Annotated in this window: 58 protein-coding genes (2 of these 58 cut by a window edge); 42 read left to right on the top strand and 16 right to left on the bottom strand. The window is 65.6% G+C overall.

Features of this window, described 5'->3' with window-relative positions:
* A protein-coding gene (locus BTO20_RS28840) for a hypothetical protein (protein ID WP_087079334.1) crosses the window boundary here: on the top strand, positions 1-1018 show its 3' portion. The gene continues 152 nt to the left of window position 1, outside the view; 1018 of the gene's 1170 nt are visible here — the last part of the coding sequence; the start codon falls outside the window, past its left edge; its stop codon occupies positions 1016-1018.
* A gap of 66 nt (positions 1019-1084) precedes the next feature.
* Here the strand turns inward: BTO20_RS28840 and BTO20_RS28835 are convergent, their stop codons facing one another.
* Positions 1085-3187 carry a PE-PPE domain-containing protein gene (locus BTO20_RS28835; protein ID WP_087079333.1) on the bottom strand — a complete coding sequence of 701 codons (2103 nt, stop codon included), beginning with the start codon at positions 3185-3187 and terminating at the stop codon, positions 1085-1087.
* Between the two features lie 258 nt (positions 3188-3445).
* On the opposite strand from BTO20_RS28835, the gene BTO20_RS28830 reads away from it, so the two are divergent.
* Positions 3446-3988: a hypothetical protein gene (locus BTO20_RS28830; RefSeq protein WP_087079332.1), complete on the top strand. Its 543-nt coding sequence runs from the start codon at positions 3446-3448 to the stop codon at positions 3986-3988.
* Between the two features lie 60 nt (positions 3989-4048).
* Here BTO20_RS28830 and BTO20_RS28825 read toward each other — a convergent pair whose 3' ends face one another.
* From BTO20_RS28825 to BTO20_RS28810, 4 genes are all read right to left on the bottom strand, one after another.
* The gene (locus BTO20_RS28825; RefSeq protein WP_087079331.1) at positions 4049-5008 is read right to left on the bottom strand and encodes a 2-hydroxyacid dehydrogenase; all 960 of its coding nucleotides are present in this window, start codon (positions 5006-5008) and stop codon (positions 4049-4051) included.
* A complete protein-coding gene (locus tag BTO20_RS28820; protein WP_087079330.1) occupies positions 5005-6204 on the bottom strand; it encodes a pyridoxal phosphate-dependent aminotransferase in 1200 nt (399 codons plus the stop codon). The genes BTO20_RS28825 and BTO20_RS28820 overlap by 4 nt, the downstream gene beginning before the upstream one ends.
* A gap of 454 nt (positions 6205-6658) precedes the next feature.
* Positions 6659-7072 carry a DUF3060 domain-containing protein gene (locus tag BTO20_RS28815; RefSeq protein ID WP_087079329.1) on the bottom strand — a complete coding sequence of 138 codons (414 nt, stop codon included), beginning with the start codon at positions 7070-7072 and terminating at the stop codon, positions 6659-6661.
* Between the two features lie 18 nt (positions 7073-7090).
* Positions 7091-7468 (bottom strand): DUF3060 domain-containing protein, encoded by a 378-nt coding sequence (locus BTO20_RS28810; protein ID WP_408632130.1) that lies wholly within the window; start codon positions 7466-7468, stop codon positions 7091-7093.
* Between the two features lie 151 nt (positions 7469-7619).
* Here BTO20_RS28810 and BTO20_RS28805 point away from each other — a divergent pair, with 151 nt between their 5' ends.
* From BTO20_RS28805 to BTO20_RS28770, 8 genes are all read left to right on the top strand, one after another.
* Positions 7620-8171 carry a DUF3558 domain-containing protein gene (locus BTO20_RS28805; RefSeq protein WP_087079327.1) on the top strand — a complete coding sequence of 184 codons (552 nt, stop codon included), beginning with the start codon at positions 7620-7622 and terminating at the stop codon, positions 8169-8171.
* 1 nt (position 8172) lies between these two features.
* Positions 8173-8688 carry a DUF3558 domain-containing protein gene (locus BTO20_RS28800; protein WP_087079326.1) on the top strand — a complete coding sequence of 172 codons (516 nt, stop codon included), beginning with the start codon at positions 8173-8175 and terminating at the stop codon, positions 8686-8688.
* A gap of 101 nt (positions 8689-8789) precedes the next feature.
* On the top strand, positions 8790-9404 hold the full coding sequence (locus BTO20_RS28795; RefSeq protein ID WP_087079325.1) for a TetR/AcrR family transcriptional regulator: 615 nt from the start codon (positions 8790-8792) through the stop codon (positions 9402-9404).
* A 281-nt stretch (positions 9405-9685) separates the two neighbouring features.
* The gene (gene rpsL, locus BTO20_RS28790; protein ID WP_003881867.1) at positions 9686-10060 is read left to right on the top strand and encodes a 30S ribosomal protein S12; all 375 of its coding nucleotides are present in this window, start codon (positions 9686-9688) and stop codon (positions 10058-10060) included.
* A complete protein-coding gene (gene rpsG, locus BTO20_RS28785; RefSeq protein ID WP_018601866.1) occupies positions 10060-10530 on the top strand; it encodes a 30S ribosomal protein S7 in 471 nt (156 codons plus the stop codon). Before rpsL ends, rpsG begins: the two co-directional genes overlap by 1 nt.
* A gap of 88 nt (positions 10531-10618) precedes the next feature.
* On the top strand, positions 10619-12721 hold the full coding sequence (fusA, locus tag BTO20_RS28780) for an elongation factor G (protein WP_087079324.1): 2103 nt from the start codon (positions 10619-10621) through the stop codon (positions 12719-12721).
* Between the two features lie 164 nt (positions 12722-12885).
* A complete protein-coding gene (gene tuf / locus BTO20_RS28775) occupies positions 12886-14076 on the top strand; it encodes an elongation factor Tu (protein WP_087079323.1) in 1191 nt (396 codons plus the stop codon).
* A 206-nt stretch (positions 14077-14282) separates the two neighbouring features.
* Positions 14283-15065: a cutinase family protein gene (locus tag BTO20_RS28770; RefSeq protein ID WP_087082833.1), complete on the top strand. Its 783-nt coding sequence runs from the start codon at positions 14283-14285 to the stop codon at positions 15063-15065.
* Between the two features lie 232 nt (positions 15066-15297).
* Here the strand turns inward: BTO20_RS28770 and BTO20_RS28765 are convergent, their stop codons facing one another.
* The gene (locus BTO20_RS28765) at positions 15298-16674 is read right to left on the bottom strand and encodes an MFS transporter (protein WP_087079322.1); all 1377 of its coding nucleotides are present in this window, start codon (positions 16672-16674) and stop codon (positions 15298-15300) included.
* 86 nt (positions 16675-16760) lie between these two features.
* On the opposite strand from BTO20_RS28765, the gene BTO20_RS28760 reads away from it, so the two are divergent.
* Both BTO20_RS28760 and BTO20_RS28755 read left to right on the top strand, forming a co-directional pair.
* A complete protein-coding gene (locus BTO20_RS28760) occupies positions 16761-17579 on the top strand; it encodes an SHOCT domain-containing protein (protein ID WP_087079321.1) in 819 nt (272 codons plus the stop codon).
* Between the two features lie 86 nt (positions 17580-17665).
* Positions 17666-18514 carry a mycofactocin-coupled SDR family oxidoreductase gene (locus tag BTO20_RS28755; protein WP_029369141.1) on the top strand — a complete coding sequence of 283 codons (849 nt, stop codon included), beginning with the start codon at positions 17666-17668 and terminating at the stop codon, positions 18512-18514.
* Positions 18515-18609: 95 nt separating this feature from the next.
* On the opposite strand, the gene rocD is transcribed toward BTO20_RS28755, so the two are convergent.
* Positions 18610-19845 carry an ornithine--oxo-acid transaminase gene (rocD, locus tag BTO20_RS28750; protein ID WP_232491282.1) on the bottom strand — a complete coding sequence of 412 codons (1236 nt, stop codon included), beginning with the start codon at positions 19843-19845 and terminating at the stop codon, positions 18610-18612.
* A gap of 2 nt (positions 19846-19847) precedes the next feature.
* Positions 19848-20693 carry a dimethylargininase gene (ddaH, locus tag BTO20_RS28745; protein ID WP_087079319.1) on the bottom strand — a complete coding sequence of 282 codons (846 nt, stop codon included), beginning with the start codon at positions 20691-20693 and terminating at the stop codon, positions 19848-19850.
* A 116-nt stretch (positions 20694-20809) separates the two neighbouring features.
* On the opposite strand from ddaH, the gene BTO20_RS28740 reads away from it, so the two are divergent.
* Together BTO20_RS28740 and BTO20_RS28735 are read left to right on the top strand one after the other, a co-directional pair.
* Positions 20810-21256, top strand: coding sequence for an Lrp/AsnC family transcriptional regulator (locus BTO20_RS28740; RefSeq protein ID WP_087079318.1), 447 nt, complete (start codon positions 20810-20812; stop codon positions 21254-21256).
* A 59-nt stretch (positions 21257-21315) separates the two neighbouring features.
* Entirely contained in the window at positions 21316-22491 is a 1176-nt protein-coding gene (locus tag BTO20_RS28735) for an NAD(P)/FAD-dependent oxidoreductase (RefSeq protein WP_087079317.1), read from the top strand.
* 6 nt (positions 22492-22497) lie between these two features.
* Here BTO20_RS28735 and BTO20_RS28730 read toward each other — a convergent pair whose 3' ends face one another.
* From BTO20_RS28730 to mftR, 3 genes are all read right to left on the bottom strand, one after another.
* Positions 22498-23829 carry a VOC family protein gene (locus BTO20_RS28730; protein ID WP_087082831.1) on the bottom strand — a complete coding sequence of 444 codons (1332 nt, stop codon included), beginning with the start codon at positions 23827-23829 and terminating at the stop codon, positions 22498-22500.
* Entirely contained in the window at positions 23829-24344 is a 516-nt protein-coding gene (locus BTO20_RS28725) for an RNA polymerase sigma factor (RefSeq protein ID WP_087079316.1), read from the bottom strand. The genes BTO20_RS28730 and BTO20_RS28725 overlap by 1 nt, the downstream gene beginning before the upstream one ends.
* Before the next feature lie 375 nt (positions 24345-24719).
* A complete protein-coding gene (gene mftR / locus BTO20_RS28720) occupies positions 24720-25304 on the bottom strand; it encodes a mycofactocin system transcriptional regulator (protein WP_087079315.1) in 585 nt (194 codons plus the stop codon).
* A 93-nt stretch (positions 25305-25397) separates the two neighbouring features.
* Here mftR and mftA point away from each other — a divergent pair, with 93 nt between their 5' ends.
* The 8 genes from mftA to BTO20_RS28680 all read left to right on the top strand — a co-directional run bounded on the left by mftA (position 25398) and on the right by BTO20_RS28680 (position 32618).
* Entirely contained in the window at positions 25398-25493 is a 96-nt protein-coding gene (mftA, locus tag BTO20_RS28715) for a mycofactocin precursor MftA (RefSeq protein ID WP_063827636.1), read from the top strand.
* Positions 25494-25495: 2 nt separating this feature from the next.
* Positions 25496-25807, top strand: coding sequence for a mycofactocin biosynthesis chaperone MftB (gene mftB / locus BTO20_RS28710; RefSeq protein ID WP_087079314.1), 312 nt, complete (start codon positions 25496-25498; stop codon positions 25805-25807).
* A complete protein-coding gene (mftC, locus tag BTO20_RS28705; RefSeq protein WP_087079313.1) occupies positions 25804-26985 on the top strand; it encodes a mycofactocin radical SAM maturase in 1182 nt (393 codons plus the stop codon). Before mftB ends, mftC begins: the two co-directional genes overlap by 4 nt.
* Before the next feature lie 2 nt (positions 26986-26987).
* Entirely contained in the window at positions 26988-28181 is a 1194-nt protein-coding gene (gene mftD / locus BTO20_RS28700; protein ID WP_087079312.1) for a pre-mycofactocin synthase MftD, read from the top strand.
* A gap of 147 nt (positions 28182-28328) precedes the next feature.
* The gene (gene mftE, locus BTO20_RS28695; RefSeq protein ID WP_198344095.1) at positions 28329-29072 is read left to right on the top strand and encodes a mycofactocin biosynthesis peptidyl-dipeptidase MftE; all 744 of its coding nucleotides are present in this window, start codon (positions 28329-28331) and stop codon (positions 29070-29072) included.
* A complete protein-coding gene (mftF, locus tag BTO20_RS28690; RefSeq protein WP_087082827.1) occupies positions 29069-30481 on the top strand; it encodes a mycofactocin biosynthesis glycosyltransferase MftF in 1413 nt (470 codons plus the stop codon). Before mftE ends, mftF begins: the two co-directional genes overlap by 4 nt.
* Positions 30482-30509: 28 nt before the next feature.
* Complete coding sequence (gene mftG / locus BTO20_RS28685; RefSeq protein WP_198344094.1) at positions 30510-31928, top strand: mycofactocin dehydrogenase MftG; 1419 nt, start codon at positions 30510-30512, stop codon at positions 31926-31928.
* A gap of 72 nt (positions 31929-32000) precedes the next feature.
* Positions 32001-32618 carry a TetR/AcrR family transcriptional regulator gene (locus BTO20_RS28680; protein ID WP_087082823.1) on the top strand — a complete coding sequence of 206 codons (618 nt, stop codon included), beginning with the start codon at positions 32001-32003 and terminating at the stop codon, positions 32616-32618.
* Here the strand turns inward: BTO20_RS28680 and BTO20_RS28675 are convergent.
* Positions 32603-33856: a cytochrome P450 gene (locus tag BTO20_RS28675; protein ID WP_087079311.1), complete on the bottom strand. Its 1254-nt coding sequence runs from the start codon at positions 33854-33856 to the stop codon at positions 32603-32605. The two genes, BTO20_RS28680 and BTO20_RS28675, sit on opposite strands and share 16 nt — an antisense overlap.
* 77 nt (positions 33857-33933) lie before the next feature.
* On the opposite strand from BTO20_RS28675, the gene BTO20_RS28670 reads away from it, so the two are divergent.
* Together BTO20_RS28670 and BTO20_RS28665 are read left to right on the top strand one after the other, a co-directional pair.
* Positions 33934-35574 (top strand): carboxylesterase/lipase family protein, encoded by a 1641-nt coding sequence (locus BTO20_RS28670; protein WP_087082821.1) that lies wholly within the window; start codon positions 33934-33936, stop codon positions 35572-35574.
* A 2-nt stretch (positions 35575-35576) separates the two neighbouring features.
* Positions 35577-35930 (top strand): nuclear transport factor 2 family protein, encoded by a 354-nt coding sequence (locus tag BTO20_RS28665; RefSeq protein ID WP_087079310.1) that lies wholly within the window; start codon positions 35577-35579, stop codon positions 35928-35930.
* A 4-nt stretch (positions 35931-35934) separates the two neighbouring features.
* Here BTO20_RS28665 and BTO20_RS28660 read toward each other — a convergent pair whose 3' ends face one another.
* A complete protein-coding gene (locus BTO20_RS28660; protein ID WP_087079309.1) occupies positions 35935-36417 on the bottom strand; it encodes a hotdog fold domain-containing protein in 483 nt (160 codons plus the stop codon).
* 410 nt (positions 36418-36827) lie between these two features.
* Between BTO20_RS28660 and rpsJ the strand changes: the two genes are divergently transcribed.
* The 16 genes from rpsJ (at position 36828) to BTO20_RS28580 (ending at position 50843) form a co-directional block, all read left to right on the top strand.
* Positions 36828-37133, top strand: coding sequence for a 30S ribosomal protein S10 (gene rpsJ / locus BTO20_RS28655; protein ID WP_003883485.1), 306 nt, complete (start codon positions 36828-36830; stop codon positions 37131-37133).
* A gap of 14 nt (positions 37134-37147) precedes the next feature.
* Positions 37148-37801, top strand: a complete 654-nt coding sequence (gene rplC / locus BTO20_RS28650; protein ID WP_064946152.1) for a 50S ribosomal protein L3 — start codon at positions 37148-37150, stop codon at positions 37799-37801.
* A complete protein-coding gene (gene rplD / locus BTO20_RS28645) occupies positions 37801-38457 on the top strand; it encodes a 50S ribosomal protein L4 (protein ID WP_087079308.1) in 657 nt (218 codons plus the stop codon). Before rplC ends, rplD begins: the two co-directional genes overlap by 1 nt.
* Positions 38457-38759 carry a 50S ribosomal protein L23 gene (rplW, locus tag BTO20_RS28640; protein ID WP_018601839.1) on the top strand — a complete coding sequence of 101 codons (303 nt, stop codon included), beginning with the start codon at positions 38457-38459 and terminating at the stop codon, positions 38757-38759. Before rplD ends, rplW begins: the two co-directional genes overlap by 1 nt.
* 28 nt (positions 38760-38787) lie before the next feature.
* On the top strand, positions 38788-39624 hold the full coding sequence (gene rplB, locus BTO20_RS28635) for a 50S ribosomal protein L2 (protein ID WP_029369115.1): 837 nt from the start codon (positions 38788-38790) through the stop codon (positions 39622-39624).
* 12 nt (positions 39625-39636) lie between these two features.
* Complete coding sequence (gene rpsS / locus BTO20_RS28630; RefSeq protein ID WP_011558433.1) at positions 39637-39918, top strand: 30S ribosomal protein S19; 282 nt, start codon at positions 39637-39639, stop codon at positions 39916-39918.
* On the top strand, positions 39915-40403 hold the full coding sequence (gene rplV / locus BTO20_RS28625; protein ID WP_087079307.1) for a 50S ribosomal protein L22: 489 nt from the start codon (positions 39915-39917) through the stop codon (positions 40401-40403). The genes rpsS and rplV overlap by 4 nt, the downstream gene beginning before the upstream one ends.
* Positions 40403-41233, top strand: a complete 831-nt coding sequence (rpsC, locus tag BTO20_RS28620) for a 30S ribosomal protein S3 (RefSeq protein WP_064946148.1) — start codon at positions 40403-40405, stop codon at positions 41231-41233. Before rplV ends, rpsC begins: the two co-directional genes overlap by 1 nt.
* Before the next feature lie 2 nt (positions 41234-41235).
* On the top strand, positions 41236-41652 hold the full coding sequence (rplP, locus tag BTO20_RS28615) for a 50S ribosomal protein L16 (protein WP_064946147.1): 417 nt from the start codon (positions 41236-41238) through the stop codon (positions 41650-41652).
* The gene (gene rpmC, locus BTO20_RS28610; protein WP_029369110.1) at positions 41652-41885 is read left to right on the top strand and encodes a 50S ribosomal protein L29; all 234 of its coding nucleotides are present in this window, start codon (positions 41652-41654) and stop codon (positions 41883-41885) included. Before rplP ends, rpmC begins: the two co-directional genes overlap by 1 nt.
* Positions 41885-42181 carry a 30S ribosomal protein S17 gene (gene rpsQ / locus BTO20_RS28605; protein ID WP_029369109.1) on the top strand — a complete coding sequence of 99 codons (297 nt, stop codon included), beginning with the start codon at positions 41885-41887 and terminating at the stop codon, positions 42179-42181. Before rpmC ends, rpsQ begins: the two co-directional genes overlap by 1 nt.
* A 404-nt stretch (positions 42182-42585) precedes the next feature.
* Positions 42586-44136 (top strand): hypothetical protein, encoded by a 1551-nt coding sequence (locus tag BTO20_RS28600; RefSeq protein WP_087079306.1) that lies wholly within the window; start codon positions 42586-42588, stop codon positions 44134-44136.
* An 80-nt stretch (positions 44137-44216) separates the two neighbouring features.
* Positions 44217-46142 carry a cellulose biosynthesis cyclic di-GMP-binding regulatory protein BcsB gene (locus BTO20_RS28595; RefSeq protein ID WP_232490889.1) on the top strand — a complete coding sequence of 642 codons (1926 nt, stop codon included), beginning with the start codon at positions 44217-44219 and terminating at the stop codon, positions 46140-46142.
* Between the two features lie 8 nt (positions 46143-46150).
* Positions 46151-47665 (top strand): hypothetical protein, encoded by a 1515-nt coding sequence (locus BTO20_RS28590; RefSeq protein WP_408632212.1) that lies wholly within the window; start codon positions 46151-46153, stop codon positions 47663-47665.
* The gene (locus tag BTO20_RS28585) at positions 47662-49149 is read left to right on the top strand and encodes a glycosyltransferase (RefSeq protein WP_087079303.1); all 1488 of its coding nucleotides are present in this window, start codon (positions 47662-47664) and stop codon (positions 49147-49149) included. Before BTO20_RS28590 ends, BTO20_RS28585 begins: the two co-directional genes overlap by 4 nt.
* The gene (locus BTO20_RS28580) at positions 49146-50843 is read left to right on the top strand and encodes an ABC transporter (RefSeq protein WP_087079302.1); all 1698 of its coding nucleotides are present in this window, start codon (positions 49146-49148) and stop codon (positions 50841-50843) included. Before BTO20_RS28585 ends, BTO20_RS28580 begins: the two co-directional genes overlap by 4 nt.
* Positions 50844-50855: 12 nt before the next feature.
* On the opposite strand, the gene BTO20_RS28575 is transcribed toward BTO20_RS28580, so the two are convergent.
* Positions 50856-53183 carry an arylsulfatase gene (locus BTO20_RS28575; protein WP_087082819.1) on the bottom strand — a complete coding sequence of 776 codons (2328 nt, stop codon included), beginning with the start codon at positions 53181-53183 and terminating at the stop codon, positions 50856-50858.
* 304 nt (positions 53184-53487) lie between these two features.
* On the opposite strand from BTO20_RS28575, the gene BTO20_RS28570 reads away from it, so the two are divergent.
* Positions 53488-53673 carry a hypothetical protein gene (locus tag BTO20_RS28570; protein WP_087079301.1) on the top strand — a complete coding sequence of 62 codons (186 nt, stop codon included), beginning with the start codon at positions 53488-53490 and terminating at the stop codon, positions 53671-53673.
* Between the two features lie 3 nt (positions 53674-53676).
* Here the strand turns inward: BTO20_RS28570 and BTO20_RS28565 are convergent, their stop codons facing one another.
* Positions 53677-55035 (bottom strand): alpha/beta hydrolase, encoded by a 1359-nt coding sequence (locus BTO20_RS28565; RefSeq protein ID WP_087079300.1) that lies wholly within the window; start codon positions 55033-55035, stop codon positions 53677-53679.
* Between the two features lie 22 nt (positions 55036-55057).
* Positions 55058-56251, bottom strand: a complete 1194-nt coding sequence (locus BTO20_RS28560) for a lipase family protein (RefSeq protein ID WP_087079299.1) — start codon at positions 56249-56251, stop codon at positions 55058-55060.
* A gap of 135 nt (positions 56252-56386) precedes the next feature.
* On the opposite strand from BTO20_RS28560, the gene BTO20_RS28555 reads away from it, so the two are divergent.
* Positions 56387-56490, top strand: the start of a protein-coding gene (locus BTO20_RS28555; RefSeq protein WP_087079298.1) for a glycosyl hydrolase family 28-related protein. 1180 nt of this gene lie beyond the right edge of the window; 104 of the gene's 1284 nt are visible here — the first part of the coding sequence; it begins with the start codon at positions 56387-56389; its stop codon lies off the right edge, out of view.

Genomic DNA, 56490 nt, shown 5'->3' with positions numbered 1-56490 from the left:
CGCTTGGCTGGATGGAATCCCGGCATGGCAGACATTCCTATCGACCGGTGACCTCAGTGCCTTCGTTCCGGCACCCGACGGCACTGGTGGCTATGCGGCTCTTAGTGCATTGGCGAGTTACCAGAGCTTTTTCACCACTGGGGACATCTCGAGTTTGGGAGGAATTGATGCATTCAGCGCGCTTCCTAATCTTCTCTCGGGGGATTTCACCAGCCAGGATGCATTCAATGCCATTCCGATTTACCAGCAATTGGCCAACGGGGACACATCGAATCTTGGCGACCTGTCGTCGGTCAACGCGTTAGTCGCCTTCTCGCAAGTCCCAAGCGAGGGGTTGAAGGCGTTTGTTCCTGATCCCGACAACCCAACGGCGCATCCCGGTTATGCGGCACTCAGTGGTCTCTATACCTACCAGCAGTTCATTCAATCGGGCGGCGACGTGACGACGCTGGCGGGTATCGATGCATTCAGCGCGATCCCGAACTGGCAGAGCTTCCTGACCACCGGTGACATTACGAAGACCGGGCTTGGTGGAATAGACGCCTTCAGCGCTTTGGCGGCGATCACTCCTACGCCCACGCCTCTCGCGGCCACGCAAAACACGACCAAACAGGAAGCACCGCAAACCCTCACGCCGACCGTGTTGAGCAAGACCGTCGACACTCAGGCGCCTGAAGTCAAAACGCCGAAGATCTCGAACCCGATAACGACGGCGCTCTCCAACGTCACACCACCGTCGTTCAACAGCGGCAAGCAGGACGCCCCCGAGCAGGCCCCGGTCACCCCGGATGCGCCGAGCCTCCCGACCTCGAACGACAAGAGCTCGCTGCCGACCGGCAAGCCGTCGAATGGCTCGTATTCGGGTGTCTTCAAGCCCAATAACGGCTCGCCCATCTTGTTCGGTACCGGCGGCGGTGGCAGCGCCGACAACGGTATTCGCGGCTGGGACAAGGTCGTCAGCGGCATCAAGGGTGCCCTTGGCGGTGGCGACAGCAGCAGCTCAAGCATCGGCGGTTAGTCGACAACACACCTCACGCAAATCGGGCGGGCTCGCGGAGCCCGCCCGATTTGTCTTGGTCGTGAGCTACGCCGCGGCCTTGCCGGAAGCCTTCGCGGACTTGCCCTTTGGCGCGCTGTCCTTGCTCTGCTCCTTCGCGGGCTTGGTCACCTTCTCGACCTTCTTGGCGATGTCCTTGCCCGCCTGTTCGACCTTGCCCGCGGTGTCGTTGACTCCGGTGCGGACCTTCGCCACGGTGTCCTTGACCGACTTCTTGAGCGGATCGCTCGGATCGGCGGCGTGCTTTCCGGGCGCGGCCTTGAGCGACTCGGTGATCTTCTGCGCGGTCTTGTCGAGTCTGGTGGAGCTGCTCGGCACGTCGAGGGTGCGCAACTCAGTGTCCGATGATGGCAGTGACGTGACGGGTGCCGGCGCCGCGAGTGCCGACACCGATGTCGTCGACCGCGCCGCCGTCTTGCCCGGTTCCTTGACCTTCAGCGCCGTGTCGATGGCATCGGTCACCTGCGCGTTGACACCGTCGAGGGCGCCGGTGACCGGTGCGAGCCCGGTCTCGACGGCATTGAACATCGGATCGGTCACGTTCTTCTGGATCTGGTCGATCGCGTCGCGCAGCGCCTTCGCCCCGGCTTCGGACAACGGGTTCTGCGTCACGGGCGAGAGGTCGACTCCGGGAAGTTTCGGTGTCCACTTCGACGGGGTCAGGGCGTTGGCCTCGATGCCGTCGACAAGGGCGTTGAACACGGTCTGCGTCGCAGCGAGCTGCTGAGTCGGGGTCAGCGGTGAATGCCACAGGTAGGCCTGCTGGCCTCCCATGGTGTAGTTCCGCTGCAGGGTCACCGGGTCGACATCCTGGTAGCCCATGTTGACCAGCATGCGCAGCGCATCCTCGACACTGTCGGTCACCGGCGTCGGAACATGAACGCCCGGAACGAGATTCAGTAGTCGTGGCGCCATGTCGAACGGTTCGAGCAAGGGCAGGTTGCCCGAGTCGTAGGTGAGGTAGGTGGCAGTGCCCGGGAACTTGGTGGCGTCGGCGACCTTGTCCAACGCCTCACCCAGTCCGAGGTGCAGCCAGTCGATGTCCTTGGCGGTCCGGACGATGTCGGCCCATCCGGGGACCATCTCGACTCCTTGGCCGCCGGTGGGGTCCAGCATGACCTTGAGACCGTCGGCGATGCCCAGGCCCAGCGGGACTATCAGGCTGTCGATGTTGTTGCCATCGCTGGGAATCAGGTAGGTGAGGAACACCCCGCCGGCCGCGGCGTTGGCCCACGCCAGCGGATTGAGCGTGGTCGGCGCATCTGACAGCGGGTTGTAGGCCCAGGTGATGTCGAGGATCGACGTATTGAGGACCTTGGTCATGTTGCCGTTGTTGGCGTCCTCGTTGGTGTAGCTGCCCGCTGGTGGAGTGGACAGGTTCACCCCGAGCAGGTTGGTGACAGGTGTTGCCAGGGCGAACAACCCACCACCGGGGCGGCTGGGGTTGTTGAAGAACACCAGCCACTGTCCGGTGACGCCTGCGCCCCAGTCCGGATCGTCGGACTGCACCGCCTTGATCATGTCCCGGTAGGCCAGCGAGGTGGTCAGCCCGCCGAGGCTCTCCGAGAAGATGATGGCCCTGCGCTGATTGAGAATCGGCGCGGTCTCGACCAGTGCCGCAACGGCGTTCGCGAACGCCTTGGCGAGGGCGGGGCCGATGACCGGGATGCCTTTGATCGGTGCGGTCAACGCGTCCGCAACACCGGTGGTGGTGTACTGCAGCCCGTTGACCGCGTCGTAGACGTCACTGGGCAGCGGGCCTTTGACCCCGGCCTCGATCGGCGAAATCTTGTCGAGGACGTCGAGGAGCTGGTTGACGGCCGTGGCCAACTCGCTGCCGCCGACTACTCCGGCGGCGGCTTCGATGACGTTCTGCGGCGTGATGCCCAACAGTTCGGCAGCCCAGAAAACCGGTCCGACCCCGTAGATTCCGACGATTTTCGGCATCGACGGCAATTGGGGTGCCGCGGTCAGGCTGACTTCCGCAGTGACTGTTCGCTTTTCGGCCAGCAGTACTTCGGGTGCGGATGACGCGACACCGGCGGTGAGCGCGGCGGTGGTGGCCACGACGGCGGTCGCGACCGCGGCGGCCTTGGTCTTCTGGAGGCGCGCAGGGGTGGGGTGGGACAAGTCGCTTCGGGCCTTCGCTGTGAAGTGGCTGACAGGGCGTGCACACTTTAGCAATACTGTCTAGTTGGCCTGAGGTATTTGCCGGAAAAACTATCTAACGCGTTAAAAGTGGCTGGTCGGCCGCTCTGGGCGCGGTCGCGTTTGCGAAAAACGTCGCGGTCGGGCCATCGCGGGCGTCGTGGGTCGCGGGTATCGACGGATGCTGTGTACGGGCTGAATCCGGCACCTGAGTCGCGGCCGAGTGGAAGTCTTTACGGCATGACCTGGACTGTCGGGGCTTCGGTGGTGACCTTCGTGTTGGGTGCAGTCTTGACCTACGTCATCCACGCGTCAACGCAGCATCAGGCTTTCGCCTTGTCCGTTGCCGGACGAAAAATTGCCCTACGTGATGACCGGCGGGAAGTCATCTATGCGTTCATCGACGAAATGCAGGAAATCGAAAAGATGCTCGACCGCGAGTATCGAGATTTGCAGGCTGGTCGACCGTCGTCCATAACCGAGGCTGACAGGCTGACCAGGCAGCATCGAATGTGGTTCCAGCAGAAGCGTATCGAGGTCGTCGGAAGCAACGGGCTGATAGAAAAGGCTCGAAACTACGCGCTGACCATGGAGCGCTTGATATTTCGCGACCCACCGCCCGAGGTGCTCAAGGCCGGGTACAGGATCTGGATGAACGCCGACAGGCGCGATGCGAATAAGGCGTTTCTTCAACAGGCCCGCAATGAATTGTATTCGCCCGAAATCTTCGAGGACGAGCCCGAGCGGCACTCCTGGCGCCAGAGGCGGTCGCTGAACAGCTAGGGGAGTCGCCCCAAATACTCCGACCACTCGAAAGTGCTCGGAGTATTGGGGCGCCGGTAGTCAGCCGATCGGCGTTGGCGGTAGTTCACCGCGAAGCACGGCGAGGGCGTTGTCGGCGGCGAGCGTTGCCATGGCGGTTCGCGTCTCGATGGTGGCCGAGCCGAGGTGCGGCACGAGCGCCACGTTCCCCAGTTCAAGCAGCTCGGGATGGACCTCGGGCTCCCGCTCGAAGACGTCGAGCCCGGCGCCGGCGATGGTGCCGTCACGCAACGCGGTGGCCAGCGCCGCCTCGTCGACGATCGGTCCGCGCGCCGTATTGACGAGGTAGGCGGAACTCTTCATCGCGGAGAGCTGCTCGGCGCCGATCAGGTGATGGGTGGCCGGCCCGTAGGGGCAGTGCAGCGACACGACGTCGGAGACGGCCAGCAGCTCATCGAGGGCCACCCGCCGCGCGCCGAGCTCGGCCGCGACGTCGGGATCGATCTCGCTGCGCGACTGGTAGACGACATCCATGCCGAACGCCTTGGCGCGGCGGGCTGTCGCCTGGCCGATGCCGCCCATGCCCACGATGCCCAGGGTCTTGCCCTGCAGGCCGGTGCCGAGGAGGAAGAACATGCCCCACTTCCAGGGCTGGCGGTCGCGAATGATCCGCTCACCTTCGCCGAGTCGGCGCGTGGCCATGAGGATGAGGGCGAAGGCGATGTCGGCGGTCGCCTCCGTAAGCACGCCGGGTGTGTTCGTCGCGACCACGCCGCGCTCGCGGCACGCCGCCACGTCGATGTTGTCGTAGCCGACGGCTACGTTCGCGACGACCTTGAGCTGAGGACCTGCCGTGTCGAGCAGCTCGCCGTCGACGCGTTCGGTCAGCAGGGTCAGGATGGCGTCGGCGCCGGCTACCCGGCGCAGCAGCTCATCGCGGCTGATCGACTCCGGGCCCTGCCAGGCGTCGACCTCGTGCTCGACGCGCAGCTTCTCGATGGCAGCGTCCGGGACTCGCCCGGTGACCACAACCCGGCTCATTTGGCGCTGATCCATTCGTTCAGGCGGCCGAGGCCCTCGCGGATGTCATCGACCTCGATGCCCGAGTAGGCCAGGCGGATGTACTGGCGCTCCTCGCCCGGCTGACGGCGGCCGAAGTGCTCACGGGTGCAGAACGAGACGCCGGTCTGGTGCAGTGCCACGGCTGCGAAGTCGCCGACCGCGGTGTAACCCATGCGATCCATGGCCTCGGTGACGTCGGGGAACAGGTAGAACGTCGAGTGGGGCACGGCCACATTCATACCCGGGATGGCGTTCACGGCCTCGCAGGCGGCGTCGCGCCGCTCGCGCAGGACCTTGAGCATCTGCTGGACGGGCTCCTGCGTGCCGCGCAGCGCCTCGATGCCTGCCCACTGCACGTAGTGCGTCGTGCATGACTCGTCATTGGTGTTGAGCGTGCTGAACACCTTCGCGAGGTCGACCGGGGCGACGGCGCAGCCAAGGCGTGAGCCGGTCATCGCGAATTTCTTGCTGAACGTGTACAGGATGACCGTGCGCTCGAGCATGCCCGGAAGCGACGCGATGGAGCTCGAGACGCCTTCGTAGCGCGTCTCGAAGTAGGCCTCGTCGGAGAGCACCCAGAGGTCGTGCTCCTGGGCGAGCTGCGCGATGGCTTCGCGCTCGGCCGCCGTCGACTCGGCGGAGATGGGGTTCTGCAGGTCGTTGTAGATGATCGCGACCGTGTTCGGCGTGATCGAAGCACGGAGCTGATCGAGGTCGATCGCGAAGCCCTCGTCGGTGGGGACGTAGCGGTAGGGCAGGGCCGTGCCGCCGAGGTACTCGATCTGCGACTCGTAGATCGGGAAGCCCGGGTTCGGGTAGAGCACTTCCTGGCCGGGGTTCATGACGGTCTGCAGGAACTTCGTGATGACGGGCTTGCCTCCCGTCATCACGACGACGTTGTCGGGGGAGAGGTCGATGCCGCGGGCCGACCCCAGGTCGTCGGCGAGCGCCTCGCGCAGCTGGGGGATGCCGGGCCCGGGGCAGTAGCCCGTGTAGCCGTCGGCGATCGCCTTGTTCATCGCATCCACGATGTGCGGGGCCGTCGGGATGTTGATGTCACCCAGATGGAAGGGAAACACGCGGTGTCCCTTCGCCTTCCAGGCCGCGGCGGCCTGCGCGACGCTGAACGCCGTCTCGGTCCCCAGACGTTCGAGCCGGTGGGCGAGTTGCTGCATCCTGTCGTACTCCTCATCAGCTGGTCACGGCGGTGGCCGAAAGTTTCGCCATTGGTATATGTTTGGCGTGCGACTAGTATATTAGTGATGTATCAGCGTGTCGAGAGGGGAAGGTGGATGAATTTCGCACGGTTCGGCGAGCCCGTGCGCAGCGTCATCGCGCCGGACAGGTTCAAGGGCTCTCGCGGCGCGTGAGTTGAAGAAGGGCGCCGGCTGCGAGTTGGCCGCCGCGCTCGAGAGCGGGGTGACCACGCTCGCGTGGCTGGATCAGCGGGCGGTGAACGAAAAGGCTTGGTGCGCACCAGATTTCGTTGCCTGCTGCGCGACACTCGACCGCGCGCCCGAGCCGGAGAAGGGCGCGCGGGAGTCGGGGCGGCTGCTCACCGAGAACGGTGCCGAGATCGCCGTCGGCCCCTGCGGCCGACGGTGTCGAGCCGTCGAAAAGCTGGTCCGGTCAGCCCTTGTTGACCGTGTTGTTGTTACCGGTGTTGGACACCTTCGGGTCGCCGGCCTTATAGGTCACGGTGTTGTTGAACCCGAGTACGGCCAGATCCTTGTCGATCTTTTCGAACGTGATCTTGTTGTCCGAGCCGCCGATGTTGACGCTGGAGCACGTGCCTTTGACGGTCAGCGTGTTGTTGGTCCCGCCGATCGTGAGCGATTTGCCGCTGGCGCAATCGATGTCGGCGGTGGTGCCGACCGACGCGTAGTTGATGGTGTTGCCGATTTCCACGTTGAGGCCCGACGTGCCTGCCGTCGCCGACGGTGAAGAGTTCTTGTTGTCCGATCCGCCGCCGCACGCGGACAGTGCGAAAACGGCGGCACCTGCCGCGACAACGCTGATGATCCCGGTGGTGTAGCTATGCATGTTCTCTCCCTTTCCGTATCAGGCGGGTACGCGATCCAGCCGGTTCGTCATCCCGAGCTCGCGGCCACGGTCGACCAGGACCGGGTCACCGCCCTTGAAGAACACCGTCTGATCGAAGCCGTAGACAGTCACGTCGTTGACCACGTTGTCGGCGACGACGGTGTTCGACGACCCCTGCACGGTGACCGCCCAACACGTTCCGAGTGCGGTGACTGTATTTCCGGTGCCGTTCACGAACAACGTCGCGCCGTTGCAGTCGATGGTCTGGTTGATGCCCTGCCCGGTGATGTGGGTGTCGCCGTCCTTTGCGGAGGCGGGGGCCACACCCGCGGTCAGCGCCAGCGGCACCGCGATCAAGCCCGCACTCAATCTTCGGCACCCAGCTGTCCAACGCACGGTCATTCCCCTTCGTCCGAATCTGGTGCAACGACATCCGATGCACGGAAGCGTACGTTGCGCCGCCGTCGCTTCGGCAGCGCTTGGGCGGTTCGGGTGTGCCCGGGTGATCAGTCGCGGGAGTTCGCAGTGCTCGGTACCGTGTTGTCCGATGCGTCGGCGTGTTGTGGAGGCTGCTGCCGTGGCGGTCACCGCGATAGTGACCGTCGCGGGGTGCTCGCATACCGTCAGCGGGACGGCGCAACGGGCCGAATCCGGCGGCGCAGGCACCGACCGTGGCTACGGATATGTCGACGACCGATGCGGTCTGCTCACCGACAGCTCGGTCCAGGAACTGCTCAAAGCCGACAACATCGTGCGTCCCTACAGCGGCGCGGTCTGCCAGTACGTGCTGTCACGTAAGTCCGGTCCCAGCGCGTCGCCGGTCATGGTCGATGTCGTCTTCTCGTGGTTCGAGTCCGGATCCTTGGAGCGGGAACGAACGGTGGCGCAGGAGCGCAAGGCGCAGATCACCGACACCGTCGTCGAGCGCCACCAGGCGTTCCTGGCACGCCGCGACATCACCGGCGCGGCATGCGCGGCCACTGCCGCAGCGGGCTCGGGCGTGCTGAGCTGGTGGGTGCAGTACCGCGGGCAGAACAGCGGCGACCCGTGCAAGGGCGCCCAGATGCTGCTCTCCAAGACCCTGCAGGCGGAACTCTGACATGGCGTCGCGAACTCTGATCCTCGGTGTCGCCGTCGGCGCGGCAGTTCTTACCGCGTGCGGACCCTCCGAGCAGGCCGAACAACCAGCCGCACGGCCACCTGATGGTGGCTTCCACTCGGTGGACTGCAACGGCATCACCGATGCCGACGTGACCAAGGCCGCGGGCTCGATGTTCACCAAGGCGGTGGTCAGTGACACCGGCTGCTTCTGGCAGGAGAACACCCTGCTCGGCACGTTCGGTGCCGGCATGGGCATCTCGACGTGGTGGTACCGGGGCAGTGACATGGACGCCGAGCGGACCTTGGAACAACGCGCCGGACGCACGTTGACCGAAGTGTCCATCAACGGCAACAAGGGGTTCAGGGCCCAGGACGCCAATGTCTGCAGCATCTATGTCAGCAAGGGCAGTGACGTCATCACCTGGTCGATCCAGTCGATGAATCCTGCTGTTCTGCCGGATCTGTGCACCGTCACCGGGCAACTCGCCCAAGTCAGCCAGGACCGCGTGAACTGACGTTTACGGACAGGGAACGGCTAGAGTTTCACCGCGACCCAGTTCAGGGTCCGTTCCCGTCGACCCGAAACATCCCGTCGACCCGACCAGGTGGAGCGCACATGTCAACACGGCCGGATTCGCAGGCGGCCGGTGGCCGACCGCGCCCGGCGCGGACCACCCGGCTCAGCCGCGACGCGATCGTGAACGCCGCCTTGACGTTCCTCGACCGCGACGGTTGGGACGCGTTGACCATCAACGCATTGGCCAGCCAGCTCGGCACCAAGGGGCCATCGCTCTACAACCACGTCAACAGCCTGGAAGACCTGCGCCGCACGGTCCGGATGCGCGTCATCGACGACATCATCGGGATGCTGAACACCGTGGGGCAGGGCCGCACCCGCGAAGACGCCATCGTGGCCATGGCCAGCGCGTATCGCAGCTACGCCCATCACCACCCGGGCCGGTACTCGGCGTTCACCCGCATGCCGTTCGGGGGCGACGACCCGCAGTACTCCGCAGCCACCAAAGCCGCCGCCGGACCGGTGATCGACGTGCTGGCCTCATTCGGGTTGGAAGGGGAGGACGCGTTCTACGCGGCGTTGGAATTCTGGTCGGCCCTACACGGTTTTGTACTGCTGGAGATGACCGGCGTGATGGACGATATCGACACCGATGCGGTGTTCACCGACATGCTGCTGCGCCTGGCGTCCGGCATGCAGCGTCGACAGGCGTAGGCTCTGACCTGCGATTAGTCGACCGCGCACGAGTTTGGTTCGTCGCGGTCGGCCCTGGTATTGTGGTGGATCGTGCCTGGCCGGAAAGGCGCATGCGGCTAAGTGTTTCGCAAGCGTGCCCGCACGCCGGGCCAATTCGCATGTCTTACACGCATCGGAATTCCTCCGGTGTGAGCACGTGCGACACGCCCGGCCGCGGGGTACGCGCCTCGGGGGTAACTGCAGTACAGAGACTTGAAGAACAACAGAGCAGCACATAGCAACACACAGAAAGCCGGTACATGCCAACCATCAACCAGCTGGTCCGCAAGGGTCGCCGCGACAAGGTCGCGAAGGTCAAGACCGCGGCCCTCAAGGGCAGCCCGCAGCGCCGCGGCGTGTGCACCCGCGTGTACACCACCACCCCGAAGAAGCCGAACTCGGCGCTTCGTAAGGTTGCCCGCGTGAAGCTGACCAGCGGGGTTGAGGTCACCGCTTACATCCCGGGTGAGGGTCACAACCTGCAGGAGCACTCGATGGTGCTGGTGCGCGGTGGTCGTGTGAAGGACCTCCCCGGCGTCCGTTACAAGATCATCCGCGGGTCGCTGGACACCCAGGGTGTCAAGAACCGCAAGCAGGCCCGTAGCCGTTACGGCGCCAAGAAGGAGAAGAGCTGATGCCGCGCAAGGGTCCCGCGCCGAAGCGTCCGTTGGTCAACGATCCGGTCTACGGGTCGCAGCTGGTCACCCAGCTGGTCAACAAGGTCCTGCTGGACGGCAAGAAGTCGCTGGCCGAGCGCATCGTCTACGGCGCGCTGGAGCAGGCCCGCGACAAGACCGGCACCGATCCGGTCGTCACCCTCAAGCGTGCGCTCGACAACGTCAAGCCCGCCCTCGAGGTGCGTAGCCGCCGCGTCGGTGGCGCCACCTACCAGGTCCCGGTCGAGGTGCGCCCCGATCGCTCCACCACGCTGGCCCTGCGCTGGCTGGTGAGCTTCTCCAAGGCCCGTCGCGAGAAGACCATGGTCGAGCGGCTCGCCAACGAGATCCTCGATGCGAGCAACGGCCTCGGCGCCGCGGTGAAGCGTCGTGAGGACACTCACAAGATGGCTGAAGCGAACCGGGCTTTCGCGCACTACCGCTGGTGATGTCCGCCCTCCGGGCGTCCAGTGTCGGACGCCCGCGAGGGTGCATCCGAACACCTAATCAAGCAAGCGAAAGAGTGGGAAGACTTCCGTGGCACAGGACGTGCTGACTGACCTGAACAAGGTCCGCAACATCGGCATCATGGCGCACATCGACGCCGGCAAGACGACGACGACCGAGCGCATCCTCTATTACACCGGCGTCAACTACAAGATCGGCGAGACGCACGACGGTGCCTCCACGACCGACTGGATGGAGCAGGAGCAGGAGCGTGGTATCACCATCACCTCCGCAGCCGTGACCTGCTTCTGGAACAACAACCAGATCAACATCATCGACACCCCCGGGCACGTCGACTTCACCGTTGAGGTGGAGCGCAGCCTGCGCGTGCTCGACGGTGCTGTTGCCGTGTTCGACGGCAAAGAAGGTGTTGAGCCCCAGTCCGAGCAGGTGTGGCGCCAGGCCGACAAGTACGACGTGCCCCGGATCTGCTTCGTCAACAAGATGGACAAGCTGGGTGCGGACTTCTACTTCACCGTGCAGACCATCAAGGACCGCCTCGGCGCCAAGCCGCTGGTGATCCAGCTGCCGATCGGTGCCGAGAACGACTTCGAGGGCATCGTCGACCTGGTCGAGATGAACGCCAAGGTGTGGCGCGGCGAGACCAAGCTCGGCGAGAGCTACGAGACCATCGAGATCCCCGCGGATCTGGCCGAGCGGGCCGCCGAGTACCGCAGCGAGCTGATGGACACGGTCGCCGAGACCGACGAGGCGCTTCTGGAGAAGTACCTCGGTGGCGAAGAGCTCACCATCGACGAGATCAAGGGCGCGATCCGCAAGCTGACCGTGTCCAGCGAGCTGTACCCGGTGCTGTGCGGCAGCGCGTTCAAGAACAAGGGCGTGCAGCCCATGCTCGACGCGGTCATCGACTACCTGCCGTCGCCGCTGGACGTCGAGTCGGTCCGTGGCCATGCCCCGGGCAAGGAGGACGAGGAGATCCTGCGTCGTCCGTCCACCGACGAGCCGTTCGCTGCGCTGGCGTTCAAGATCGCCGTGCACCCGTTCTTCGGCAAGCTGACCTACGTGCGCGTGTACTCGGGCAAGGTCGAGTCCGGCGCCCAGGTCATCAACGCCACCAAGGGCAAGAAGGAGCGTCTGGGCAAGCTGTTCCAGATGCACGCCAACAAGGAGAACCCGGTCGAGACGGCCGCCGCGGGTCACATCTACGCGGTGATCGGCCTCAAGGACACCACCACCGGTGACACCCTGAGCGACGCGAACAACCAGGTCGTGCTGGAGTCGATGACGTTCCCGGACCCGGTTATCGAGGTCGCCATCGAGCCCAAGACCAAGAGCGACCAGGAGAAGCTGGGCACCGCGATCCAGAAGCTCGCGGAAGAGGATCCCACCTTCAAGGTGCACCTGGACCAGGAGACCGGCCAGACCGTCATCGGCGGCATGGGCGAGCTTCACCTGGACATCCTGGTGGACCGCATGCGTCGCGAGTTCAAGGTCGAGGCCAACGTCGGCAAGCCGCAGGTGGCCTACCGCGAGACCATCCGCCGCAAGGTGGAGAAGGTCGAGTACACCCACAAGAAGCAGACGGGTGGCTCGGGCCAGTTCGCGAAGGTGCTCATCGACCTGGAGCCGTTCCACGGCGAGGACGGTGCCACCTACGAGTTCGAGAACAAGGTCACCGGTGGCCGCATCCCGCGCGAGTACATCCCTTCGGTGGATGCCGGTGCGCAGGACGCCATGCAGTACGGCGTGCTCGCCGGCTACCCGCTGGTGAACGTGAAGGTCACCCTGCTCGACGGCGCCTACCACGAGGTCGACTCCTCGGAAATGGCATTCAAGGTCGCCGGCTCGCAGGTGCTGAAGAAGGCCGCGCAGGCCGCTCAGCCGGTCATTCTCGAGCCCATCATGGCCGTCGAGGTCACCACGCCCGAGGACTACATGGGCGACGTGATCGGCGACTTGAACTCCCGCCGTGGTCAGATCCAGGCCATGGAGGAGCGCAGTGGTGCGCGCGTCGTCAAGGCGCAGGTTCCGCTGTCGGAGATGTTCGGCTACGTCGGCGACCTCCGGTCGAAGACCCAGGGCCGGGCGAACTACTCCATGGTGTTCGATTCGTACGCCGAGGTTCCGGCGAACGTGTCGAAGGAGATCATCGCGAAGGCGACGGGTCAGTAAGCATCGAAGGCCGCTTGCGGCCGAGGCGCGATCTGAGCCGGAGTCGAGCAGTCGATCTGAGCGAAGGCGACGGGTCAGTAACCCGGTAGCCTCGCAGACCGCACAACTGAACACATCAACACTGCTTAAGTACAAGCACCAACACAGTCCAGGAGGACACCACAGTGGCGAAGGCGAAGTTCGAGCGGACGAAGCCGCACGTCAACATCGGGACCATCGGTCACGTTGACCACGGCAAGACCACGCTTACTGCAGCAATCACCAAGGTTCTGCACGACAAGTACCCGGAGTTGAACGAATCGCGCGCATTCGACCAGATCGACAATGCGCCTGAAGAGCGTCAGCGCGGTATCACCATCAACATCTCCCACGTGGAGTACCAGACCGACAAGCGCCACTACGCCCACGTGGACGCCCCGGGTCACGCCGACTACATCAAGAACATGATCACCGGTGCGGCCCAGATGGACGGCGCCATCCTGGTGGTCGCCGCCACCGACGGCCCGATGCCGCAGACCCGCGAGCACGTGCTGCTGGCCCGCCAGGTGGGTGTGCCCTACATCCTGGTCGCGCTGAACAAGTCGGACGCGGTGGATGACGAGGAGCTCATCGAGCTCGTCGAGATGGAGGTCCGCGAGCTGCTGGCTGCGCAGGACTTCGACGAGGAGGCCCCGGTCGTCCGCGTCTCGGCGCTCAAGGCGCTGGAAGGCGACGAGAAGTGGGTCAAGTCGGTTGAGGACCTGATGGACGCGGTCGACGAGTCGATCCCGGATCCGGTTCGCGAGACCGACAAGCCGTTCCTGATGCCCGTCGAGGACGTCTTCACCATCACCGGTCGTGGCACCGTGGTCACCGGTCGCGTCGAGCGTGGCGTGGTCAACGTGAACGAAGAGGTCGAGATCGTCGGCATCCGCCCGACCACGACCAAGACCACCGTCACCGGTGTCGAGATGTTCCGCAAGCTGCTCGACCAGGGCCAGGCCGGTGACAACGTCGGTCTGCTCCTGCGTGGTATCAAGCGTGAGGACGTCGAGCGTGGCCAGGTTGTGGTCAAGCCCGGCACCACCACCCCGCACACCGATTTCGAGGGCCAGGTCTACATCCTGTCCAAGGACGAGGGTGGCCGCCACACGCCGTTCTTCAACAACTACCGTCCGCAGTTCTACTTCCGCACCACCGACGTGACCGGTGTTGTGACGCTGCCGGAGGGCACCGAGATGGTTATGCCCGGTGACAACACCGACATCTCCGTCAAGCTGATCCAGCCCGTCGCCATGGACGAGGGCCTGCGCTTCGCGATCCGCGAGGGTGGCCGTACCGTCGGCGCCGGCCGGGTTACCAAGATCAACAAGTAATTGATCTGACTGCTGCAAAGCGGCGCTCACCTTCGGGTGGGCGCCGCTTTCATTTGTGCTCTGTTGTGGCCTTGCGCTCCTTTGCTGCAATCGCGTAACGCCTGTGACTACTGGGGCGATAGTGCAGGTAGTTTTGCTGTGTACGGGTAGGGGGTTCCGCTGTGATTCGTCGTCTGTTCGTGGCGGTATGTTGCGCCGTCGGCGTCATCGGGCTCATCGGCTTGACGGCGGCCCCGGCCAATGCCGTACCGGGATGCCCCGACGTTCACTGGATCGGTGTTGCCGGCTCGGGTGAACGTGACGATCCGGCTTCGTACGGCGGCATGGGTCGAGTGGTGTACCAGTCACTCCAGGACCTGTCTCAGCAGGTGCAGCGCGACGGTCGGACCATGACCGCCGAGGCGGTCATCTATCCGGCGGTGGCGGTGCCCGATACCGGAAATCTGCTCGGCTGGGCGGGTTTCATGAGCAGTGTTGACGCCGGTGTCGCCGCCCTGGCCAACCAGTACACCGCCTTCACCCAGCAGTGCCCTTCCAGCAAGGTGGTGCTGGCCGGCTATTCGCAGGGCGCGATGGTGGTCCACCGGAACCTGCAATCTCTGGCAGGCAATCCCAGTCTGGCGGCTGTTCTGCTGGTCGCCGACGGCGACCGCTTGCCCGCCGACCCGACGTACAACCTCGGAAGCGCTACCGCTGTTCGAGGTGCTGCCGGAAAGGGGATGGCGCAGCAGTGGCCGCTGATGGCGCATGCGCCGACGACTCCACTGCCGGTGTCCGTCGGCTCCCGCACCATCAGCGTGTGCGATGTCGGCGACCCGGTCTGTGATGCGATCACCGACGACGACGAGGTGACGCCAGCCGGCGTGGCCATCCATACGAGCTATGCGCGGGCGCGGTCCGGTGGGTACGCGTGGACCTGGCCGCTGTACCAGCTGCTGGAAGCGGCGCAGCCGGTGGGCAACATTGCCACTGTCGGACCGCCGATGTGACGGACCTTGCGCAAAGATCATTGGGAACTGTCCGTGTATGCGTTCTCTTTCGGATACCTGCCGGTCCACGAAACGCTCAAGAGTGAAATGCAGCAAATACGGCTAACCGTGTCCCCGTGAAATGTGGACGTCAGCGCACTGCCGGTTTTTTCGGCCAAGCCGCTGTGATGTCCACATTGCTCGGCAGCGCAAAGTGCTCTCGTCGCCTCCGTACGTGGTTCGAGTTCTTCTCTTACCGGGTGGTCTGTTTGGCCCAGCCCAGCACCAGCAGTGAGGTCGGCAGCAGCAGGATCGCGATGGTCAGCAGGATGGCCGAAATACCGCCACCGGTAGTCGATCCCGCGTGTACGAGCATTTCCAGCACGGTGCCGGTGACGGCGATCCCGACGCCCCCCAGCGTCACCATGGAGGTCAGCGCCACGCCCGCCGCGGCACCGGCCCGCTCCGGCGGTACCACTGCCTGGGTCGCCACTGTAGTGAACGCGTAGACCAGCCCCATCGTGAAGCCGCAGGCCGTCAAGGCGATGAGATAGAGCGGCCAGCTGTGTGAGAGGGCAAGCACGGCAAGCGAAATCGCGGCGGCCGCACCCGTCGTACCCATCACCGCCATGGGTGGGTACTTGGTGGCCAGCCGTCCAGAGAGCACACCGCCTGCGGCGGCGCCCGCCGATGGGCCAAGGAATGCCAGCCCGGCGGTCAACGGATCGAGGCCGCGTACGTCCTGCAGATTCAAGGTCGAGAGGTAAATCGCCACCACATAAGCGATGTTGGCCACGGTGCCGGTGAGGATCAGCACGGTGAACCGTTCGTCCCGCAGAAGCGAGAGATCGACCAGCGGCCATTTGACCCGGTGCTCGGTCACGACGAACGCCGTCATGGTCACGATCGAGATGATGAACGCCGCCACGGTCGGCAGCGAGAGCCAGCCCCAACTCGGGCCGCGGTCGAAGGTCAGCGTGAAAAGACCGATGCCGATGGTGATCAGAGCGAGCCCGGTGAGATCGATCCGGCGTGGCACGGTTTGGTCGGAGCTCTCCGGCATGGTGATGCCCCCGATCACCGCGCAGATGACGGCCAGAGGCACGAGCAACCAGAAGATCGCGCGCCATCCGACCGTCTGGGTGAGCAGACCACCGACCAACGGGCCTGCGGCATTACCCAATCCGCCTATCCCATAGGCCAATCCGATGGCGCGGGCAGCTCGATCCGCCGGAAAGGAGTTGGTCAGCACACTGACCGAGACGGGAAAGATCAGCGCCGCGCCCAATCCCTGGGCCGCTCTCGAGCCGATCACCCACGCCGCGGACGGGGCCATCGCGCAGACCGCCGACGACACACCGAATATGGCGATGCCGATCAGTAGAGTGCGTCGGCGACCGAAGATGTCACCGATGCGGCCCGCAGGCACCATGCATGCCCCCAGGGTCAGCATGTAGATGCTGATCACCCACTGCAGGTCGGTGGCTGTGGTTCCGAGATCCTCTGCCATCTTCGGTAGCGCGAGATTGACGGCGAAATAGTCCAACTGGACACAGAACAGCGCGGTGGACACCGCCGCGAGAATCCAGCGGTCGCGCGGCGCGGTCGGCGCCGCCCGTTGATCTGTCACAGCCGTAAGTTTCCTGCGCGCAGCCCAGACATCGAGGATGAATGGCGATAATCTGACACCCGTATCGGCGATCCGAGGAGGGTCACGTGGTCGGGCGGTATCTGAAGGCTCAGCTGTGGGTGCTGCTGTGCGGCGGCTTGGTCGGGCCGATCTTTCTCGTCGTGTATTTCGCCATCGGTGAGAGCGACCTGGTGCGGTGGATGTTCTGGGCTGGTCTGCTGATCACCGCGGCGGATGTCCTGGTCGCGTTGGCCATGACGAACTACGGCGCCAAGTCCGCTGCCAAGTCGCAGCACCTGGAGCAGCAGGGGGTGCTGGCACTGGCTCAGGTCATCGGCATCGCCGAGACCGGCGCCCAGATCAACGATCAACCACTGGTGAAGCTCAATCTTCGGATCGAAGGGCCGGGTCTGGCCCCCTTTGAGAGCCAGGACCGGGTCATCGCCTCGGTGACGAGGATGCCGCTGATCACCGGCCGCAAGCTCGTCGTCCTCGTCGACCCTGTCACCAGCGACTATCAAATCGACTGGCAGCGAAGCGCTTTGGTCGGCGGTCTGGTGCCGGCGCAGTTCACCGTGGACGAAGACCGCCGCACCTACGACCTGTCCGGGCAGGCCGGCCCGCTGCTGGAGATCCTGCGGATCCTCAAGGCCAACAACGTTCCGATGAACGGCACCGTCGATATCAGGTCCAATCCTCTGGTGCGCCAACAGGTCACGAATGTGGTGCGGCGCGCGGCCGCGCAGCAGGCCCCGGCGGCAGCACCCGTGCCGACGCCCGCTGTCCAGGCGCCTGAACCGTCGACCGCGCAGCGGTTGCAGGAATTGGAGACATTGCGCGCCACCGGTGCCATCACCGACGCGGAGTACACCGCCAAGCGGCAGCAGATCATCTCGGAGTTGTGAGCGCAGACCGAGCACCGGCCTGGGTCTAGAACACGTTCTACTTTTGCTGTTAGCCTGGTCGCTGACTCAGCGAAAGGACCGGTGACGTGGCAGATAGTGGAACGCTCGAGGGGCGGGTGGCATTCGTGACCGGGGCGGCCCGCGGTCAGGGCCGGGCGCATGCGGTGCGCCTCGCGAACGAGGGCGCCGACATCATCGCCATCGATGTGTGCCGCGCGGTGGACGACACCATCACCTATGCACCGGCCACGCCGGAGGATCTCGCCGAGACGGTCCGCGCGGTGGAGGCCGCGGGCCGCAAGGTGCTGGCCCGCGAGGTCGACATCCGCGATCTGGCCGCCCAGCAACAGGTGGTCGCCGACGGCGTCGAGCAGTTCGGCCGTCTCGACATCGTCGTGGCCAATGCGGGTGTGCTGAGTTGGGGCCGGCTCTTCGAAATGTCGCCCGAGCAGTGGGACACCGTCGTCGATGTGAACCTCAACGGCACCTGGCGCACCATCCGCGCCGCGGTGCCCGCGATGATCGAGGCGGGCAACGGCGGGTCCATCGTCATCGTGAGTTCATCGGCGGGTCTCAAGGCGACGCCGGGCAACGGTCACTACTCGGCGTCCAAGCACGGTCTGGTGGCTCTGACCAATGCGTTGGCATTGGAGGTGGGGGAGTACGGGATTCGGGTCAACTCCATCCACCCGTACTCGATCGACACCCCGATGATTGAGCCGGAGGCCATGGCCGCGGTGTTCTCGAAGTACCCGAACTACCTACACAGCTTCGCGCCGATGCCGCTGCAGCCGGTGGGCCAGGACGGTAAGGGGCTGTCCACGTTCATGACACCCGAAGAGGTCGCCGACGTGGTGGCCTGGCTGGCCGGAGATGGCTCGGCCACGCTGTCGGGCAGTCAGATCGCCGTCGACCGCGGTGTGCTGAAGTACTGACCCTTTTCCCTGACTTTCCGCGCGACTTTCCCCGCGAGCAGACACTCAGGTACGCGACACGCCGTGGTTGCGGTACCGCAGTGTCTGCTCGCCGGCTAACGCGAGCGGCGCGCGTCGGTGAGGGCGTCGGCGAATTGATCGATGGCCCAGTCGATCTCGTCAGCCGTGACCACCAGGGGCGGGGCGAACCGCAGCGTGGACCCGTGGGTGTCCTTGGCGAGCACCCCGCGTTCGGCCAGTGCCACGCACAGTTGCTTGCCGGTGCCGAGTTCCGGGTCGATGTCGACGCCTGCCCACAGGCCCAGGCCCCGTACCGCCCGAACGCCGTGACCGATCAACATCTCCAGCCGGCGGTGCAGATGTGCGCCGAGTTCTGCTGAGCGGGACTGGTATTCGCCCCGTTGCAGCATGCCCACCACGGTGGTGCCGATCGCGGCGGCCAGTGGATTACCACCGAAGGTGGAACCGTGCTCGCCAGGATGCAGCACCCCGAGCACGTCGCGGTCGGCCACCACCGCCGACAGTGGCAACACCCCACCGCCGAGCGCCTTGCCCAGCAGATAGACATCGGGGACGACGTCCCAGTGCTCGCAGGCGAATGTGCGGCCGGTACGACCGAGCCCGGACTGGATCTCGTCGGCGATCATCAGCACGTTGCGCTCGGTGCACAGCCGGCGGACCCGCGGCAGGAAGTCCGCGGGCGGGACGATGATCCCGGCCTCGCCCTGGATGGGTTCGATCAGCACCGCGACCGTGTTGTCATCGACCGCGGCTGCCAGCGCGTCGGCGTCGCCGAACGGCACCGAGCGGAACCCGGGGGTGTACGGGCCGAATCCGCGGCGCGCGGTCTCGTCGTCGGAGAAGCTGATGATCGTGGTAGTACGGCCGTGAAAGTTGTTCTGGGCGACCACGATATTGGCAGCGCCCGGGGCCACGCCCTTGACGTCGGTGCCCCACTTGCGGGCCACCTTGATCCCGCTCTCGACGGCCTCGGCGCCGCTGTTCATCGGTAGCACCATGTCTTTGCCGCACAGCCCGGCCAGCGCGGCGCAGAACGGGGCCAGCCGATCGGCGTGGAATGCGCGGCTGACGAGCGTCAGGGTGTCGAGCTGCGCGTGCGCGGTCGCGATGATCTCCGGATGCCGGTGACCGAAGTTGACGGCCGAATACGCCGCCAGGAAGTCCAGGTACCGGCGGCCGGTCACGTCCGTGATCCAGACCCCCTCCGCGCTGGCGGCCACCACCGGCAGTGGTGCGTAATTGTGTGCGACGTAGCGATCGTCGAGTGCGATGGCTACGGAGACTGTGTCGGTGTCCACGCCATCCAGCATGCTCACGGGTGTAGTTCCAGGGTGCAACATTTGACGGATCCGCCGCCTTTCAACAGTTCGGTGAGGTCGACGCCGATCGGCTCGAATCCGGCGTCATGGAGTTGGGCCGCGAAGCCGGTGGCCGCCGCAGGCATCACGACGTGACGGCCATCGGAGACGACATTGAGACCCAGCACATGGGCGTCGGCGTCGGCGACCTCGATGGCGTCGGGAAACAGCTCAGCTATCCGGGTCCGGCCGGCATCGGTGAACGCCGGCGGGTAGTACGCGATTGTGGTGTCGTCGAGCACGGCCAGGGCGGTATCGAGGTGGTAGAAGCGCGGGTCGACCAGCTCGAGGCTCACCACGGGCCGCCCAGTGATGGCGGCGATCTCGTCGTGCGCCTCGCGCTCAGTACGAAAACCCCAGCCCGCCAACATCATTGATCCGACGATGAGAAGATCGCCTTGGCCCTCGTTGACATGCGCAGTGTGGGCGAGCGTGAGGCCTCGTCCGGCCATCCAGTCGGCGTAGGCGTCGGCCTCGGGCGCGCGTTGCGGGTATGCGAACCTTGCCACCACGGCGGTGTCGCCGACGACGATGCCACCGTTGGCGGCATACACCATATCGGGCAAGCCTGGGCGGGGCGCGACGAGGTCGACGGTGTGACCGAGGTCGAGGTATGTCCGTCGTAATGACTCCCACTGGTCCACCGCACGCTGCGGGTCGACCGGCGTCGACGTGTCCATCCACGGATTGATCGCGTACTCCACGGCGAAATACCGGGGTTCTGTCATGGCGTAGCGGCGGGTGGTGGCGTGGCGAGGTGTGGGCGCAGAGGTGGGCATGACATCGTGCAGTGTTGTCATGAATCGACGATAGAAAGCAGTCGTCACGCAATCAATCGCTGGTTATTGCGCGTCTACCAGCGATACATTGCAACTACAGCACCGTTTCGGTGTTTTGTTGCGTGCAGAGGGGCGACATGGAACGTCTTGACGAGACCGACGAGCAGATCCTCGCCGAGCTTGCCGAACATGCCCGGGCCACCTACGCCGAGATCGGGCAGCGGGTGAGCCTGTCGGCGCCGGCCGTCAAGCGGCGAGTGGACCGCATGATCGCCGATGGGGTGATCCGTGGCTTCACCACCGTGGTTGACCCCAGCGCGCTCGGGTGGCGTACCGAGGCCTACGTGCAGGTGTTCTGCCATGGCACCATCGCACCCGCCGAGCTGCGTGCCGCGTGGGTCGGCATCCCCGAAGTCGTCAGTGCCGCAACGGTAACCGGCACCGCCGATGCCATCCTGCACGTCCTCGCACGGGATATGCGGCACCTCGAGGAGGCGCTGGAACGCATCAGGGCCAGTGCCGACATCGAGCGCAGTGAGAGCATCGTCGTGCTCTCCAGGCTCATCGAACGGGCCAGGCCGTAATAGCGCCCATCAGTAGGGTGGCCTACACCCATGCGGGATGATCGTGTAGAAACCCCCTCGTGACTACACCTGGGGGCATCGTCATCGTCGGAGGCGGTCTCGCGGCTGCCCGGACCGCTGAGCAGTTGCGACGGTCGGAGTACTCCGGAGCGATCACGATCATCAGCGACGAGGACCATCTGCCCTACGATCGGCCACCGCTGTCCAAAGAAGTGCTGCGTGCCGAGACCGACGACGTCACGCTCAAGCCCGCCGAATTCTATGCGGACAACAACATCACTTTGCGGCTCGGTTCGGCCGCGCAGTCGGTGGACACCGCCGCCAAGTCGGTCTCGCTGGCCGACGGCAGCGAGGTGGCCTACGACCAGCTGATCATCGCGACGGGCCTGGTGCCCAAGCGCATCCGCTCGTTCCCTGACCTGCCGGGTATCCGGGTGTTGCGGTCCTACGACGAAAGCCTGGCGCTGCGTGCCGACGCCGGATCGGCCAGGCGCGCCGTGGTGGTCGGGGCCGGTTTCATCGGCTGCGAGGTGGCCGCCAGCCTGCGCAAGCTCGGTGTCGAAGTGGCGCTGGTGGAGCCGCAGCCCACGCCGCTGGCGTCGGTGCTGGGGGAGACGATCGGAGCCCTGGTCACCCGGCTGCACCAGGCCGAGGGTGTCGATGTCCGCTGTGGTGTGGGGGTGACCGAGGTGCGGGGCACCGACAAGGTCGAGCAGGTCGTGCTGGGCGACGGCACCGAGTTGGACGCCGATCTGGTCGTGGTGGGCATCGGCTCGCATCCGGCCATCGAGTGGCTGGACGGCAGCGGCGTCGCGGTCGACAACGGCGTGGTGTGCGACGAGGTGGGCCGGACCAGTGTGGCCGACGTATGGGCCATCGGCGATGTGGCGTCATGGCGTACCGCCGTCGGAGACCAAGTGCGCGTTGAACATTGGAGCAACGTCGCCGACCAGGCCCGTGCCTTGGTTCCTGCGCTGCTGGGCCAGGAGGCTTCGGCGGTGAGCTCGGTGCCGTACTTCTGGAGTGACCAGTACGACGTGAAGATCCAATGCCTGGGCGAGCCCGAGGCCGAGGACACCGTGCATGTCGTCGAGGACGACGGTCGCAAATTCCTGGCCTACTACGAGCGTGACGGCGTGGTCGTCGGTGTCGTCGGCGGCGGCATGCCGGGCAAGGTGATGAAGGTCCGCAGCAAGATCGCCGCAGGCGCGCCCATCGCTGACGTCCTGGGCTGAGTGCCGCTAGAACTGGCCGAGGTAGAACCGGCTGCCCTGGTCGTCGGTGCACTCGGCCATCAATCCGTAGGGCTGCTGGGACGGTTCCTGCAGCACGGTCCCGCCGGCTTCCCGAACCCGCGCGACCGCGGCGTCGATGTCGGCGACGGTCCACATCGGCACCGTGGTGGTGGTCGCGCTGCCGCCGGCCATACCTGACATCGGTTGGCTGCCCTGGATGCCCCAGCCGTCGTTGATCCGGCCCGGTTCGAACGTCCAGGAGAACACCCGGCCGTAGAACTCCTTGAACGCCGCCGAATCGGTCACTTCGTAGGTGAGATACGAAAGTTCGCCTGGCCCTGCGCCATTGAGAGCGGGACGGGGGACTTCGGTGGACGGCTGGAACACCGCGAAGGCCGTGCCGCCGGGATCGGTGGCGTCGAGGACCGTGCCGAATTCGCGTTCGTCGGGCTCCCCGACGGTGCCACCGCCCGCGGTGATGGCCTGCCGGGCCGCGTCCAGGTCGGTGACGGCGTAGCAGCAGAACAGGGTGGGAGCGCCCGGCATCGGATAGATCCCGATGTGCTGCACGGTGTTGGTGATCTTGCGGGCGGCCGGGTCATAGATCCAACCCAGGACATGCCCGTAGAACGCCGCGGCCTTGTCGGGGTCGGGGGCCCACACCGACACGTATCCGACGTCACCGTGCTGGATCAGGGCGGGCACACCGGTCGACGGGCCTGACAGCATCCAGCGGTGGCCCGACGGATCGATGATGGTCGCATTGCGCGAGCCGTAGTTCTCATACGGTTCCCGCTGCACCTGCGCACCATGGCGGCGAGCTCGATTCAACGCCGCGTCGGTATCGGTCACGTGCAGCATCAGACTCACCGAATTTGCCTGCGGTGACGGCGCTTTCAGGCCCATCTCGGGGAATTCGTCGGCGAGGTACAGCACGCCTCCGGCGAGACTGAGTTCGGCGTGGCCGATGCGGCCGTCGTCCATCACGATCGGCTCGCCGACCTGCACCGCGCCGAGCGCCTCGGTGTACCAGGCGATGGCGGCGCGGGCGTCGGGCACCGCCAGGTAAGAGACCACGGCGGGCCGCGGAGACGATGTAGCGGCGGGCCGCGGAGACGATGTGGCGGCGGGCCGCGGAGACGATGTGGCGGCAGCAGGTTCAGAATTCAGTTCGGAGATGGCGGTATCGGTGCCTGTCATGACAACTCCTTGCGTTCGATTCGGAAGTGTGAGAGCCGATTCCAGACGCGCTCGCAGCCTGGCCGCGAACTGCGGGTCCGGGGAAACCGGGAGGTCGGCGTCAGCAAGCACGGTCAGCGGATCGTGGTTGTTGTTGATCATGACTTCCCTCCTTCCGGTCCGGGATACTGCGTTCGAAACGCCCGGCGGGCCCGCACCAGCAGGGCTTCCGTGGCCTGCACGGTGCGACCGATCAGCTCGGCGCATTCGGGCACTGTGCAGTCGTCCATGTAGCGCAGTGCGAGCACGGTGCGGTGTTGCTCGGGCAGCCGCGCCAGCACGCTTTCGGCCACGATGCGGTCCAGCTCCGCATCCCAGTCGTCGGCCGGGTCGACCGGCTCGGGTAACTCGGCCACCGGGATGCTGAATCGGTCGTGGCGCCGCCGGTAGTGGTCGGCGAGCTTGTGCCGGGCCACCCCGATCAGCCACGGCACCGAGAGCTGCGGCGGGGACGGTTTGCGGGCGGCATCCATCGCCGCCAGGAACGTCTCCGACGTCAGGTCCTCGGCAGTTCCGCGGTCACCGCAGCGCCGGGCGAAGTACCCGTACACCACCGGCAGCGCCTCGTCGTAGAGGGCTAACAGTGCCCGCGGAGCGTCTGTTTCGGCGCTCACATCTCTATCGTCGCCGTTGGAGCCCGAACTCCGACACCCCAATTTTCGACGAAAAATCGTTGGCCTGTCAGGCTGCGGGTGGGCGATGGTGAACGCCGTGATCGATGTCGACGTTTTCATCCGGGACGGGTTCGTCAAGGTGGAGTAGGCGACGCTGCGCCAGATCGCCGATCAGGCAAGGGATCTGCTGTGGCGCCAGATCGGACTGTCATCCGCCCTGCCGCGATCGTGGACGCAGCCGGTGGTCTGGACCGCTGATCTGACCGGTGCCGGGCCGTTCGGCGAACTGGTGGCCGGCGCGCGGCTGGCTGCCGCGCTCGACGCGGTGTGCGGTGTCGGTGGTTGGCAGCGGCGCTCGGCTGCGTGTGGCGCTAGCTATTCGGCCAGCACGTCCAGCCCCGGCGAGACGATGTCGAATGCTTCGCCGATCGCGTCGGTCAGCGACACCGACTCGTCGGCGAGCCAGTGCTCGTAGGCCGACAGCGCGACCCCGAGCATCAGCCATGCCACGGTCTGCGGAATCAGGTCGGTGGCTGCCCGGCCGGTGCGCACCGCCACGTAGCCGGCGATGACCTCGCGCCATCCTGCATACATGGTCATCGAATACGCTTGCAGCCCAGCCGTTTCCAGGATCACGCGCATGCGTTGCCGATGCTGGGCCATCTCGTCGGCCTCGTAGGTGTTGAAGGCGAGCAGAGCCTCGCGCAGGGCCTCTCCCAGGCTCACGCGTGGGCTCAGCGTCGCGAGCAGCTCACGCAGTTGCTGCAGGTGTGCGTCGAAGTTGCCCCAGGGGATGGCGTTCTTCGACGGGTAGTACCGGAACAGCGTGCGCCGCGAGATGCCCGTCGCGGCGGCCACGTCGTCGACGCTGACGTCGTCGAACCCGCGGGCCGCGAACAACTCGATGGCCACTCCGGCGATGTGGTCCTGGGTGGTCGACCGACGCCGTCCCGCACTCATCTGAAACCCGGCCTTCCATATCGGCACTCGATGCCATATTGTTGCGACCTGGGTCACAATAGTCGAGGCCCAGCGTACGAAAGGGGCAAATCCATGGAACCGAATCAGCAAGTCGAATCCGACACCGAACTCGTGACCGAGACCCTCGTCGAAGAGGTGTCGATCGACGGGATGTGCGGGGTCTACTGACCATGACCGGGCCTGTGTCCGCGCCCACCGGTGCGGCACCGTCGTTCGATCCGGAACGCGGCTGGCGGCTGCACCACCAGGTGGCGGTGCGGCCGGAGCCGTTCGGTGCGTTGCTGTATCACTTTGGTACGCGCAAGCTTTCGTTCCTGAAGAACCGGACGATCGTGACGGTGGTCAACTCTCTGGCCGACCATCCGGATGTCCGGTCGGCGTGCCGGGCCGCCGGGGTCGGTGACGATCAGCAGGCCCCGTACCTGCATGCCCTGGGTGTGCTTGCCCAGTCCAAGATGCTCGTTCTCAAGGAGAATCGATGACTTCCGTAGCGCCCGTACCACGACTGGTCGAGCAGTTCGAGCACGGCCTCGACGCACCCATCTGCCTGACGTGGGAGCTCACCTACGCCTGCAACCTGGCGTGCGTGCACTGCCTGTCGTCCTCGGGCAAACGCGATCCGCGAGAGCTCAGCACGCAGCAGTGCAAGGACATCATCGACGAGCTGGAACGCATGCAGGTGTTCTACGTCAACATCGGTGGCGGCGAACCCACTGTGCGGTCGGACTTTTGGGAGCTTGTCGACTACGCGACCGCCCACCATGTCGGCGTGAAGTTCTCCACCAACGGCGTGCGCATCACGCCGGAGGTGGCAACGAAACTGGCGGCCAGCGACTACGTCGACGTCCAGATCTCCCTGGACGGGGCGACCGCCGAGATCAACGACGCGGTACGCGGCCCCGGCTCGTTCGCCATGGCCATCCGAGCCTTGGAGAACCTCAAGACTGCCGGTTTCAAGGACGCCAAGATCTCGGTGGTGGTGACGCGCCACAACGTCGACCAGCTCGACGATTTCAAGGCGTTGGCCGATCAGTACGGCGCGACGCTGCGCATCACGCGGCTGCGGCCCTCGGGGCGCGGCGCCGACGTCTGGGACGAACTGCACCCCACCGCGACCCAGCAGCGTCAGCTGTACGACTGGCTGGTGGCCCACGGTGAGCGGGTGCTCACGGGGGATTCGTTCTTCCACCTGTCGGGCCTCGGCGAGCCGGGTGCGTTGGCGGGGCTCAACCTGTGCGGAGCCGGCCGGGTGGTCTGCCTGATCGACCCGGTGGGCGACGTGTACGCCTGCCCGTTCGCCATCCACGACCGCTTCCTGGCCGGAAACATCCTGTCAGACAATGGTTTCCAGAACGTCTGGCAAAACGCCCCGCTGTTCCGGGAGCTGCGGGAACCGCAGTCGGCCGGCGCCTGCGGCAGCTGCGGGCACTACGACAGCTGCCGCGGTGGCTGCATGGCCGCCAAGTTCTTCACCGGTCTGCCGATGGACGGGCCGGACCCCGAGTGCGTGCAGGGCTACGGTGAGCCCGCACTCGCGCTGGAGCGGGACAAGCCCAAGTCCAGCGTCGACCATTCCCGTACCGGAGAACGCAAAGGGCCCGTCCCGCTCAAGCTCCTCACTGTCCCCCCCAAGAAGTTCTGCAACGAAAGTCCGATCTGATCATGGCCCGCGATACCTGGTTCGAAACCGTCGCCATCGCTCAGCAGCGAGCGAAGAAACGTCTGCCCCGCTCCGCCTACTCCTCGCTGATCTCGGCCAGTGAGAAGGGTGTGTCGGTGTCCGACAACGTCGAGGCATTTGCCGAACTCGGCTTTGCTCCGCACGTCGTCGGGGCCACCGAAAAGCGTGAGATGTCGACAACCGTGATGGGTCAGGACATTTCGATGCCCGTCATCATCTCGCCGACAGGTGTGCAGGCGGTCGACCCCGACGGCGAGGTGGCGGTTGCCCGTGCCGCGGCGGCACGCGGTACCGCGATGGGCCTTTCGTCGTTTGCCAGCAAGCCGATGGAAGAAGTCACCGCGGTCAACGACAAGATCTTCTTCCAGATCTATTGGCTCGGCAGCCGAGACGAGATCGCCGAGCGTGTGCAGCGCGCGAAGGACGCCGGCGCGGTCGGTCTGATCGCGACGACCGACTGGAGCTTCAGCCACGGCCGTGACTGGGGTAGCCCCAAGATTCCCGAGCGCATGGATCTCAAGACCATGATCAAGATGTCGCCGGAGGTGCTCACCAAGCCGCGCTGGCTGTGGAGCTTCGGCAAGCATCTGCGTCCGCCGGACCTGCGGGTTCCGAATCAGGGGCGACGTGGCGAGCCGGGGCCGACGTTCTTCGAGGCGTACGGGCAGTGGATGGGCACCCCGCCGCCGACCTGGGAGGACATCGCCTGGCTGCGCGAGCAGTGGGGCGGTCCGTTCCTGCTCAAGGGCATGGTGCGGGTCGATGACGCCAAACGTGCTGTCGATGCCGGGGTTTCGGCCATCACCGTGTCCAACCACGGCGGCAACAATCTGGATGGTACGCCTGCGGCGATCCGGTGCCTGCCGGCGATCGCCGAGGCGGTCGGTGACCAGATCGAGGTTTTGCTCGACGGCGGTGTCCGGCGCGGCAGCGATGTCGTCAAGGCCGTGGCGCTGGGTGCGCGGGCCGTGATGATCGGCCGGGCCTACCTGTGGGGTCTGGCGGCCAATGGACAGGCCGGCGTTGAGAACGTGCTCGACATCCTCTCGGGTGGGATCGACTCGGCGCTGCGCGGGCTCGGCAAGGCCTCGATCCACGATCTGTCGCCCGATGACATTTTGGTGCCGCCGGGATTCCTGCGGTCGCTGGGAGTGCCACCCAACGCTGGCATCTGACCGGGGGGCTGGTCGGGACGGTCCGTAGCGCGTAACCTCCCCGTGACAGGGGTGGCTGGAGAGGCGCACGTGATGGCTTTGGGGAGCCGGCGGAGAAGTTCCGGGAAATCAATTGCTGCTCATGCTTCAACAATTGGCGCACTCCAGGTGAATTCGGCCTACCATCGGCACGTGGCTTTCCCCAGCGAGCTCGGGAACTCGACGACGAGGCAGCTACGAAACGTGTCGCCCATGTTGGTCATCCCGGTCGGCTCTACCGAACAGCACGGACCGCACTTGCCGCTGGACACCGACACGCGCATCGCCTCGGCGGTGGCCCGCGCTGCGGTGGAGCGGCTCGGCGGCGTCGCCGGGTCCGACTGGGTCTTGGCGCCGGCGATCGGCTACGGAGCCAGCGGCGAGCACGAGGGGTTCGCCGGCACCATATCGATCGGTACCGAGGCTCTGAGGCTTTTGCTGGTGGAGTACGGCAGGTCGGCCACGAGCTGGGTGTCGCGCCTGGTGTTCGTCAACGGCCACGGGGGCAATGTGGAGGCGCTGGCGGCGGCCACCGCCCTGCTCCGGTCCGAGAGCCGCGACGTCGGCTGGGTCCCGTGTACGACGGCCGGGGCCGACGCGCATGCCGGCCATACCGAAACTTCTGTATTGCTACATATTTCACCGAGCGATGTGTGGTGCGACGAGGTCGCACCGGGGAACACCGCGCCACTGGCGGAATTGATGCCGCAGTTGCGTCGTGGTGGGGTTGCCGCGGTCAGCGCGGCAGGAGTGCTCGGTGACCCGACCACCGCCACTGCGTCCGAGGGGGAGCGTATCTTTGCTGAGATGGTCGAGGGGTGCACGGATCGGATCCGTCGCTGGCGGCCCGACCGGAACGGGATGCTGACGTGACCGGCCCGAGGCTGCCTGACGGCTTTGCCGTGCAGGTGGATCGTCGCGTCAAGGTGCTCGGTGAGGGGTCGGCCCTGCTGGGCGGGTCGCCGACGCGTCTGCTGCGACTGGCTCCGACCGCGCGGACCATGCTCAACGGCGGTCGCCTCGAGGTCCATGACGCCGTCAGCGCGCAACTCGCACGCACCCTGCTCGACGCCACCGTCGCTCATCCGCGCCCCGCCAGCGGGCCGTCGCACCGCGACGTTACCGTGGTTATTCCGGTGCGGGACAACGTATCTGGTCTGCACCGGCTGATCGGGACGTTGCGCGGGCTTCGGGTCATCGTGGTCGACGACGGCTCCGCGGTACCGGTGTCCGAGGAGGAGTTCGCCTCGATGCACTGCGACGTCCAGGTGCTGCGGCACACCCGCAGCAACGGGCCGGCAGCCGCCCGCAACACCGGCCTGGCGGCATGTGAGACGGACTTCGTCGCGTTTCTCGACTCCGACGTGGTCCCGCGCCGCGGTTGGCTGGAAGCGTTGCTGGGCCACTTCTGCGATCCGGCCGTGGCGTTGGTCGCGCCTCGGATCGTCGGGCTGCACACCACCGACAACCTGGTTGCCCGGTACGAGGCCGTGCGGTCATCGCTGGACCTGGGTGTCCGGGAGGCGCCGGTGGTTCCGTACGGGACGGTGTCCTACGTGCCCAGCGCCGCGATCATCTGCCGGCGGTCGGCGTTGCTGGGGGTCGGCGGATTCGACGAGACCATGCAGTCCGGTGAGGACGTCGACCTGTGCTGGCGGTTCGTCGAGGCCGGCGCCCGGCTACGGTACGAGCCCATCGCCCTGGTCGCCCACGACCACCGCACCGACCTGCGAGAGTGGTTCAGTCGCAAGGCCTTCTATGGCACATCGGCAGCTCCGCTGACCGTGCGGCACCCCGGAAAGACGGCCCCGCTGGTGATCTCCGGCTGGAGTCTGGTGGTGTGGCTGCTGCTGGCCATCGGCTCGTGCATCGGCTATCTGGCCTCGCTGGTCGTCGCGGTCATGACCGGCAGGCGCATCGCGCGTTCGCTCAGCACGGTCGACACCGAACCCCGGGACGTCGCCGTCGTCACCGCGACTGGATTGTGGTCTGCCGCGCTGCAGCTGTGTTCGGCGATCTGTCGGCACTACTGGCCCATCGCGTTGATCGCCGCGCTGCTCTGCCGTCGGGCCCGGCAGGCGGTGTTGCTGGCGGCCGTGGTCGACGGGGTGGTGGACTGGGCGACCAGACGCGGCAACGCCGACGACGACACCAAGCCCGTCGGCCTGCTGACCCACATCATGCTCAAGCGCCTCGACGACATCGCGTACGGCACGGGCCTGTGGACCGGTGTCGTGCGGGAGCGCAACCTCGGTGCGCTCAAACCGCAGCTGCGGAGTTAGACCTGCCTCTCCTATTTCTGCTCCTCACGTGCGCGCCGACATCCTGATCGTGGGTGCCGGCAGCGCCGGATCGGTCCTGGCCGAACGACTTTCCGCCGATCCCTCCTGCCGCGTGTGCGTCGTCGAAGCCGGACCTGCCCCGTCGGACCCTCGGGTGGCCGCTCAGATCACTGACGGACTGCGGCTTCCCATCGGCACCGCCAGCGGGGTGGTGCGGCACTATCGGTCCACCTTGACCGAGCGTCCGCCCCGTCACACCGAGATCATCCGCGGCTCGGTCGTCGGCGGTTCGGGAGCGGTCAACGGGGGCTACTTCTGCCGTGGGCTGCCCCGCGACTTCGACGGCTGGGCGGTCCCCGGTTGGAGTTGGCGCGATGTACTGCCGCATTTCCTTGCGATCGAGACGGATCTGGACTTCGACACCGCACTGCACGGCTCCGACGGGCCGATTCTGGTCCGACGGGTGCATGAATTCGACGGGTGTACGGCCTCTTTCGTATCCGCGGCGACGGCGGCGGGATTCGGCTGGCTGGCCGATCTGAACGGCTCGGACACCGACGCGGCGTTGCCGGCAGGTGTGGGCCCGGTCCCGCTGAACATCAACAGTGGAACCCGCCTCGGCCCGGGTGGTGCCTATCTGCAGCCGGCATTGCAGCGCCCCAACCTGGAAGTCCGCGCCGACACCAGGGTCTGCCGCATCCTTTTCGCCGGGACCCGTGCCGTCGGCGTGGAGTGCCTGGGCGGCGAGACCCTCACTGCAGATCGAATTGTCTTGTGCGGCGGCGCAATCGGATCTGCTCAGCTGTTGATGCTGTCCGGCATCGGCCCCGCTGCCGACCTCGAGCGGTTGGGGATCGCGGTGCTGGCGGGATTGCCCGTCGGGACCTCGACGGTGGACCACCCCGAGTGGGTGTTGCCGGTCGATTGGACGCCGACCCATGACCTGCCACCGTTGGAGGCCGTGCTGACCACCACAGACGGCGTCGAGGTGCGCCCGTACACCGCGGGGTTCGCGGCGATGGTGCACGGGCCCGGGCACGATCCCACCGAGTTGCCGCACCTCGGGGTGGCGCTGATGCGGCCGCGGTCCCGCGGGCGGGTCCGGCTCGCCTCGACGGATCCGACGACGGCTCCGATCATCGAGCACCGCTATGACAGCGTGGCTTCCGATGTCGAAGCGCTCCGCGAAGGCACGACGCTGGCCCGCGAATTGATCGGTGGCACTGCGGAAGTCGGCGAACCGTCGTGGTCGACGTCACAGCATCTGGCAGGCACCGCCCCGATGGGCAGTGGCCCCGAAGCCGTGCTCGACCCGAGCTGCCGAGTCCATGGAATCACCGGTCTGTGGGTGGTGGACGGTTCGATCATGCCGGCCATCACCAGTCGTGGACCGCACGCGACCATCGCGATGATCGGCCATCGCGCTGCCGAGTTCATCGCCCGCTGAGCGGGATGAAGGCGGTGCCGGACGTGGCTGTCCGGGTACTTTGAAGACCTTCGGTCTCGTTACGCGGAGGTGTTGACTGTGGCTGGCGGGAGTGATCCGCGGCCGGCCCGATCCCGGGCCCGGCTGCTGGATGCGGCGACGTCGCTGCTGCGTTCCGGGGGACCGAGCGCGGTGACGGTCGACGCGGTCACCCGCGCTGCCAATGTCGCAAGGGCCACCCTCTACCGGCATTACGCCAGCGGAAATGACTTGCTGGCAGCGGCTTTTCACTCGATGATCCCGCCCGCGCCGGTACCGCCGAACGAGGGGTCGCTGCGTGACCGGTTGCTCGCGCTCGTAGAAGCTCAAGCTGAGCTCATCGTCCACGCGCCCGTTACCGTGACCGCGATGGCGTGGCTTGCGCTGGGTGGCAGTCTCGGACACGACGACAGCCGGGAGGTGCGCACGCTGCGCGAGCGGGTGGCAGAGCAGTATGCGGCGCCGTTCGGGGCCGTCCTCGACAGTCCCGACGCGGCGGCTGAACTGGGTCCGGTGGACCGCACCAGGGCCGCGGCGCTCCTACTCGGCCCGATCGTGCTCGGCAGATTGAGCATGCTGCCGGAGTTCGACTACCCGACCTGCGCGCGTGCGGCGGTGGACGGTTTCCTGGCCACCCACCGTCGTGCCGAAGGTGCTCAGCGTAACGAGTAGCGCACCGGCAGGTGCTTGAGACCGCCGACGAAGGTCGTCGCGGAAAGTACTGGTGTTCCGCCCAATTCGATGTGGTCCAGGCGGGAGAGCAGTTCGGTGAACAGGCTGGCCATCTCCATCCTGGCCAGCGCCGCGCCCAGGCAGAAGTGGATGCCGTAGCCGAAGGCCAGGTGTTTGTTCGGGTCGCGTGCGACGTCGAAGCGGAACGGATCAGCGAACACGTCTTCGTCGCGGTTGCCGGAAACATAAGCGAGGTAAACGGATTCGCCCTTGGCGATCGGTACGCCACGCACCGTCGTGTCGGCAGTCGCCGTCCGCATGAATTCCTTGACCGGCGTGGACCACCGGATCATCTCCTCGACCGCGGTGCCCATCAACTCGGGATTGGCACGTAGCCTTTCCAGTTCGCCGGGGTTCTCGATGAGCGCAAGCAGCCCTCCGGAGATCGCGTCCTTGGTGGTGTCGTGGCCTGCACTGGCGACGATCACGTAGTACGAGGCGGTGTCGACGTCCGACAACGGCTCCCCGTCGATGCGGCCGTTGGCGATGGCCGACGCGAGGTCTCCGGTCGGGTTGGCCCGTCGCGACGCGGTCAACTGTGAGAAGTACGCGAAAAAGTCGAGCAGCACGGCCAATTGGTCATCCAGCGACCCGCCCTCGCGCTTGTACTCCTCGTCGTCGCCGCCGAACATCTCCTGGGTCAGCATGTGCATGCGGCCGAAATCCTCCTCGGGCAGCCCGAGCAGCGACATGATCACGTACAGCGGGAAGTCGACCGCCACCGTGGTGACGAAATCACATTCCGGCCCGGCCGCGGCCATCTTGTCGACATAGCGCGTGGCCAGTTCGTCGACACGGACTTTCAGGTCTCGCATTGCCTTGGGGCGGAACCAGTCCGCGCCGATGGACCGGACCTTGCGATGATGCGGATCGTCCATGTGGATCAGTGTCCGCAGACCCATACCGGCGTCGAGCTGCTGCCGCGCGAGATCGTCGGCGGCCGCGGTGGCCAGCAGCGGCCGAGGCTCGCTGATGAACAGGTCGTTGTCGCGCTCGATGGCCATGATGTCGGCGTGCTTGGTGATCGCCCAGAACGGGCGGTACGGCGGGTTGTCCACCCACGCGACCGGGTTCTCGGCGCGCAGTCGGGTCAACGCCCCGTGCAGGCGAGCGTCGTCGGCGTAGGCCGTCGGATCGGCCAGGACCTTGGCGGCGTCATCCATCGCAGGCGCGCTCATGCAGAAACTCCTCCAACCGGCAGTTGACGGGTGTCAAGTAGCCAGTCTATGTGACCGGTGCCACTTCGGGCGGCGGAATGTCGGATCGTCACCGGCTAGGCTCGGCGACTGTGCAGCCAGCAAAGGTGCGCCATACGGGGCGGCGTCTGACGGCCGTTCTCGCGGTGGTCGTCGTCATCATGGGATTGATGCTTGCCGGATGCGGGCGTGGCGCCAGTAGGACGGTGTCAGGGTCACCGGAACCGGCGGGGGACCCGTCGTACGTACACGTCGCGCAGGGCACGCTGCGCGGCAACGTGGCGACCGACCATCGGCTGTTCGCCGGAATCCCTTACGCCGCAGCACCTGTCGGTCCCTTGCGCTTCGCCCCGCCGGCTCCGGCGCCCGGTTGGGCCGGGGTGCGCGACGCTTCGGTGTTCGGACCGCGATGCGTTCAGGACCCGACCGCCGATCCCGAGCGGGGGCGCAACACCTCCGAGGACTGTCTGAGCCTCAACGTCTGGACACCGCCCGCGTCCGGCGAACGCCGCCCGGTGATGGTGTGGATCCACGGCGGCGCGTTCGTCAACGGCAGCAGCGGGGTATACGACGCGCGCTGGCTGGTGGCGCGCGGCGACATCATCGTCGTGAGCATCAACTACCGCCTCGGCACCCTCGGATTCCTGGCGCATCCCGCACTCGGGCCCGCAGGCGACGTCGGCAACTACGGGATGCTCGATCAGCAGGCCGCGCTCCGATGGGTACACGACAACATCTCGGCGTTCGGCGGCGATCCGGAACAGGTGACCATCGCCGGTGAATCCGCCGGCGGGATGTCGGTGTGCAATCACCTGGTGGCGCCGGGTTCGGCGGGGTTGTTCCGGGCGGCGATCCTCATGAGCGCGCCGTGTCAGGCGCAGGCGGACCTGGCCACCGCGCAACGCCGAAGCCTCGACTACGCGGCCGCCGTCGGCTGCCCCGACCCGGTGACCGCGGCGGCCTGCCTGCGGGCGCTGCCGGTGGATCGGCTGCGAAAACCGGTCTGGTACTACAACATCGGCCGCGACGAGCTGACCGGTCCGGTCACCGGCAGCAAGGTCCTGCCGGTCGCGCCGTTGGCGGCGTTCGCGGCCGGTCAGGGGGCCCGGGTGCCGGTGATGGTGGGCACCACCCGCGACGAGTTCACGTTGTTCGTGGCGATGCGCTACCTGCAGGAGGGGGAGCGCTTCACCCCCGACGAATACCCACGGCTGCTCGCCGAGACGTTCGGCCCCGACGCCGCAAAAGTGGGTGCGCAGTATCCTCCCGACCGGTACGGCGGTGCGGCGCTGGCATATTCGGCGACGGTGACCGATGCCGATTTCTCCTGTGTGGCAGACCGGATGGCCGCGACCCTGTCCGGACCGGTGTACGCCTACGAATTCAACGACCGGAATGCACCCGCGCCCGAACCCTTCCGGACTCTGCCGTTCCCGGTCGGTGCGAGCCATTCGCTCGAGCTGAGGTACCTGTTCGACATCGGCGGTGCCCCGCCGCTGAACCCTGCGCAACAGACCTTGTCGGACACCATGATCGACGACTGGAGCCGGTTCGTCGCCAGTGGTAATCCCGGCTGGCCCGCCGCCGACGGTTCGGCGGATTCACCCCGAATGTCGTTGCAGTCCAGCGGTAGCCACATGGCCGACGGATTCGCGCAGGAGCACCAGTGCCCGTTCTGGGCCGGACTGAAAGGCCGCTGACGATGCAGACGCCGCCACCGCAGGCCTTTGCCGACGCCTGGGTCGAGGCCTGGAACGCCCACGATGTCGAAGCGGTCCTGGCGCATTTCCACGATGACGTGGTGTTCAGTTCACCGGTCGCTGCGCGCGTTGTACCCGGAAGCTGCGGGGTGGTGAGGGGCAAGGCCGCGCTGCGGGACTACTGGACCACCGCGCTCGCGGGGATGCCGGATCTGCATTTCGAGGTGCTCGCGGTGTACCGCGGCGAATCCAGCCTGGTGATCAACTACCGCAACCATCGCGGGGGACTGGTCAACGAGGTGCTGCTCTTCGACGGTGAGCTCGTGCGCGAAGGCCACGGCACCTACCTCGAGTAGAGCCTCAGGCCGGGGTCACCCAGGTGGTGATGTCGGCGTGCACGACCTCGACGCCGCGGCGGTCGGTGATGCTGACAGGAATCACGACGTCGACGCCTTCGGTGATCAGCGCGAAGTCCGGCGGGTCCAATCGAGCCGTCGCGCGCAGTGATGTGGTGGCCTTGGCCAGGTAGCTCACCGTCATGGCCTTGGGGATCCAGCGGTGGCTGGTGGGCACTGTCGCCTCCATCAGCATGCCCATCGCCATCTCCGCGGCATTGCACGATGCGATCGCGTGCACGGTGTGCAAGTGGTTGTAGATGAAGAACCACTTGGGCACCGTCACCTCGGCCAGGCCGGGCTCCATTCGCACGACGTGCGGCACGATCGAGGCGAAATACGGAACGCGCGCCATGGCCGCGGCCGAGAACAGGCGGGTGCCCAGCGGCTTGCCTGCCAGCTGCTGCCACGCGCGGTAGGTGGCACTGGGCGCCCCTGAGATGGTCATGGACCCTATCTTACTCGGGAGTAAGATAGGTTGACGCGCTGCCCGTTCCGGGTGCACCGTGGCGTTACGTAGGCTGGATCAGAACGGCCGAGCCGGCTTCCATCAGGGATTTGGAGCGTGCGGCGATCTAAGGCATACTGTTCAGGTTGCCTTGAGCTGGGTACTCCCTGGCCCGGGCATCCGACCAGCGCCCACACGGGCGCATCCGGTTCCAGCCTCGATTGTGACGGATTTCCTGAGCGAACGAGTGTGCGGGAGGGCGACACACCCGACCGCGGGGGCCGGTGAACCATAGACAGGTAAACAGCGGCGGCAAATCTCGGCGCGATCCGCGCCGGGGCACCAGGCCCGACGGGTTCGTCCCCGGGACGGCCGGCCGATGTACGAAGCAGGAGCGAGGTAGGAGAAGCGTGGCGGGACAGAAGATCCGCATCAGGCTCAAGGCCTACGACCATGAGGCCATTGACGCCTCGGCGCGCAAGATCGTCGAAACGGTCACCCGTACCGGTGCCAGTGTGGTGGGCCCTGTGCCGCTGCCGACCGAGAAGAACGTGTATTGCGTCATCCGGTCGCCGCACAAGTACAAGGACTCGCGCGAGCATTTCGAGATGCGCACGCACAAGCGGCTGATCGACATCCTCGACCCGACGCCCAAGACCGTTGACGCTCTCATGCGCATCGATCTGCCGGCCAGTGTCGACGTCAACATCCAGTAGGAGACCCGAATCAAATGGCTAGAAAAGGCATTTTGGGCACCAAGCTGGGCATGACGCAGGTGTTCGACGAGAACAACAAAGTCGTCCCGGTGACGGTCGTCAAGGCCGGCCCCAACGTGGTGACCCGTATCCGTACCACCGAGCGCGATGGCTACACCGCCGTGCAGCTCGCCTATGGCGAGATCAGCCCGCGCAAGGTCAACAAGCCGGTCACCGGCCAGTACGCCGCCGCGGGCGTGAACCCGCGTCGTCACCTGGCCGAGCTGCGGCTCGATGACGAGGCTGCTGCCGCCGAGTACGAGGTGGGTCAGGAACTGACCGCCGAGATCTTCGCCGACGGCGCTTACGTCGACGTGACCGGCACCAGCAAGGGCAAGGGCTTCGCCGGCACCATGAAGCGCCACGGCTTCCGTGGCCAGGGCGCCGCGCACGGTGCCCAGGCTGTGCACCGTCGCCCCGGTTCGATCGGTGGCTGCGCCACCCCGGGCCGTGTCTTCAAGGGCACTCGCATGTCGGGCCGGATGGGCACCGACCGGGTGACCACGCAGAACCTGAAGGTGCACAAGGTCGATGCCGAGAACGGCGTGCTGCTCATCAAGGGCGCCATCCCCGGACGTAACGGTGGACTGGTTGTTGTCCGCAGCGCAATCAAGCGAGGCGAGAAGTAATGACTCTGAAAATTGACGTTAAGACTCCGGCAGGTAAGACCGACGGTTCCGTCGAGCTGCCCGCTGTGCTGTTCGACGTTGAGCCCAACATCGCGCTGATGCACCAGGTGGTCACCGCGCAGTTGGCAGCCAAGCGTCAGGGCACGCACGCGACCAAGACTCGCGGTGAGGTCTCCGGCGGTGGCAAGAAGCCGTACCGGCAGAAGGGCACCGGCCGCGCCCGTCAGGGCTCGACCCGTGCGCCGCAGTTCACCGGTGGTGGCGTCGTCCACGGCCCGCAGCCGCGCGACTACAGCCAGCGGACCCCGAAGAAGATGATCGCCGCCGCGCTGCGCGGTGCGCTCTCGGACCGGGCCCGCAACGAGCGGATCCACGCGGTCACCGAGCTGATCGAGGGTCAGACCCCGTCGACCAAGAGTGCCAAGGCATTCCTGGGCAGCTTGACCGAGAACAAGAAGGTGCTCGTCGTCATCGGTCGCACCGATGAGGTCGGCGCCCGCAGCGTTCGCAATCTGCCTGGCGTGCATGTGATCTCGCCGGATCAGCTCAACACCTACGACGTGCTCCACGCCGACGACGTGGTGTTCTCGGTCGAGGCCCTGAACGCCTACATCGCTGCGAGCACCAAGGATCAGAAAGAAGAGGTGTCGGCCTGATGGCAACCGTGACCGACCCCCGCGACATCATCCTGGCTCCGGTCATCTCGGAGAAGTCGTACGGGCTGATCGAGGACAACGTGTACACGTTTGTGGTGCACCCGGATTCGAACAAGACGCAGATCAAGATCGCTATCGAGAAGATCTTCAACGTCAAGGTCGATTCGGTGAACACCGCGAACCGGCAGGGCAAGCGCAAGCGCACCCGCGCCGGCTTCGGGCAGCGCAAGAGCACCAAGCGCGCCATCGTCACGTTGGCCGCGGGCAGCAAGCCGATCGATTTGTTCGGAGCACCGGCGTAGCGCCGGGAACTAAGAGGATTTAACTGATATGGGAATTCGCAAGTACAAGCCGACGACCCCGGGTCGTCGCGGTTCGAGCGTCTCCGATTTCGCCGAGATCACTCGTTCGACTCCGGAGAAGTCGCTGGTTCGTCCGCTGAGTAGCACCGGTGGGCGTAATGCCCACGGCCGCATCACCACCCGGCACAAGGGTGGCGGCCACAAGCGCGCCTACCGCGTCATCGACTTCCGTCGCCACGACAAGGACGGCGTCAACGCCAAGGTCGCGCACATCGAATACGACCCGAACCGCACCGCGAACATCGCGCTGCTGCACTTCCTGGACGGCGAGAAGCGCTACATCATCGCGCCGCAGGGCATCAAGCAGGGCGACGTGATCGAGTCGGGTGCCAACGCCGACATCAAGCCCGGTAACAACCTGCCGCTGCGCAACATCCCGGCAGGCACCGTGATCCACGCCGTGGAGCTGCGGCCCGGTGGCGGGGCCAAGCTGGCCCGCTCCGCCGGTGTCAGCATCCAGCTGCTCGGTAAGGAAGGCACCTACGCCTCGCTGCGTATGCCGTCGGGCGAGATCCGTCGCGTCGATGTGCGCTGCCGCGCCACCGTCGGCGAGGTCGGTAACGCCGAGCAGGCGAACATCAACTGGGGCAAGGCCGGCCGTATGCGGTGGAAGGGCAAGCGCCCCACCGTCCGTGGTGTCGTGATGAACCCGGTCGACCACCCGCACGGTGGTGGTGAGGGTAAGACCTCCGGTGGTCGTCACCCGGTGAGCCCGTGGGGCAAGCCCGAGGGCCGCACCCGTAAGCCCAAGAAGGCGAGCGACAAGCTCATCGTCCGTCGCCGGCGCACCGGCAAGAAGCGCTAGGAGTAAATAGCGATGCCACGCAGCCTGAAGAAGGGTCCGTTCGTCGACGACCATCTGTTGAAGAAGGTCGACGTTCAGAACGACAAGAACACCAAGCAGGTCATCAAGACCTGGTCGCGTCGGTCGACCATCATCCCGGACTTCATCGGGCACACCTTTGCGGTGCATGACGGCCGCAAGCACGTGCCGGTGTTCGTGACCGAGGCGATGGTCGGGCACAAGCTCGGCGAGTTCGCCCCGACGCGCACGTTCAAGGGTCACATCAAGGACGACCGGAAGAGCAAGCGTCGATGAGCACTGTTACCGAATACCCGTCAGCGACGGCGAAGGCGCGCTTCGTGCGCATCTCGCCGACCAAGGCCCGTCGCGTTATCGACCTGGTCCGCGGCAAGAGCGTCGAGGAAGCCCTCGACATCCTGCGGTGGGCGCCCCAGGCCGCCAGCGAGCCGGTCGCCAAGGTGATCGCGAGCGCTGCCGCCAACGCGCAGAACAACGAGGGTCTCGATCCGGCCACGCTGGTCGTCGCCACCGTCTTCGCAGACGAAGGCCCGACCGCCAAGCGCATCCGGCCGCGTGCCCAGGGTCGTGCGTTCCGAATTCGTAAGCGCACCAGCCACATCACCGTGATCGTGGAAAGCCGTCCGCCCAAGCAGAAGGGTGCGTCCGCACAGTCGGCACGCAGCCGTCGTGCCCAGGGCAGCAAGGCTTCCGCTGCCGCGAAGGCGGCGGCCTCAGACACGGCGGCGAAGTCCGCTGACTCGAAGGGAGGCTCGGAGTAGTGGGCCAGAAGATCAATCCCCACGGCTTCCGACTCGGCATCACGACCGAATGGAAGTCCCGCTGGTACGCCGACAAGCAGTACAAGGACTACGTCAAGGAAGACGTCGCCATCCGTCGCCTGCTGGCCACCGGCCTGGAGCGGGCCGGCATCGCCGATGTGGAGATCGAGCGCACCCGTGACCGGGTTCGCGTTGACATCCACACCGCGCGTCCCGGCATCGTGATCGGCCGCCGCGGCACCGAGGCCGACCGCATCCGTGCGGACCTGGAGAAGCTGACCGGCAAGCAGGTTCAGCTCAACATCCTCGAGGTGAAGAATCCTGAGTCGCAGGCTCAGCTCGTCGCCCAGGGTGTTGCCGAACAGCTGAGCAACCGTGTCGCGTTCCGTCGCGCCATGCGTAAGGCCATCCAGTCGGCGATGCGTCAGCCCAACGTCAAGGGCATCCGGGTGCAGTGCTCGGGCCGCCTCGGCGGTGCTGAGATGAGCCGCTCGGAGTTCTACCGCGAGGGCCGGGTTCCGCTGCACACGCTGCGGGCCGACATCGACTATGGCCTGTACGAGGCCAAGACCACCTTCGGCCGGATCGGCGTGAAGGTGTGGATCTACAAGGGCGACATCGTCGGTGGCAAGCGCGAGCTCGCTGCCGCCGCGCCGGCCGGTTCCGACCGTCCGCGTCGTGAGCGTCCTTCGGGCAGCCGTCCGCGTCGTAGCGGTTCGTCGGGTACCACCGCGACGAGCACCGAGGCCGGCCGTGCTGCCGAGGAGACCGCGGAGTCCGCAGTGCCGGTGACGGCTGAGGCGCCCTCCGCAGAGAACACGGAGAGCTGAACATGCTGATTCCCCGCAAGGTCAAGCACCGCAAGCAGCATCACCCCGAGCAGCGTGGCATCGCCAGCGGCGGCACCTCGGTGAGCTTCGGTGATTACGGCATCCAGGCCCTGGGCCATGCCTACATCACCAACCGGCAGATCGAGTCCGCTCGTATCGCCATCAACCGGCACATCAAGCGTGGCGGCAAGGTGTGGATCAACATCTTCCCGGACCGCCCGCTGACCAAGAAGCCTGCTGAAACCCGCATGGGTTCCGGTAAGGGTTCGCCGGAGTGGTGGGTCGCCAACGTCAAGCCCGGACGCATTTTGTTCGAGATCAGCTACCCCGACGAGAAGATCGCCAGGGAAGCGTTGACTCGCGCAATCCACAAGTTGCCGATCAAGGCACGCATCGTGAGTCGAGAGGAGCAGTTCTGATGGCAGTGGGAACTTCGCCTGGTGAACTGCGCGAACTGACCGACGACGAGCTGACGAGCAAGCTCCGCGAGTCGAAGGAAGAGCTGTTCAACCTGCGCTTCCAGATGGCGACCGGGCAGCTGGCCAACAACCGTCGGCTGCGCACTGTGCGCCAGGAGATTGCACGGCTTTACACCGTGCTGCGTGAACGTGAGTTGGGTCTGGCTTCCGGGCCCGGTGGTGAGGATTCGTAATGGCAGAAACTAAGGGCCCCAAGCACACCCCGGCCACCGAGCAGCCCCGTGGCCGTCGCAAGACCGCCATCGGCTACGTGGTGAGCGACAAGATGCAGAAGACCATCGTGGTCGAGCTGGAAGATCGCAAGAGCCACCCGCTCTACGGCAAGATCATCCGCACCACCAAGAAGGTGAAGGCGCATGACGAGAACGGTGAGGCCGGCATCGGTGACCGCGTCTCGTTGATGGAGACCCGGCCGCTGTCGGCCAGCAAGCGCTGGCGGCTGGTCGAGGTGCTCGAGCGCGCCAAGTAAGACATCACGAGTAGGTGTGCCCCGGATCCTCGGATCCGGGGCACATTTGCGTTTGAGCCGTCGTTTCAGCCCGCGTCGATTTCGACGTGAGGGTCGCGGTTTTGGCCGAGCAATGACCATCACGTCGAAATCGGCGGCGCGATCGTCTTTTCGCCGTCACCGCAGCGCGTGGACAGAAGGCTGTCGGCCATCAGGGTCTGCTCCTCGCGACCAGATTTGCTGATTCCGCAGCACGGCGCGACGCCCCAGCTGCGTCGCTGATTTGTGTTTGCTCACCGGTGCGGCTGTCATACCATCGCGCGTATGCGAGCGGGGAAATGGCATGTCATCGAGGATCATTGGGCTGAGCGCGGAAACCGCGAATTGACGGCTCGGTTAGCCATGAGCGTCCGCCGCCGGCGGCGATGACGACGACATCCTCGTCGACGGCATCGTCGACAGTCTCGCCGGGCCGGGTCGGATTCACGACGATTCTGGCGCGGTACTACGACGTCCATCCGTTTTACCGACTGGCGCTGCGGTGGGCCTTGATCATCGGCCTGACGGCGTTCGCGTTCCACGACAGCTTCGGCAGTCTCATCGCCACCACCAGGGCCGGCGGTATCGGCGGTTACGTCTGGACTGTGCCGGTGGCGGCCGCGCTGGTGGCCGTCGGGGTGTCCCGACGCAACCGCACCGAGCTCCCGATCCACGACCGACAGACCGACATCATCGTCGGCATCATGTGTTTGGGCCTGGCGCTGATGATCCAGGGTGCGCTGCTCGACCGGTACGCTCTGTATTTCCACCTGCTGCGGCTGGATCTGGTCGCGGCGTGGCTGTTCGTACTGTGCTGCTGCATCGTGCTGTTCGGTCTTCGCCCGGTACTGCGGTTCTTCTGGGTGTGGACGCTGTTCGCGATGGGCTTCTCCTTGCCGTACTACCTGACGGTGGTGATACTCGGCGGTGGAAAGTTCGCCGCGGGTGCGGCCACGCTGATCGTCGCCGCGATCGGCACCGGAATCGCCGTCGGCCGGACGGTTCGTCGCGGCGTCATCGGGTCGCTTGCTGCGTGGGCGTTCGGATTCGCGGTGCTCATCACCATCAGCGTGCTGCACCCCGCCGCGCCGCTCATCGTCTATCAACAACTGCCCGCCCTGTCGGCGATCTGTGTGGTCAACGTCGTGATGTATTTGGCGGCGCGCCGGGGTGTTCCGAAGCGATGGTTGGATCGCAAGGTGGAACCGCTTGCCGCCAGGCAGGTGTGGGCCGGAGTTCCCCTCGTTGTCGCGGTCGCGGTGGCACTGTCGTTCTGCGCGTTGCCGACTCAGGTGACCACGGCTCCGATCAGCCGTCCCAGCCCCGATGTGCTGACCCCGGGACAGCCGCTGGACGCACCGCCGGGGTGGTCGACGGCAGCTCGCGAAAACCACACCGAGGTGCACCGGCTGTACGGCGACAATGCCGTTCTGGTGCGCCAATACATGCGCGCGAACACCGGAAACCCGAGCTGGGACAAACTGGCCAAGCCGCGGACCCTCGTGGTGGACAGCATCGTCAGTCAGCGTCCGTTCACATTCGGGGTGTATCCGGCACGTGTCGTGTACGGGCTGACCGGCGCGCGGTTGAGCGAACTGCGCCCGGTCGATCTCGGCAACGGAGTACATGCCCAGATGTTGTCGGTGGTGGACGACGATCTCCTGGTGACCTGGAACTCACTGCAATTCGCTTGGGGCAACAACAATCTGGCGCAACGGGTGACGGTTTTCGCCGTTGACAATCACGAACCGAATGCACCCTTTCCGCATCCGTCGAAGAACATCGCCTCCACCATGCGGACCTTGACCACGTTGTTGTTCCGCGGCAACGCCGTTCTCGACGAGCAGACCCCCACCTTCAAGGACGGTGAGCTTCTCACCCTTTTCGGGCGAGCATTGGTGGCTGCGCAGTTTCCCTGCAACGGGCGATGCCAATGACTTTCATGACCCGTGCTTACGGATATAACGATTTCTGTGAACCCGGGCGCGTCAGCAACGTCCGGCTTAGGCTTCGACCTGTGACTGCACGGATGCTGCCGCTGTTCGCTGCTGTGATCGTCGTTGCCGGAACTGTTCTCCCAGGGGTGGCGACCGCCGCACCGGAAGATGGTCCGTCACTCGCAAATTCGCCGACCTTGAGTTTGAGGACGTTGGGTTCCGACCCTGACATCGCGCTCTACGGCGTCGAAGGTGTGCAGACGGTGACGGTTCCGGTGCAGCCCGGCCTCGCCGCGGCCGAATTGGTCGCAACCGCAGTGCTACCGGTCAATGCGCGGGGTGGCACACTGGAAGTGACTCAGGAGGATCGCACACTGGCCCGCGTTCCGCTGCCTCCGGACCAAGGGCCCATATCCATCCCGCTGGCTGGTGCCCGAGTCGTCGACAACGCGGTCACGGTGTTGCTACGCAGTTATCTGACGCTGCCGGACGGGTACTGCGTGTACGACGCGACGAACCCACTGCGGCTGGTCGACGCGGCGATCCGTTACACAGGCCAGGAAATACCACCCGCCACGATTGCCGACTTCCTGCCCCCGGTGCTGCAGAAGCTCACGGTGTTCGTGCCGTCGAATCCGTCGAAGGCCGAGTCGGACGCGGCACTGCGGCTCGTCACGGCCACCGTGGCGCGCTACGGTCTGCAGCGCACCGCTGTCGACCTCGTGCCGACCGATGGCGGGGCCGTGCCACCGCCGGCCGCACTGGAACGGCAGATCATGGTGCGTGAAGGGCAAGCGCCCGGACTGAGCCTTCAGGGTCCCAATGCCGTTCCTGTCCTCGTGATTTCGGGACCGCCGGGGGAGCTGACCAATCAGGCGCGGCTGCTGTCCAGTGACATCTCGAAGCTCGCCGTTCGCTCCAAGGCCGTCGCCGGGCCGTTGTCGACAACTCCGCAGCTACCCAGTGACATGACCACCATCCGCCGGCTCGGGCAGCCCGGCGTCAACGCCACTGCACTGGTCAATCCGCGGGTGACCGTGCCGCTGGATCAGACCAGGCTCGGCAGGTCTGTACACGGCGTCAGAGTCCATCTGCAGGGGTCCTACACCCCATTGCCGTCGAGCGTCGCCGGGCAAGTCGTGGTCAGCATCGGGGGACAGACCATCGACCGGTGGGCGACCGAGACCGACGGTCGCATCGACCGCTGGATCGACGTGCCCGACCGGTTGTTGCAGCGGTACACGAATCTGGACATCGCGGTGAATGCCGCGGGCAACACCGGCAGGTGCGGGGAGTTCCAGCCGATCACCCTGACCATCGACGGCGAGTCACCGGTCGAGAGCAAGTTGGCCAAGCCTCCGGTCCCGGGTGGCTTCCAGGCGTTGCCGCAGGCGTTGATGCCGCGCGTGGAGGTCGGCATCGACGACGGCTTCGCCAATCTGCGGCGGGCGGCGCTGATCCTCACCGGACTGCAGCGCCTGAGCGCCCGCCCGTTCGACACCGCCGTGGTTTCCCGCCAGGACGCCATCACGTCGTCGAACCCCGCTCTCGTGGTGAGTCCCGATCGCTGGGACGCAGCCTCGATCGCTCTGCCGGTGTCGGTGGATTCGCAGGACATGATCACCGTCGAGAATGTCGACGGCAGTGGGACATCCAGCACGCTCACCTTGGATCCGAAGATCGGATTCGGCTCGTTGCAGACGCTCTACTCCGGTGGCCGCACACTGCTCGTCGCGACGTCCACCAACACCCCGGACGAGCTCGACCGGCTGCTCGGATGGCTCAACGCCGATACCACCCGATGGTCCGGCCTGACCGGCAATGCGCTGATCGCCGTGGCCGATCGTGACCCGATCCAAGTCAACACTGCGACAGCGCAACCGGAGTCGGCCGTCGCGAGTACTGACCGGAAGGCGCTCTACCTCGGTATCGGCGCCGTCGTGGTCGTGCTGGCTGCTCTCGGTGCCGGGGCGATCGCCTGGCGCGGCCGGCGGTCGCGGAGCTAGCCGTGACCATGACCGTCGACGCGGGGCGATGGGAGTCCTTGCAGACATGGTGGTTCGGCCTCAATCCCACGGTACGGCTGGTATCGCGGTGGCTCCTCATCGCCGTGCTGACGCTCATGGCGTTCTGGGACAGCCTGGACAACCTCATCGACACCACGTTGGCCGGCGGCCTCATCGGCTATGTGTGGATGGTTCCGATCGCGGCGCTGCTCGCCGCGTTGGGGGTGAACTTCCGACGCCGCACCGAATTGCCCATCCACGACCGGCAGACCGATGTCATCGTCGGCATCATCGGTTTGGGGCTGGCGCTCATGGTCCAGGGTGTGCTGCTCAAACGCTATTCGGAGTTCTTCCACCTCATGCGCCTGGATCTGCTGGCCATGTGGCTCTTCATGCTCAGCAGCAGCATTGTGCTGTTCGGCGTGCGTCCGGTCGCACGATTCGGCTGGGTGTGGGTGTTGTTGTCGCTCGTGTCGGCGCTGCCGTACCAGGTGGTGGTGATCACGCTGGGCGGCGGCAAGTTCGCCGCTGGAGTCGGAACGCTGTTCATCGCGGCTGCCGCGACCGCCATCGCGGTGGGGCGCAGTCGCAGGCGCGCGGCTGTCGGTGCCGCCGGTGCGTTCCTCTTCGGTTTTCTACTCCTGACACTTCTGCAGCTTCTGACACCCGACGCTCCGGTCCTCGCATATCAGATGATTCCGTCGCTCACGGCAATCGTCGCGGTCGGCGTCGCGGCGTTTCTCTATACCCGCCGGGGCCAGCCCAAGAAGCTCCTGGATCGCAAGATCGAACCCCTTGCCGCCAAGCAGATCTGGTCGGCCATCCCGCTCGTGGTGGCGGTCGCGGTCGCGCTGGCATTGATGCCGCTGCCGCGACAATTGAGTGCGACCGAGATAAGCCGCAGTGCGCCCTACGATCTCGATCCGGGTCGACGCCTCTCAGCGCCGCCCGGTTGGACAGCCGTCGGGGAGCAGACCTATACCGGAGTGGCCCGTTACTACGGTGACGACGCGATCCTGGTGCGCCAACGGATGGTCGCCGATGTCGGTGATGCCCGGTTCGACAAGCTCTCCGCGCCGCGAATACTCATGGTCGACAGCATCGTCAGCGAGCTGCCGTTCTCGTTCGATGCCTATCCCGGGCAGGTGCTGTACGACACCACCGGTACCCGGCTCAGTGCTCCGCGCGCCGTCGACCTCGGCCACGGGGTGCGCGGAAAGCTGTTCTCGGCCATCGACGACCGTCTACTGGTGACGTGGGACGTGCTGCGGTTCGCGTGGGGCGACGAGGATCAGGACCAGCTCGTCGACGTCTTCGCAGTCGACAACCACCTCCCCGACGCGCCGTTCCCGGATCCCCAACGTGGCCTGGTGTCCACGCTGCGCAACCTGCTCACCGTGCTCTTCCGGGGCAACTCGGTTCTGGTGCAGCGGCTGCCGACATACAAGGATGCCGACCTGCTCACCGAGTTCGGTCGGGCACTGGTGGCCGAGCAGTTCGCGCGGGCGGAGTCCGGCCGATGAGATATGGCGAGACCTTCGACCCGGAGACCGTCACCGACGATCAGCGGGAGTACGCGTTGCACCGCGCGATCAACGGCCTGCGGGAGGACGATCCGGTGCACTCCGCGTCCACCCCGCTGCTGGGCTGGCAGAAGCCTGTGCTGTGGGGCCTGCTGGCGATCGTGATCGCCTTCGGCGTGTGGCGGCCGATGCAGACGGCGGTCGTGCTCATCGGCTTGTGCACGCTGGCCTACCTGTTGACGTTGGGCGACCGGGTGCTGATCTTCAAGCGTGGGTTGGCGTCGCGGCCCATCGTGATCTCCGACGAGGCGGCCCGGGCGATTGCGGACGCCGACCTGCCGTCGTACACGATCCTGGTACCGGCGTACAACGAACCGGAGGTGGTCGCCGACCTCATCGGCGCGATGGACGCCCTGGAATACCCGCGCGACAAGCTGCAGGTGCTGCTGTTGCTGGAGGCCGACGATCAGGTCACCATCGACGCCGCCGAGGCCTGCGGCGAATCCGACGTCATCACAATCCTTCTGGTGCCGCCGGCAGAGCCGCGCACCAAACCCAAGGCGTGCAACTACGGTCTGCATTTCGCGACCGGCGACATCGTCACGATCTTCGATGCCGAGGACCTGCCCGAACCGTTGCAACTGCGGCGCGTGGTGACGGCCTTCCGTCAGCTGCCGGACAATGTGGCGTGCGTGCAGGCCAAGCTCGTCTATCACAACGGTCACCAGAATCTGTTGACCGCGTGGTTCACCGCCGAGTACGCGCTGTGGTTCGGCTATCTGCTGCCCGGGATGATGGTGAGCACGTCACCGATCCCGTTGGGCGGCACATCGAATCACCTGCGGCGTGACATCCTGCGCAAGATCGGCGCGTGGGATCCGTTCAACGTCACCGAAGACGCGGACCTGGGCCTGCGCATCGCGTCGCACGGCTATCGCACCGCCGTCATCGACTCGTTCACGCTGGAAGAGGCCAACAGCGATGCCATCAACTGGGTGCGGCAGCGATCCCGGTGGTACAAGGGCTATCTGCAGACCTGGCTGGTTCACATCCGCGAGCCGCTCAAGCTGTACCGGACCCTCGGCTTGCGCAGCTTCATCCGGTTCACCCTGGTGCTCGCGGGCACGCCGATCATCGCGGTGCTGAATCTGCTGTTCTGGTTCATCACGGTGCTGTGGTTCCTCGGCCAGCCCGCTGTGGTCGGCGAAGTGTTCCCCGTTTTCATCTACTTCCCGGCGTTGATCGCGATGGTCATCGGCAATTTCACCGTGATGTACATGAACATGGTTGCCCTGCGCGAGGACGACCGGTCGGACCTGCTGCTGGCGGCGCTGAGTGTGCCGCTGTTCTGGCTGATGATGAGCGTCGCCGCGGCCAAGGGCTGTTATCAGATGATCCGGCAGCCGTCGTTCTGGGAGAAGACGTTTCACGGGCTGGCCGAGCGTCCCGAGGACACCACGACCGATGAGGCGGCTGCCGCATGACCGGAACGGTGCCGGCGCGGTCGGACCGCAGGCTCAAATTCACCGTCTTCTTCGTGTTCTTGTTCGTCTATCTCGCGGTGGGGTATTGGCTGCAGGTTCACCACGGATTCATCATGGGCGACACGCTGTCACGGGTGGCGGCCACTCAATCCGTGTTGTTCAGCCGCGATCCGCATCTCGCCGCGCTGGGCTTCATCTTCACGCCGGTCGCGGCGATGGTGCAGATCCCGGCGATCGCCCTGAGCACACTGTGGTCGGACATCGCCGCACGTGCGTTCTCAGGCACCATCATGTCGGCGACCTTCATGGCGGGCGGCGCCGTACAGATCTTGAGCATGGGCACCGATCGTGGTCTGCCGCGCGCGTATTCGTTGACCATCACGGTGTTGTTCGCGCTCAACCCGATGATCGTGTTCTACGGCTCCAACGGCATGAGCGAGGCGCCGTTCATCTTCTTCATGTCCTGGGCGGTGCGCCGGCTCATCATGTGGATGATCGACGATGATGTCCACCACCTGGTCACCGCAGGCGGTATCGCGATGGGGTTGGCGTATCTGACCCGCTACGACGCCGCGGCGTGTATCGGCGCTGCCGGGATCCTGGTGGGCGTCACCACCTATGTGCGCGCCACCCCGCGCCCCCGAGTGCGGCGCGCGATTCTGGATCTGTTGATCGTGAGCGGTCCGGGCGCGTTGGCCTTCCTGGGCTGGGCCGCCGCTGGGTGGTTGATCACCGGTGAGGCCTTCGCGCAGTTCACCTCCCAATACGGCAACACCGCGATCCTGGAACAATCGGGCCAGACCGCACCGAATTTCGCGCATGGCGTGCAGTTCGCGCTGGTGTGCGTCATGCTGCTGGCCCCGACGATGCTCCCGCTGATGTTGTGGGTGCTGATGCAGCGGTGGGGGCGACCCAACTGGCAGGTGCTGCTGGTACCGGTGGCGTTGTTCGGTGCCGTACTCGCGTTCCAGACCTACAGCTACTCGGCCGGATCGACGTTTCCGTTCCTGCGGTTCTTCATCATCGCGATTCCGATGACCGCATGCCTGGCCATGCTCGCGGTACCCGACGGTGTTCTCGCGACGCCTACCCGGCGCGGCCGATATGCACCCCAGGTCGTCTCACCCGCCGCCGAAACGCCCAAACGACTCCCGGTCGTGCGCTACGCGGCGGTCGCAGCCATCGTGGCCATCGGGATCCCCGTGACAGTCGTCGGTATGGCCCAACCCGACTACGCCCCACAGGAATACGGGTTGGGTGCGGTGCTGAAGCCGGACCCCTACAACGTCACCGAACGCAAGGCCACCGAACACCGCATCGCTCGGACCTTCGGCACCGAACGCAAGATCGCCGAGTATCTGCAGGCGTTGAACCTGCCCGACAGTTCGGTGATCACCGACACCGTATACGGCTTCGGCATTCTCGCCGCGTCGCCACGTCCGCGGGTGTTCGTGATCCCGTCCGACCCCGACTTCACCGAATTGCTCAACGATCCGAGTGCCAACGGCATCCGGTATCTACTCGCGGTGCCGCCCATCGGCCGCGGCACCTCCGATGCTCTCAATCTGCGGTACCCGACGTTGTACAACACCGGAGCCGACGTGGCGACCCTGGAGCTCGAGATCCCCAACGACGGTGACGGCCAGCCGGATTGGCGGCTGTACCGGGTCAACGAGCGCGTCGAGGTCCGCTAGGTCGCCGAATCCCTATTCCCGCACCAACATCGCGTGTGCCTCGATGTCCTCGTTGATGTAGTGATCGCCTTCGAGCGTGATGGTGACATGGTCCACGGTGAGCCCGGTGAGTTCGAATCGCGCCGGGTATTGCTTACTGACCGGGTCGGCCGTGTCCCGTCCGACACCCAGACCTTCTCCCGCAAGGCTGAACTTGCCCGGCTGAGTGCGCAATGCGCCACTGCCCACTTCGGTGCCGTCGACGCTCAGGTGCAACGTGCCGTTTGCCACGCCGGGTGGGTCTTCCGCGTCTTTGACGAATTCGGCGATGACCGAATGCTGTCCGGGGGTGAGTGCCTGTTTGCCGGATACCAGCGTCTCGTCGATGCCCAGAAAGTTGTAGACGTAGTGCAGTTGGCCGTCTTTGACGAACAGCGAGTGGCCGCCGAACCTGCTGCCCTGGGCGACTATCACCCCGGACGGTGCGTCCGCGGTGACGTCGATGTCGGCGCGGATCTTGAACGAGCGGTTGCGGATGTTCGGCGCGACTCCCTCGGGTATGTCCGCGGTGCCGGGATAGTAGGTGAACTCGGTGCGGTGGGCACTGGCACTCGGCCGCTCTTGGGTGAGCCGCTCCCGGGCGGTTCGGTCGTCGAGTGGGAACACATTGTTACGGCCGGCGATGGCGAACCACATGCCCACCATCTCGGAGACCTTCTCCGGGTGATCGGCTGCAACATCGTGCATTTCGGCGCGGTCGGTTTCGGTGTGGTAGAGCTCCCAGGCATCGCTGCCGAAATTGCCGATACCGGACAGGGCACCGTGGCGCGCGACGATTTTCCAGCCGTCGTGGTACAGAGCGCGGGTACCGAGCATCTCGTAGTACTGCGTGGTCCGGGTGCTTTCGGCATCGGGTGCGTCGAAGGTGTACCGCATCGACACGCCCTGAATGGGGTACTGGGTGACGCCGTTGATCGCGTCGGGCGGTGTGATCTGGGCGCAGTCGTAGACAGTCGGCACGATGTCGATCGCGTGGTGGTACTGGTCGCGGAATTCGCCGCCCACCGCCGACATTTCGGCGGGCCACGATACGATCAGCGGGTCGGCGATGCCGCCTTCGAGCGTGTACCGCTTGAACATCTTGTACGGGGTGTTGAACGCGACGGCCCAACCGGTGGGGTAGTGGTTGTAGGTGTCGGGGCCGCCGAGAAGGTCGAGCTTCTGCAGGTTCTCGGCCAGGTCGTCGGGCCAGTTGTTGAAGAACTTGTTCTCGTTGACCGAACCGTTGGGGCTGCCTTCACCGCTGGCACCGTTGTCGGACACGACGACGATGACGGTGTTGTCGAGCTGACCGGACTGCTCCAGATAGTCGACGAGACGGCCGAGTTCGTAGTCGGTATAGCTGGAGAACCCGGCATAGACCTCCGCCATGCGGGTGAACAGTTTCTTTTCGTCGTCACCCAGTTCGTCCCACGGGCGCACCAGGTCGATCTCGGCGATCACCTCGGGTGCAGGCCAGGGATTGATCGGGGCCATCTCGGTGTCGGGAGGTACGACACCCAGTTGCTTCATGCGTTCGAGCGTCTTCTCGCGGTACACCTCGTAGCCCTCGTCGAAGACACCGTGGTACTTGTCGACCCACTCTTTCGGGGAGTGATGGGGTGCGTGGTTGGCGCCGAACGCCAGGTACATGAGCCACGGCTTGTCGGGGTTCACCTGTTGGCCGTCCCGGATGAATTCGATCGACTTGTCCACCAAGTCCTTTGACAGGTGGTAGCCGTCGTCGGGCAGGTATGGCTGGTCGACGGTGTGGTTGTCGTAGACGAGGTCGGGGAACCACTGATTGCTCTCCCCGCCGAGGAAGCCGTAGTAGCGTTCGAATCCGCGGCCCAGCGGCCAGGTGCGGCGGGACCCACCCATGTTGGATTCGTTCTCCGGTGTGAGGTGCCACTTGCCGACGCAGTAGGTGCTGTACCCGTTGTCCCGCAGCACCTCGGCCACCGTTCCGGATTCGGGTGGAATGACCGCGGATTGCCCTGGATAACCTCCCGCCCCCTCGACGATGCAGGCCATGCCGTTCATGTGGGCGTTGCGGCCGGTGAGTAGCGAGGATCTCGTCGGTGAGCACAGCGCGGTGGTGTGCCAGTTCGAGTACCGCAGTCCACGCTCGGCGATGCGATTCAATGTCGGCATCTCGATCAGGCCACCGAAGGTGTCCCAGGCGCCGATCCCGGTGTCGTCCCACACCACGTAGAGCACGTTGGGCGCGCCGTCGCGCGCCTGCGGTGGCGCAAACGGACCCCAGTCCTCGGTGGAGTCCCGCACGTCCATGTTGATGACGCCATTGAACCGACCGGCCATGCGTGTGCCTTCCATCCGTAAACCGTTGCCACCGAATTCGATTGGCAGTGTGCGCGGTAGTGCACGGGCAGCGGCGGACCGCTTGCCACCGAAGTATCAGCAGTAGACATGTGCCCGCGTTCCCATGACAACACTATTTGGACTGCCCTGGGGACGCATCGCCCGAATGGGGTGAGGTTGGAATCTGTCCATCCGGGTCGGCGGGCGATCCCCGGTGGCTGTGTGCGCTGACAAACACCAACTGACGCTGAGTAATTCGCAGTGGATGGTGACGGAGCGGGCGTCGGCGTGACAGCATCGGGCCATGGCCGAAAGTGGATCTGAATTCCCTGTGCACGTCGATCGCTATCACCCGCCGCAGCCCGAGTGGACCTTTCCGAACGCCAAGATCAACCTGTACGCAACCATCGAGTCGGTGACATTCAATTTCGGTGATTTCGACGAACCCACAGGGATGTATCGGCTGGAACTGGCCACCAAGATGGACTGACCCCTAGGCGACCCCCGGCAGCGGGCGCTGCTCGGTGTCGGGGGTACCCAGCCGACCGGCCAACCACGGCAACGCGTCGGCGAAACCGCGGGCAGCCGCCGTGAAGGTGTGGTTGCCGGGATAGCTGACCACCGAGCATTCCACGTTGTGGGCGCTGAGCAGCACGCACAACTTGTTGGCGTTGGCGGCGTGGTCCTCGGAGTACTGATCCCACCCGGCGACAGCCTCGGGCTGGACGGGATCATCGCCTCCGGCGCGGTGGACGGTCGGCGTTTCTTCTGAAACACCCAGCCACGCAGCCATGTTCGCATAACGCCCGTGCTTCTCGATGAGAGTCTTCGGGTCGAATGCGGCCCACGCCGCGGCGTCGCCGCCGAACAACCGGGCGATGGTCTGCGGCTTGGTTCCGCTGTTGGGACCCAGCTGTCCATCCAGCGCGACAAAGGCGCTGAACAGCTCCGGATTCCTGGCTGCCAGCATGAGTGCGCAGGTGCCTCCTGACGACCAGCCGAGCAGACCCCAGTGGGCGGGATCGGGGCTCACCCCAAAGCGGGATACCACATACGGTCGGACATCCTCGGTGAGATGGTCGGCCGCGTTGCCACGCGGGCCGTTGACGCACTCGGTGTCATTGTTGAAGGTGCCCGTGGAGTCGGGGAACACCACCACCACCGGCGTGTTCCCACGGTGGAACGCGGCGAATTCGTCGAGGGTCTTGAGCGCACCACCGGACTCCGGCCAGTCGGAAGGATGACTGAATTCGGCGCCGATGGCCATCACGGCGGGCAGCCTCGGCGGGGGATCAGACCGGAACCAGGCCGGCGGCAGGTAGACCAACTCCCGTCGATGACCGAATCCGGATGCGTCCCTGGGGATGTCCACCCACACCATGGTGCCGCGGGTCGGCTCTTCGTGGTTCTGACGCATCGTGGCCACGGCCGCCTCGTCGATCCACTGCGGCGGATCGGATCCCGTCACGCGCTGCCAGGCCGACTGCACGGTCGGGAAGTAGCCTGTGGCGATGTTCAACTCCGAAAACCCGCACAGCACGGCGAGAAAAACGGCCAGCACCGACACGATGCGACGCCACCACCGATTACCGCGCCACGCCAGCACTGCCATCGCCGCGGCGAACCCGGTGATGACCACCCAGAGCACACTGCCGAGCGACGCGGCCTTCTCCGACCATCCCTGGTACTTGACGAATACGCGGACGACGACGGCGAGCAACACGCCCGTCAGCAGTGCGACCGTCAGCCACCGAAGCAGGGGTCTGCCGCCCAGGCGTCCGATGCCGATCACCAGTGCCGCGATCGCCAGCACTTCCAGCCCGATGGGCACCGCTCCGCTGATCAGTGACATGCCGGGCTCCTATGCCTGAGGCTCATGGTTTGTGGCCTGCCGTGAAGCTCGGGCAATCATTGGCCGACGGCAGTGATTTCATGCGGTCGGTGAGCCAACCCAGAGCAGCGACGGGGTCGATCTGCTCACGTCCCTTGTCCGGCCAGAAGGCGATCTGCATGACGTCACCCATCTGGCAGGCGTCGGCGATTGCCTGATCCGTCCATGCGGCGGGGATCACCGAGTCCTGACCGCCGTAGATGACGTACATCGGCGCCTGGGTCGGGCCTTGGGGCAGGTTGGTCTTCTGCAGGTAGCCGCGCAGGGTCTGCAGGGCCGCGGGGCTGGCGGGGCGCAAGTCTTGCGGCGCAATCTTGTCGGCCAGTGCTCTTCGCTGCGCGACATCACCGCAGTTGAGCAGGGCGTCCCAGTTCTGTTCTGCCGCACCGCGCCGATAGTCGTCGAGCTCGAAGTCGTAGTAGTACTCGTTTTTCAGGGCGGCCAGATAGGCCACGTAGACCAGCTTCTGGTCGGCGTTCAAAGTGCCGGCCATCGCGGCGTCGGCCAGCCCCGTGAATTGTGCCATCGGCGCAAGAGACGCTGCGGCAACCAGTTTGAGATCGTTACCGTAATTGTCCGCGAGTTCGTTTGCGGCCCAGGCCGCCTGCCCACCCTCCTGCGCGCCGAGCGCGGCCCATGAGGTCGAGGTGTTCGGAACCAGATTCCGTGCCGCGCGTACGGCGTCGATCATGGTGAAACCACTTGTGGTGGAGTCCAGGTACGGATGGAAGTCATACTCGTCGGGTTTCGCCGGCTTACCCAGGCCTTGATAATCGGGCACGGTGACCACGTAGCCGGCGTCGAGCAGCGCTACGACGGTCGCCGCCTCGCCGAGCAGATCGGGAGACAAGGACGCAGCGCACTCCGGTGCGGTGCCGGTGTTCCGGTGTCCCAGGGCCACAATCGGAAAACCCTCGGGAGGCGGCGTGCCCTTGGGTACGAACACCGATCCCGTCACATGCGAGACCGCGTCGTTGACACCGTTGCGTGACGCATATGTCATGGTGCGAGCCGACGACGCCGCATCACGCAGCGCCTGGTCCAGATTGTCCGCGGGAGCATCTGCGATGACGTGGCCTGCAGTGTCGGGGTCTTCGGCAGTGCGCTGTTCGGCGGACCCGCCACACGCAGTGACGACGGCGAGAATGACCGACAGCAGTGCCAGGACTCGAACCATCGAATGTCTCCCCGCGGATCCGTGGCTGCTTGGTGGAATAGCCCCATCTTTTCATCCACGCGTCGCCATCGTGCCGCATATGCCGAACCCCGATACGCGAAACCACCGGCATTTGCGCAAATACAATTCGGTGCCATGGCTGTTATCGACGTGACGGCATACGGTGCGACCGGAGACGGCGCGACCGACGATTTTGCCGCGGTGATGGCCGCTGTTCGGGAAGCGGTAGCCGGTGGTGG

The sequence above is a fragment of the Mycobacterium dioxanotrophicus genome (genome assembly GCF_002157835.1).
Classification (GTDB): domain Bacteria; phylum Actinomycetota; class Actinomycetes; order Mycobacteriales; family Mycobacteriaceae; genus Mycobacterium; species Mycobacterium dioxanotrophicus.
This window is presented reverse-complemented; position numbering and strand designations above follow the sequence as displayed.

What these genes read in the sequence shown, in the direction of transcription:
- BTO20_RS28830 (WP_087079332.1), top strand. Translation starts at nt 3,446, where the DNA reads ATGACCTGGACTGTCGGGGCTTCGGTGGTGACCTTCGTGTTGGGTGCA.
- BTO20_RS28825 (WP_087079331.1), bottom strand. Translation starts at nt 5,008, where the DNA reads ATGAGCCGGGTTGTGGTCACCGGGCGAGTCCCGGACGCTGCCATCGAG.
- BTO20_RS28820 (WP_087079330.1), bottom strand. Translation starts at nt 6,204, where the DNA reads ATGCAGCAACTCGCCCACCGGCTCGAACGTCTGGGGACCGAGACGGCG.
- BTO20_RS28815 (WP_087079329.1), bottom strand. Translation starts at nt 7,072, where the DNA reads ATGCATAGCTACACCACCGGGATCATCAGCGTTGTCGCGGCAGGTGCC.
- BTO20_RS28805 (WP_087079327.1), top strand. Translation starts at nt 7,620, where the DNA reads ATGCGTCGGCGTGTTGTGGAGGCTGCTGCCGTGGCGGTCACCGCGATA.
- BTO20_RS28800 (WP_087079326.1), top strand. Translation starts at nt 8,173, where the DNA reads ATGGCGTCGCGAACTCTGATCCTCGGTGTCGCCGTCGGCGCGGCAGTT.
- BTO20_RS28795 (WP_087079325.1), top strand. Translation starts at nt 8,790, where the DNA reads ATGTCAACACGGCCGGATTCGCAGGCGGCCGGTGGCCGACCGCGCCCG.
- rpsL (WP_003881867.1), top strand. Translation starts at nt 9,686, where the DNA reads ATGCCAACCATCAACCAGCTGGTCCGCAAGGGTCGCCGCGACAAGGTC.
- rpsG (WP_018601866.1), top strand. Translation starts at nt 10,060, where the DNA reads ATGCCGCGCAAGGGTCCCGCGCCGAAGCGTCCGTTGGTCAACGATCCG.
- rocD (WP_232491282.1), bottom strand. Translation starts at nt 19,845, where the DNA reads ATGCTGGATGGCGTGGACACCGACACAGTCTCCGTAGCCATCGCACTC.
- ddaH (WP_087079319.1), bottom strand. Translation starts at nt 20,693, where the DNA reads ATGACAACACTGCACGATGTCATGCCCACCTCTGCGCCCACACCTCGC.
- BTO20_RS28740 (WP_087079318.1), top strand. Translation starts at nt 20,810, where the DNA reads ATGGAACGTCTTGACGAGACCGACGAGCAGATCCTCGCCGAGCTTGCC.
- mftR (WP_087079315.1), bottom strand. Translation starts at nt 25,304, where the DNA reads ATGAGTGCGGGACGGCGTCGGTCGACCACCCAGGACCACATCGCCGGA.
- mftA (WP_063827636.1), top strand. Translation starts at nt 25,398, where the DNA reads ATGGAACCGAATCAGCAAGTCGAATCCGACACCGAACTCGTGACCGAG.
- mftB (WP_087079314.1), top strand. Translation starts at nt 25,496, where the DNA reads ATGACCGGGCCTGTGTCCGCGCCCACCGGTGCGGCACCGTCGTTCGAT.
- mftC (WP_087079313.1), top strand. Translation starts at nt 25,804, where the DNA reads ATGACTTCCGTAGCGCCCGTACCACGACTGGTCGAGCAGTTCGAGCAC.
- mftD (WP_087079312.1), top strand. Translation starts at nt 26,988, where the DNA reads ATGGCCCGCGATACCTGGTTCGAAACCGTCGCCATCGCTCAGCAGCGA.
- BTO20_RS28675 (WP_087079311.1), bottom strand. Translation starts at nt 33,856, where the DNA reads ATGAGCGCGCCTGCGATGGATGACGCCGCCAAGGTCCTGGCCGATCCG.
- BTO20_RS28670 (WP_087082821.1), top strand. Translation starts at nt 33,934, where the DNA reads ATGTCGGATCGTCACCGGCTAGGCTCGGCGACTGTGCAGCCAGCAAAG.
- BTO20_RS28665 (WP_087079310.1), top strand. Translation starts at nt 35,577, where the DNA reads ATGCAGACGCCGCCACCGCAGGCCTTTGCCGACGCCTGGGTCGAGGCC.
- BTO20_RS28660 (WP_087079309.1), bottom strand. Translation starts at nt 36,417, where the DNA reads ATGACCATCTCAGGGGCGCCCAGTGCCACCTACCGCGCGTGGCAGCAG.
- rplC (WP_064946152.1), top strand. Translation starts at nt 37,148, where the DNA reads ATGGCTAGAAAAGGCATTTTGGGCACCAAGCTGGGCATGACGCAGGTG.
- rplD (WP_087079308.1), top strand. Translation starts at nt 37,801, where the DNA reads ATGACTCTGAAAATTGACGTTAAGACTCCGGCAGGTAAGACCGACGGT.
- rplW (WP_018601839.1), top strand. Translation starts at nt 38,457, where the DNA reads ATGGCAACCGTGACCGACCCCCGCGACATCATCCTGGCTCCGGTCATC.
- rplB (WP_029369115.1), top strand. Translation starts at nt 38,788, where the DNA reads ATGGGAATTCGCAAGTACAAGCCGACGACCCCGGGTCGTCGCGGTTCG.
- rpsS (WP_011558433.1), top strand. Translation starts at nt 39,637, where the DNA reads ATGCCACGCAGCCTGAAGAAGGGTCCGTTCGTCGACGACCATCTGTTG.
- rplV (WP_087079307.1), top strand. Translation starts at nt 39,915, where the DNA reads ATGAGCACTGTTACCGAATACCCGTCAGCGACGGCGAAGGCGCGCTTC.
- rplP (WP_064946147.1), top strand. Translation starts at nt 41,236, where the DNA reads ATGCTGATTCCCCGCAAGGTCAAGCACCGCAAGCAGCATCACCCCGAG.
- rpmC (WP_029369110.1), top strand. Translation starts at nt 41,652, where the DNA reads ATGGCAGTGGGAACTTCGCCTGGTGAACTGCGCGAACTGACCGACGAC.
- rpsQ (WP_029369109.1), top strand. Translation starts at nt 41,885, where the DNA reads ATGGCAGAAACTAAGGGCCCCAAGCACACCCCGGCCACCGAGCAGCCC.
- BTO20_RS28600 (WP_087079306.1), top strand. Translation starts at nt 42,586, where the DNA reads ATGACGACGACATCCTCGTCGACGGCATCGTCGACAGTCTCGCCGGGC.
- BTO20_RS28590 (WP_408632212.1), top strand. Translation starts at nt 46,151, where the DNA reads ATGACCGTCGACGCGGGGCGATGGGAGTCCTTGCAGACATGGTGGTTC.
- BTO20_RS28585 (WP_087079303.1), top strand. Translation starts at nt 47,662, where the DNA reads ATGAGATATGGCGAGACCTTCGACCCGGAGACCGTCACCGACGATCAG.
- BTO20_RS28580 (WP_087079302.1), top strand. Translation starts at nt 49,146, where the DNA reads ATGACCGGAACGGTGCCGGCGCGGTCGGACCGCAGGCTCAAATTCACC.
- BTO20_RS28575 (WP_087082819.1), bottom strand. Translation starts at nt 53,183, where the DNA reads ATGGCCGGTCGGTTCAATGGCGTCATCAACATGGACGTGCGGGACTCC.
- BTO20_RS28570 (WP_087079301.1), top strand. Translation starts at nt 53,488, where the DNA reads ATGGCCGAAAGTGGATCTGAATTCCCTGTGCACGTCGATCGCTATCAC.
- BTO20_RS28565 (WP_087079300.1), bottom strand. Translation starts at nt 55,035, where the DNA reads ATGTCACTGATCAGCGGAGCGGTGCCCATCGGGCTGGAAGTGCTGGCG.
- BTO20_RS28560 (WP_087079299.1), bottom strand. Translation starts at nt 56,251, where the DNA reads ATGGTTCGAGTCCTGGCACTGCTGTCGGTCATTCTCGCCGTCGTCACT.